Raw genomic sequence first — 55,704 nt, 5'->3', positions numbered from 1 at the left:
CGACCGCGGCGACACCATCGTGCAGGCCGCTCTGGAGGCCCGGCCGGACGTCGCGGTGATCGACGTCGACCTGCCCGGCATCGACGGGCTGACGGCGGCGGCCGAGCTGCACGAGCAACTGCCGAGCTGCCGCACGCTGATCCTCACCAGTCTGGGCCGGCCGGGAACCCTGAGGCGTGCCCTGTCCGCGCACGTCTCCGGGTTCCTGCTCAAGGACTCACCGTCGGACCAGCTCGCGCTCGCCGTACGGTCCGTCGCGGCCGGCCGGCGGGTCGTCGATCCCCAACTCGCCCTGGCTGCCTGGGACTCGCCGGAGAATCCGTTGTCGCCCAGGGAGCTGGAGGTGCTACGCCTCGCCGCCCGGGGCGCCGACGCGGCCGAGATCGCCGGGTGCCTGTACCTGTCCAAGGGGACGGTCCGCAACTACCTCACGGCGATCGTCACCAAGCTCGGCGCCCGCAACCGGATCGACGCCATCCGGCTGGCCGAGGAAGCCGGCTGGATCCCCTGACCCGGGACCCGGGGCGCCGAGCAGCGCGTCGAACAGCCCCTCGTCCAGCATGGTGTCCACGGCCACGTCCGCCGGCTCACCGAACCCGGTGTCGAACACGGCGGCGCTGACCACGTACCGCTCCCCCACCGCGAACGTGCCGAAGGTCCACTCCGAGCCGCTCGCCCGGGTGCCGTCGGGCCGCACCAGCCAGGTGCCCGTGTCGTCCAGGGCGAAGCCGAACTCGGTGAACCGGAAGCGCAGGCCCTGCCCGAGCGCCTTGCTGTAGGCCTCCTTGAGGGTCCACAGCCGCACCATGGTGTCGTTGCGCGTCCCCTCACCGCCCGCGTCGAGCCGCTCCTTCTCGTACGGGGTGCACGCCTGCGACTCGGACCCGGTGTGCGCCAGGCGCCGGTCGGCGCGTTCCACGTCGACGCCGACGCGTCCGGTGCGGGTGATCCCGACGACCATCATCTCCTCGGTGTGGCTGAGGCTCACGTCGATCTGGTCGCAGCCGCGCACGTACGGGCGGCCGCCCGGCTGGTACGACAGGTCCACCAGGTGCGGCGCGGTCCGCAGGATCGCCGCTGCCGTGTGCCGCAGCAGCAGCCGGGAGGCCGCGAACCTCTCACGCAGGCGGGGCTGGGTGAAGCCCTGGTAGCGGTGCCAGTCCCGGCCGAGCACCAGCCGCAGTTCCTCCTCGTCCCCGTCGCGGGGCAGCCACGCGGGCATCGCCCCGTACACCAGGACGGTTCCCGCGCGCGTCAGCTCGTCGCGCACCTCCTCCCAGGGGCCGTACGGTCCGCGGAGCGGGAGGGGCCGTCCGATCCGTCCCGTCACCTCACGCCCCGGCCAGTGCGGCGGCGAGCGGGCCGGCGTCCAGCACGGAGATCACCCCGGCCAGGTCCACCGCGTCGCTCTGCGGTCCCTGGCACACCGGGAGGCAGACCGGGCCGCGGGCCCCGCCCAGCCGCCGCAGATAGGGGGTGAGCACCGCCCGCGGGCCGATCTCCACCACATGGGTGGGCGTCTGCTGGGTCAGCAGGCCCCGGGCGGCGTCGGCGAACCTGACCGGCGCGGTGAGCTGCTCGGTCCAGTACGAGGCGTACAGCGGCTCGGTGGTGAGCCGGCCGTACACCGTGGAGTAGAACGGCACCGAGGCGGCGCCGCCGGGGACCCGGCGCACCACGGCCTCGAACTTGGGGACCACGGGCGCCATGAGCGGGGAGTGGAAGGCGTGCGTGACGGTGAGGTGACGGCACCGGACTCCGCGCTCGGCCAGTTTGCCCTCGATGCGTTCGAGTCCGGCGCGGTCGCCCGACAGCACGGTGGACTTGGCCGCGTTGATGGCGCTGATGCCCACGCCCGGCTCGCAGGCGATCAGTTCGGTGGCCTCGTAGGGGGTGATGCAGGCGGCCATCATCCCGCCGCCGGACGGCAGGTACTGCATGAAGGCACCGCGCAGCGCCACCAGCTTGGCGGCGTCGGGCAGGGTGAGCGCCCCCGCGATCGTGGCCGCCGCGAACTCGCCGATCCCGTGGCCCAGCACGGACACCGGCCGCACGCCGGCCTCCTCCAGGGTCTTGGCCAGGGCGTACTCGACGGCGAACAGGGCCGGCTGGGTGAACGCCGTCTGGTGGATGCGCGAGTCCCGGCCCAGGATCATCTCCACCACGGACAGCCCGGTGTACGGCTGGAGCACCGCCCCGGCCTCGTCCAGGAACCGGCGGTAGACGGTCGAGTTCCGGTAGAGCCCCTCGGTCATGCCGGGGTGCTGGGACCCCTGGCCGGTGAAGACGAACGCCGCCCTGATCCGGTTGCCGCCCGACCCCGCGCCCCGCTCGGCCATGTGGCGGGCGAGCTGCCGCACGGTGGGGTACGCCCAGATGTCCGCCGGCTCGACGAGGGGCCCGAACTCCTCCTCGATGTCGCCGTACAGGCTCAGCCCGGCCACCGAGTCGAGGTACTCGTGCACGGAGTCCGTGTCCAGCACCGGCCGGCCCAGATAGTGCGCGAGCCGCTCCAGCAGCCATTCACGGTAGGCCGTCTCGAAGTCGTCCTGCTGCTGTTCTCGCATGATCTGCTCCTTCTCGGACTCTGGGGGCGGGCCGCTCCGGCCGGGCAGGGCGGCCTGTGCGGCGGTCAGGCAAGCGGTGAGTCGTACAGGTCGTAACTGCGGCGGCCGTGCAGCCGGGTCAGGGCCTCGGCCAGCACCCGGCGCTCCGCGGCGACGGGCCGGTCGGGCAGCGGCAGGCCCAGCCGCCGGCACAGCCGGTACAGCGCCGCGGTGACCCAGGCCGCGTCGGCCAGGAAGGCGCCGCCGCCGGGCGCGGACCGCTGCCCGCGCCATACGCCGAGGCACGCCGCGGCCGCCAGGACCAGCGTGTACCGGTCGGCGAGCCCGAAGTTGTGCGGGCTCGCCAGCGCGGTGCGGTCGCCCTGCGGGACGTCGGCGAACGCCGTGCGGAGGGCGTTCAGCTCCCGGGTGAGCGCATGGGCCAGGGCGTGCAGCACGCCGCCGTCCGCGTCCGTTTCCGCGTCCCGGTCCGCGACCGCGTCACCGTCGGCGTCCCCGTCGAGTGCGGCGCCGGTGCGGTCCAGCAGGGCGGCGGACGCGACCAGGGTCGCCGCGAGCGGGTCGCCGTCGCCCAGCAGCGCCGGCCGCGCCAGGTCGAGCGGCGGCAGGTCGTCGTCGAGCGCGAACAGCCCGGCGGGCGCCTCCGGTCCGGTGAACCAGGAGTGCCGGGCGAAGTACGGCAGCTGGGGCAGCAGGCTGACCTGCCGCCCGGCGCTGCCCGCGTGGCCGAGCGAGGTGACCGGCAGGTCGCGAAGCTGCTTCTGGAACATCCCGTACATGCCGTCCTCGGCGAAGGTCGCCTCGCCCAGCACGGCCGACATCTCGTCCATGCTCTCCGCGACCAGCTTGGGCGCCAGGTAGGCGGCCGCGGCCGCGTAGGCGCTCATCCGGGTCGGCATCAGGTGCAGGGCGCGGGTGGACACCAGCGCGAGGCAGTCGATGAGCAGCAGGTCGAGGAACGCCCCGGTGAGGACGTCCCGCACGTGCTGCACGTCGAGCGAGGAGCGGCCGTCGTCGCGGCGGCGGGCGGCGAAGCGGGCCGTGGTGCGCAGCGCGGTGTCGGCGCCGGCCAGCACGATGGACGGGATGAGGCCCCGGATCACCAGCGAGGAGCGCAGCGACAGTTCGTAGCCGTCGCCCGGCGCGCCGAGCACGGCGCCGGACGGGACCGGGCACCGGACGATGCGCAGACCGCCGAACTCGGCGCTGCGCATGCCGGTGGTGCTGCGCCGTGCCAGGTTCCGCACCCGGTCCGGGGGCAGCTCCGCCCGGTCCAGCAGCAGGACCGAGCGGCTGCGGCTGCCGGTGACCCCCGGGATCCGCGCGAAGATGACCAGCCCGTCGGCGCGGGAGGCGTTGGCGATCGCCGACTTGCTGCCGTCGAGCACCAGCCCGCCCTCCTCACCGGGGCGTACGGTGAACTCGTCGCTGACGAAGTCGTTGCCGTGGGCCACCTCGTGGCGGGCCACCGCCATCCGGCGGCCCTCCAGCAGGATGCGGGCGGCGAGCCGCCGCTGGGCGGGGTCACCGGCCGTCCACACCGGGGTGGCGGCGAAGAAGCAGTTGAGCCCGTAGCCGAAGCCGAGGGAGGCGTCGCGGCGGAACACCGGCCGCAGCAGCCTGCCCAGGACGTCCATCCGGTCGAGCCTGCCGCCGAGGGAGGACGGCACGAACTCGGCGTTGAGCCCGTACTCGTCGAGCACCCGCTCGGCGGCGGGCAGGACGTGGCCCGCCGCGTCGGCGGCGAGCAGGGCGGCGCCGCCCAGCGGGTTGGCGGGGTCGTCGAGCGGGCCGAAGGCGCGCTCCAGGGCGTCGATCCGTTCCTGGGCCGGGGGCACCGGCCCCGGCGCGGGGGCCGCGGGGCCGGGCGCGGGAGCCGCGGAGGGAGTCCGTGCGGTGGGGGCCTGGGCCTGCGTGTCGTCCGGTGCCGTGCTCATCGCCGCCTCCCCGCCGCCACGAGCCGCTGGACCTCGGGTTCGACCCGCTGGTGCAGGGCGGTCACCTCGCCGCGGAGGAACAGCCGCCGCATCGCCGCCCGTTCGACCTTGCCGCTGGTGGTCCGGCGGACGGTCCCCGGCCGCACCAGCAGCACTCCCCCGGTCGTCACCTCGTACTCCTCACGCAGTCGCTGCTGGACGGCGGAGACCAGTCCGGCCAGGTCGGTGTCGTACCGGCTGCCGGCCCGCAGCTCCTGGAGGATGACGATGCGTTCGCGCTCGCCCGGCACGGCGAAGGCGGTGGCCGGGCCGAACAGGGCGCTCACGCGCTGCGCCGTGCGTTCGAGGTCCTGCGGGTACAGGTTCCGCCCCGCGACGACGATGGTGTCCTTGAGGCGCCCGTTGACGTGCAGGAGGCCGTCCACGAGGGTGCCGAGGTCGCCGGTGCGCAGGTAGTCGTCGGTGCCGTCGCCGATCCGGCCGCCGAAGGTGGCCGCGGTCTCGGCGGGACGGGCCCAGTAGCCCGGGCCGATGCCGGCCGCCCGTACCCATATCTCGCCCGTCCGGCCGTCCGGCAGCTCCTCGTGGGTCTCCGGGTCGACGATGCGTACGTCGGCGGAGGCGGGCGGCCCGCACGGGACGGCGCCCTTGGCGACGGCGGCGGTCAGCGGGGCGGGCGCGGTACGGGCGCCGGACACCAGCAGGGTCGCCTCGGCCAGCCCGTAGCAGGGGATCAGGGCCTCGGGGCGCAGGCCGGCCGGGGCGAACCGTTCGGCGAAGGCGCGCAGCGTCGCCGGGTTCACCGGCTCGCCCCCGGAGACGGCGACCTCCCAGCCGGACAGGTCCAGTCCGGCGATCTGCGCGTCGTTGACCCGGCGTACGCACAGGTCGTACGCGAAGTCGGGCGCCCCGCTGGCGGTGAGCCCGTACCGCGAGATGGTCTCCAGCCAGTGCGCGGGCCGCTTGACGAACGCGGTCGGGGACAGCAGCACGGCGGTGCCGCCGAGCCACAGGGCGTGCAGCAACTGGCCGACGAGGCCCATGTCGTGGTGGAGCGGCAGCCAGCCGCCCACCCGGGCGCCGCGCCGGGTGCCCAGCGCCCGGGCGATGGCCTCCTGGTTGGCGAGCAGGCTGCGATGGGTGACCACCACGCCGCGCGGGTCCCGGGTGGAACCGGAGGTGTACTGGAGGAAGGCGACGGCGTCCGGGTCCGCGGGGACCGGCGGGAGTGGTGGCGCGGCGGTGCCGGCCGCGGCCGGCGGGGCGTCGGCGAGGACGCAGGTGACGTGTCCGTGGCCGGTGCGGGCCAGGAGCTGGGACACGTCGGCGGCCTCGTCGGACGCGGTGAGCGCGCAGGCGGCGGCCGCGTCCTTGACGATGCCGGCGATGCGTTCGTCGTGGTGCGGGCGTCCCCCGGGCGGGGCCACCGGGACGGCGACGGCCCCGGCGTAGAGGCAGGCGAGGAACCCGGTGACGAACCGCTCCCGGGAGCCGTGGGTGAGCAGCACCCGGTCACCGGGGGTGATGTGCCGGCGCAGCCGGCCGGCGAGCGTCCGGGCGGCGCGGTCGAGCTCCCCGTAGGAGATCGTCCGGGGCTCCAGTCCTCCGGGCCGCTCGGTCAGGAGGACGAGGGCCTCTCTGTCGGGCGACTCCACGGCCTGGGCCTGGATGAGTTCGGTGAAGGTCCGGTGACCGGTCACGCCCTCCCCCTTGCTTGTCGTGCGGCCGTCCCTCCCGGTGCGGCCGCGGCTGTCCCTGTGATCGTGTGGTGGGTGAGGTCACGGACCGGGCCGGACCATCGGCGGGCGGTAGTCGCCCGCCTTGACGGTCCATTCCGCGTACGCGGCCTTCTCCGCCTCGTCCGGTTCGCCCGCGCGGCGCGCCAGCGCCAGCAGCACGGCGGTCACGGCGGCGAGTTCAGCCTCGTCGGGCTGCCCGCGGAGCACAGTGATGCGCGTTGTTCTCACCATGGGGACAGCGTGCGCCCGGCCGCTCGAAGCGGGCTCGCGCGCCGAACGCGGAAGAGCCGAGGACCCGTGGTCCTCGGCTCTTCCGCCGGTGGAGCCGTGCCGGGCGGCCGGCTCAGCCGATCACCCGCTCGTACGCGACGTGCCGGGTGCGGTCCACCGTGAGGTCAGCGCGGCGGCCCAGCGCCTTCCGGAGGGCGAGGTACTCGGCGCTGCCGAGCGCCCGGTCGCAGTCGGCCGTGTTCCGCCACCACTGGAGGCCGGTGTAGCGGCCGGGGACCAGGGTGGAGCGGAGCAGGTCGCTGCCGCCGAAGCCGCCGAGGGTGGCGAAGTGCTCGCTCATCTCGGCGTAGCCGCGCTCGAAGGCGTGCGGGTCCTCGCGCACCGTGACGTGGGTGAGCACCACGTTCTCCGCTCCGACGACGGCGTTCTCCCGGAGCACCCGGCCCACGCTGACCGCCTGGTCGGCCTCGGCGTCCACGAGGGGGCCCAGTTCCTTGACATGGAGCTGGAACGTCTCGTCGTGGACGGTGTCGAGGAAGCCCCGCAGGGTGCGCCAGTGGCCGATGTGCGCGTACACGTGCGGCCGTTCGACGAGCCGGACCGTGACGAGGAAGTCGAAGTCGTCGCGGCGCCGCAGGAACTGCGAGTGCTCCCGGAAGAGCCTCTCGAACGTCGCGGTGTCGCCCTTGACCTCGAAGCGGTTGATGACCGCCACGGGCTTGTGCAGACTACGATCCGGCACGCGCTTCCTCCGCGAACTGCTTGGCGTGGCGCAGGGTGGTGGAGCTGTTGGTACCGAGCGCCTTGCGGACCAGTGCGCGGGCCTCGGCGAGCGTCGCCTCGGGGCCGAGTGCCGCGCGGACCCCTTCGGGGTCCAGCGTGACGGTGTGCCACGAGGTGGCTCTGACTGTACCGTCACCCAGCGACTCGATGACCCACCGTCCGGTGTGCCCGCTCATGGCCACCGGTACCCGGAGCTGCTTGTACACGATCATGTTGCGGTCCTCGAAGCACACCCGTACCGAGGTGGTGTTGTGGGTGGAGCCGTCGGGGCTGCGGGTGTCCATGTCCATGTGCTGGACCCCGGGCTCGTCCTCGGTGAGGTCGAGACGGGCGACGTGCGGCAGGCGCTCGGGCCAGAGGTCGGCGCGGTCGAGGAAGGCGTACACGTCCCCGGCGGCGCCGGCGACGACCTCGGAGTCGCTGAAGGTGAAGTGGAGCTCCTCGCGGGCGTCGCCCAGTTCGGCGGCGTTCTTCAGGGCGGCCAGCTCGGCGCGGCTGTTGCGGTCGACGGCCTGCTCGATCAGTTCCTCGGCGGCCGGGTCGTCGCCGGTGGCGCGGTAGTCGTGCAGGAGCACCACGCGGGTGCGGCCGTCCTCCAGCGGCTCGACGCGCCACTCGCCGCCCATGGAGGCGACCGGGGCGGCGGAGACGACCTGGCGGAAGGTGATGGTGCGGGAGACCGGGTCGAGGGTGCGCCGGGAGGTCCAGGTGCGGACCTTCTCGTTGGCGATGGCCCAGATGCGCAGCAGTTGTTCGCCGCCGGCCTCCGGGGCCTCTTCGAGCACCTCGACGTGGACCGTGGGTCCGAACACCTGGGGCCACGCGGAGACGTCCGCCACGAGGTCGTAGATGGCGGCGGGCGAGGCCGCCACGGTGATGGAGTGCTCCGTGACGTGGGGAGCGGTGGTCTCGGACGTAGCGGTCGGTGCCACGGCGGTATTCCCTTCGACGGCCGTGCGGAACGGCGGTTTCAGATTGACACGGGGGTGCTCGGGGGCGGGTGGAGTCCGGCTGGAGTCAGGACGCGGGGCGTTCCGTGGCCCAGTCGGGGCGGTGCAGGATCTCCAGGACGGCGCAGCCCCAGCTGTAGCCGGCGCCCACGCTGACGAGGACGCAGCGGTCGCCGGGGCGGGCCTTCCCGGAGACGAGCAGGTGGTCGAGGCCGGCGAACTGGTCGCCGGCGCCGAGGTGGCCGACGGTGCGGCTGAAGTCCCAGGTGGTCCGTTCGGGGTCGATGCCGAACGGCTGGTAGTAGATGGACTGGAGGCGGCGGCGCCCGAAGTGGGGCAGGACGACCCACTCCGCGTCGGCCAGCTCCAGTCCCGCGTCCGCCAGGGCCTGCTTCATCACCGTCTGCTGGCCGTTGTGGGCGCGGGTGATGGCGTACGACATGCCGACCCGGCCGATGAAGGCGCGTTTGGCCTCCTCGAAGTCGACCGGGATGCGCTGGCTGAACGGGGCGGGGCCGAAGGGCTCGTCCCCCCGGTGGAGGGGTTCCAGTTCGGGGTCGGCGTGCAGGGCCAGGGAGAGGAGCCTGGCGAAGCCGCCGCGGCGGGAGAGGACCAGGGCGCTGGCGCCGTCGGCGTAGGGGGTGCCGGGGTCGGTCCGCCAGCGGTCGATGCCGGGCTCGCAGAACCGGTCGGCGGTGGTGAGCAGGGCGTCCCCGCGTCCGTGGCCGGCGGTGAGGTAGGCGGTGGCCAGGTCGACCGCCGCGAGGCCGCCGTTGGACATCTGCCGGATCTCGATGGCCTGGCAGCCGTTGCCGAGGGTCTCGCGCTGGATGTACGAGGCCACGGGCCACAGGTCCTGGCCCTGGTGGTAGGTGTCGGCGTGCAGCAGCAGGTCGATGTCACCGGGGCCGCTGTCCGCCCGGTCCAGGGCGGTGCGGGCGGCCGCCGCGCCCATCTCGGCGGCCGACTCGTCGGGCGAGTACGCCACGGAGACCAGGCCGGTCGCCGAGGCCACCCGGGGCGGGCAGGCCCCGGAGGCGACGGCGTCGGCGACCGTGACGACGGAGGGGAGCCGCACGGAGGTCCCCCGTATATAGATGTCTTCCACACGCACAGTGGCTCCCGGGGAGATTCGGGGGCTCAGCCCGTGGCCGCCGCGGCCAGGGTGGGTGAGCCGTGGGCCTCCGAGGGCCCGTCGATCAGGACGAAGTGGACGGCGTCGAGCAGAGCGGCCCAGCTGGCCGTCACCGTGTTCTCGTCGACCCCCACGGTGCCCCACCGGCGCTCGCCGTCCCGGTAGGAGATGAGGACCCGGGCGGCGGCTCCGCTGCCGACCTGGCCGCCCAGCACCCGGACCTGGTAGTCCACCAGTTCGAGGCGCGTCAGGGCGGGGAAGTACGGGTCGAGCGCCGAGTGCAGCGCGGTGTCCAGGGCGTTGACCGGGCCGTTGCCCAGTCCGGTGGCGGTGACGACCTCGCCGTCGACGCGCAGCCGCACCGACGCCTCCGTCCGGACCTCGCCGTCGCGCCGCCGGGAGACGCCCACGGCCCACGAGTCGACCTCGAAGGGCGGCGCCGCCGGGCCGCCGGCGAGTTCCTCGCGCAGCAGCAGGACGAAGGAGGCGTCGGCGGACTCGAAGCTGTAGCCGCGGTTCTCCAGCTCCTTGACGCGGGCCGCGGCACGCGCGACCTCCTCGGAGCCGGCCTCGACGTCGTAACCGAGCTCGCGGGCCTTGAGTTCGATGGAGGAGCGCCCGCCCATGTCGGAGACCAGGGTGCGCATCGCGTTGCCGACCCGGGAGGGGTCGGTGTGCTGGTACAGGTCGGGGTCGACGCGCAGGGCGGAGGCGTGCAGGCCCGCCTTGTGGGTGAAGGCGGACAGGCCCGTGTAGGGGGCCGCCGGGTTGCTCGGCACACCGGTGAGTTCGGTGATCGCCCGGCCCGTGCGGGTCAGGTCCCGTAGCTGCTCCAGCGGGACGACCTCGCGGCCCCGCTTGAGCACCAGGTTGGCGATCACGGTGAAGAGGTTGGCGTTGCCGCACCGTTCGCCGTAGCCGTGGGCGGTGCCCTGGGCGTGGACGGCGCCCGCGTCGACGGCGGCCATGGTGTTGGCGACGGCGCACCCGGTGTCGTCGTGGCAGTGGATGCCGATGGGGGCGCCCGTCATGGCGATGGTGTCCGCCACCACGGCCCGTACCTCGTCGGGCAGCGACCCGCCGTTGGTGTCGCACAGCACCACGGTCTCGGCCCCGGCCTCGGCGGCCGTGCGGACGACCGCCAGGGCGTACTCCCGGTTGATGAGGTAGCCGTCGAAGTAGTGCTCGGCGTCGAGGAAGACGCGGCGGCCGGCGTGCACCAGGTGCCGTACCGTGCTGCCGATCATGGCGAGGTTCTCCGCGAGGGTGGTGCGCAGGGCGTTCTGCACATGGCCCGTGTGGCTCTTGGCGACCAGGGTCACCACGGGCGTCTCGGCCGCCAGCAGGGCCCGTACCTGCGTGTCGACGGACACGGGGATGCCGGGCCTGCGGGTGGCGCCGAAGGCGGCCAGGACGGCGTTCTTCAGGTCCAGTTCACCGCGTGCGCGGCGGAAGAACTCGGTGTCCTTGGGCACGGCGCCGGGCCAGCCGCCCTCGATGAAGCCCACGCCGAGGGCGTCGAGCCGACGCGCGACGGCGAGCTTGTCCTCGACCGTCAGCACCAGGCCCTCCTGCTGGGTGCCGTCGCGCAGGGTCGTGTCGTAGAGCTGGAAGCTCTGCTCAGCCATCGCCCCTCCCTTGTCCGGTGTCTGTTCCGGCGGTCTCGGAGCGCCGGTTGGTCGTCCCACGGTCGGGCGACGGGCCGGAGAACGGCTCGAACGGCGGTCGACCGCGGGGATGCGCGACGGCGCGGCGGGTCCGGACGGCGCGTGGCCGTCCGGACCCGCCGCGCCGGCGGAGGGGGCGGGGTCAGGAGACCTCGGCCGGACGGCCGTCGGGAGCTCCCTCGCCCTCCTGGCGCAGCCGCCGGGGGATGGCGAACATCAGCAGGAAGACCACCGCGGTGACGCCCATGAACACCCACAGGAGCGTCTGGAAGCTGGCCGCGAACGAGGTGCCCGTGACGTCCTGCTGGTGGCCGGCGAGCACGGAGGCGACCTTCTCGTCCCGGAGCGGTGCCACGGTGCAGCTCTCGGGGACGATGGCGAGGTCCTTCTCGCCGGCGCGGTCCACCGCGCAGGTGCGGAAGGCGGCGGTGATCCGGTCGGCTTCACCGGGGGTGACCCCGGCGGTGGCGACCAGGTCCTGGCGGAGCTGGGGAACCTGCTCGTCGACGCCGGCGCCGGTGTTGCCCGCCAGGCCGCCGAAGAAGACCACGCTCACCAGCGCGCCGCCGATGGCGAAGCCGAGCTGCGTGTTGGTGTTCACCAGGCCAGAGGCGGACCCGGCGTCCTTGTGCGGGACCTCGGAGGTGACGATCAGGGGCAGCGGGGTGGCCACCGTGCCGAAGCCGAGGCCGATCAGGAACAGCGGGACGACGAGGTGCCAGGAGGTGACGTCGCTGCCGTACTCACCGGCCACCCAGATGTACGCGCCGAGACCCAGGACCAGGACGCCCGCGCCGGCCTGCATGGCCTTGCGGCCGAACTTGGGCACCAGGATCATCACCGACGAGGTGGCGGTGAGGAAGGCGCCGACGCAGAACGGCAGGCTGGTGAGACCGGCACGCATCGGCGACCAGCCCTGGCCGATCTGCATGTACAGGGTCCAGCCGATGGTGAACATGCCCATGCCGACGTAGAAGATCATGTTGACGGCGAGGCCGGAGGAGAAGCTGCGGGTGCGGAACAGGCCCAGCTCCACCAGCGGGGAGCCGTCCTTGCGGGTCTTGCGGCGCTGCCAGGCGACGAACGCCCCGAGCACCGGAAGCGACGCGATCATGGAGACGTAGCCCCAGGCCGGCCAGCCCAGCTCGCGGCCCTGGAGGAGCGGGTAGACCAGCATGACCAGGCCGACAGTGGCCAGGACGACGCCCAGCGTGTCGAGCCGGAGGGCCTGCGGCGCCTTGGACTCGGTGATCACCTTCGTGCCGTACAGCAGGCCGACGAGGCCCACCGGCACGTTGATCAGGAAGATCAGCCGCCAGTCCAGCCCGAAGAGGTTCCACTGGACCAGCAGGCCGCCCAGGGCGAGGCCCAGGGTGGCGGCGAGGCCACCGACCAGGCCGTGCAGGGCGAACGCCGTCCCGCGCTCCTTGTCGGAGAACGTCACGTGGATGATCGACAGCACCTGCGGCACCATGATGCCGGAGAACGCGCCCTGGAGGACGCGCGAGACCACCAGTTGCCACGGCTCCTGCGCCAGACCGGCCGTCAGGGAGGTCAGCGTGAAGCCGGCGACGCCCACGAGGAACATCTTCTTGCGCCCGAAGATGTCACCCAGCCGTCCGCCGAGGATCAGCGTCAGCGCGAACGCGAGCTGGTACCCCACCAGGACCCACTGGATGGCCGAGTAGCCCGCCCCCAGTTCGCGCTGCATGGAGGGTGCCGCCACGTTGGCGATCGTGCCGTCCAGCAGATCCATGAACGCGGACACCAGCAGGACCAGCAGGGCGGCCCAGCGCTTCGGGTCGAGCTTCACCGCGTCGGCCGCCGCATCCGCGCCCGTCGTCTTCCTCTCCACCTCCGTCTCCACGGACGGAGCCTGCTCGGACGAAATAGCCATGGTGTACCTCTCTGATACTTGGGGGGGTATCGGGGTCCCGGGGGGAAACCGGCGGACCGGCCGAAGGCCGTGAGCGTCGATACGGAGGATGACGGCGGTCAGTGGAGTTCCGCTGGAGTGCGGCTGAAGCGGGGGGCGGGGGCGGCGGGCCGGCTGCCGCGCGCCCGGTGGTGCGGGTGCACGGCGGCCTCGGTCACCGTCAGCACCGGGGTCACACAGGCCTCCGTGGCCTCGAACCGGCGGGCCCAGGTGTCGCGGTCGCGGCGCAGGAAGCGGTCGGCGAGCACCCGGCGCAGCGCGGGCCACTCGGTGGGGTCGTCGCGGTCGGGCAGCGCGGCGGGGTCGAGGTCCAGTCCGTGCAGGAGGGCCGCGTAGAAGCGGTCCTCCAGCGCGCCCACCGCGACGTAGCGGCCGTCGGCGCAGGCGTAGCAGGTGTAGAACGGCGCCCCGCCGTCCAGCAGGTTGACCCCGCGCTCCTCCCGCCAGGCGCCGGCGCCGGTCATGGCGACCAGCATCCCGAGCAGGGCGTTGGTGCCGTCCACGATCGACGCGTCGACGACCTGGCCGCGCCCGGACGTGCGCCGCTCGTACAGCGCGGCGAGGACGCCGGCGACGAGGAACATCGCGCCGCCCCCGAAGTCGCCCAGCAGGTTCACCGGCGGCACCGGCGGACCGCCCGCCTCGCCGACGGCGGCCAGGGCCCCGGTCAGGGCGAGGTAGTTGATGTCGTGCCCCGGGGTGCGGGCGAGCGGGCCGTCCTGGCCCCAGCCGGTCATCCGGGCGTAGACCAGGCCGGGGTTGCGCGCCAGGCAGGCGTCGGGGCCGATGCCGAGCCGCTCCGCCACGCCGGGGCGGAAGCCCTCGACGAGGACGTCGGCGTCCGCCACCAGGCGGAGGAGCGCGTCCGTGCCGGCCGGGTCCTTGAGGTCCAGGACCGTCGTACGCCTCCCCCGGTCCAGGACCCGGTGCCAGTCGGCGAACGACCGGCGGCCGTCGGCCCGGTCGACGCGCAGGACGTCGGCCCCCAGGTCGGCAAACATCATGCAGGCGAAGGGCACGGGGCCGATGGCCGCCAGTTCCACGACCTTCAGCCCGCGCAGCGGCCCGGTGGCGTCGGGTGTCGTCATCGCGGGGTCCTCCTCGTCGGGGTACGGCACGGCACGCGCCCGATGGTTGGGCGGCACGGAGCGGGGGCGCGGTACGCCACGGGGGCGGGGCGGCGCGCACGGTGGGGCACGGCGCACGGTGGGGGCGGTCGCTCGCGTTCCGCTCGTACACCGGTCGGCCCGCCGCGACCGCGCCGCCGGACAGACGGCTGTTCGACCCCGCCTCGAGCGCTGATCCCTAGCGTGCGGTGGCACACAGCCTTCGGCAGCACAGGAGGAGCTCATCCATGAGTACCGCGCTCACGCCCTTCAGGGCCGGGATCCCCGACGCGGACCTCGCCGACCTCAAGGACCGTCTCGCGCGCACCCGGTGGCCGGAGGCGGAGACCGTCGACGACTGGTCCCAGGGCGTGCCGCTCGACCACCTCCGCGAGCTGGCCGAGTACTGGCGGACCTCCTACGACTGGCGGGCGACCGAGGCCCGGCTGAACGCCGTGCCCCAGTTCCGTACCGAGATCGACGGCCTCGGCATCCACTTCCTGCACGTGCGTTCCCCGCACCCGGACGCGACACCGCTGCTGCTCAGCCACGGCTGGCCCGGCTCGGTGATCGAGTTCCTGGACCTGCTGGGGCCGCTGACGGACCCGGAGGACCCGGCGGACGCCTTTCACGTGGTGTGCCCCTCGCTGCCCGGCTACGCGTTCAGCGACAAGCCGGCGGCCACCGGGTGGACCGTGGAGCGCACCGCGGCCGCCTGGGCGGCGCTGATGGCGCGGCTCGGGTACGAGCGGTACGCGGCGCACGGCGTCGACTGGGGCTCGTTCATCACCGGGGAACTGGGCGGCATCGACGCGGAGCACCTGCTCGGGATCCATCTGGCGATGCCGTTCGCCAAGCCGCCGCAGGAGCAGGTGGCGCTGGACGAGCGGGACCTGGCGGGTCTCGCGGCCCTCAAGGAGTTCCAGCAGAACGAGGGCGGCTACTCGGTCCTCCAGTCCACCCGCCCCCAGACCCTCGGCTACGCGCTGACGGACTCCCCGGTCGGCCAGCTCGCGTGGATCGTCGAGAAGTACTGGGCGTGGAGCGACCACGACGGCGACCTGGAGAAGGCCGTCCCCCGCGACCGGCTGCTGGACGTGGTGACGCTGGCGTGGCTGGCCGGCACGGGCGCCTCGTCGGCCCGCATCTACTGGGAGAGCCACAACAACATGGCGCTCGGCCCGGTGGCCGTCCCCACGGCCTGCTCGGTGTTCCCCAAGGACGCGCGGATGCCGCGCGCGTGGTGCGAGCACCGGTTCAGCGATCTCCGCCGCTGGACGGACCACGAGCGGGGCGGCCACTTCCCCGCGCTGGAGCAGCCGGAGCTGCTGGTGGACGAGCTGCGGTCGTTCTTCCGTCCGCTGGCCCGCCCCGAGGGGGCCTGACGATGACCGCCCGCCCGGACGCCCCGCCCCGAGCGGGCCTGCCGCCCCGCACCCACGGCCCGGACAGCACCCACGGCCCGGACCGGCCGGCTCCCGCCGCCGAGGGCCCGGAACCGCCCGAGGGCCCGGAACCGCCCGAGGGCCTGAAGCTGCCCGAGTTCCCCTTCCCCGGCAGCAGCCACCGGGGCCCCGCGCCCCTGTTCACCCGGCTCCGCGCCGAGCGGCCGGTCGTACGGGTGGCCTGGCGGGGCGGCGGCCACGCCTGGCTGGTGACCCGTCACGAGGACGTGGTCCGCGTCCTGGACGACCCACGGTTCAGCCGGGCCGCCTCGTACGCCCCGGAGGCACCGCGGTTCAGCGGCCTGTTCCAGGCACCGCCCGGGATGATCATCTCGCTGGACCCGCCGGACCACACCCGGCTGCGGGCCCTGGCCGAGCAGGCGTTCTCCCCGGAGCGGATCGAGGGCATGCGCCCCCGGGTGCGCGAGGTGGCGGGCCGGCTGCTCGACGCGCTGGAGAAGGGTTCCGGCGAGGGGCCGGTCGACCTCGTGGCGGGCTTCGCCGCGCCCCTCGCGATGACGGTCATCTGCGAGCTGCTCGGCGTGCCGGAGGGCGACCGGGAGCAGTTCCACGCGTGGGTACGGCAGTTCGCCGACGTGTCGGCGCCCCCGGAGCTGGCGGCGGAGGGCGGCGAGAGGCTGGGCGGCTACATCGCGGGCCTGGTGGCGGCCAAGCAGCGGGAGCCCGCCGACGACGTGCTCTCCGCGCTGATCGCGGCCCGGCTGGAGGGCGAGCGGCCCGGCAGCGACCGGCTGGGCTTCGACGAACTGGTCGGGCTGGGCTTCACCCTGCTGGGCGCCGGCTTCGACTCGTCCGCCGGCCAGATCGGCAACTTCGCCGTCACGCTGCTCGCCGGTCACCGCGACGTGTGGCGCCGGCTGGGCGAGCGTCCCGAGGACGTCCCGGCCGCGGTGGAGGAACTGCTGCGCACCGTCAACCTGAACGGCAACGACACCTCGGGGCTGCCGAGGATCGCCACCGAGGACGTCACCGTGGGCGGCGTGGTGATCCCGGCGGGCGAGGCCGTGTTCGTGGCGTTCCCCTCGGCCAACCGCGACGCCTCGGTCTTCCCCGCCCCCGACCGCACCGACTTCGGCCGCGCCGACAACCCCCACCTGGCCTTCGGCCACGGCATCCACCGCTGTCTGGGCGCCCCGCTGGCGCGTCTGGAGCTCGCGGTGGCGCTGGAGGAACTGACCCGCCGCTACCCCGGCGCGCGGCTCGCGGTCCCCGAGCACGAGCTGTGCTGGCGGGCCGGGGACGTGAACCACAACCTGCTCGCCCTTCCCGTCGAACTGTCAAGGAGCACCGCATGACCGTCGAAAAGCTGCCGGCGACCAGCCGGGAGGTACGGCTGGCCTCGTACCCCCAGGGGGACGTCACCCTGGAGCACTTCGAGCTCGGCGAGTCCCCGCTCGCCGAGCCGGGCGAGGGCCAGGTCGTGGTGCGCAACGACTGGATGACCCTGGGGTCGGTGGCCCGCGACCAGATGGACCCGGACACCAAGCTGCCCATCCCGGTGTTCCAGCCGGGCGTCGCCATGTGGGGCCGGACGGTCGGCACGGTCGTCCGGTCCAACAGCGCGGACCTGGCGGTCGGTGATCTGGTGGAGCACTTCTCCGGGTGGCGGGAGTACGCCGTCGGGTCCTCCCACGAGTTCTTCCGGCGCGACCGGTCGCTGCTGCCCGGTCCGGAGTACTTCCTCTCGCAGGGCCCCACGGCCTGGCACGGCATGGTGGGGACCGCGGACGTACGGGAGGGTGACGTCGTGTTCGTGTCCGGCGCCACCAACGGCGTGGGCGCGCTGGCGGGCCAGATCGCCCGGCTGAAGGGCGCCAAGCGGGTCATCGGCAGCACCGGATCCAAGGAGAAGATCGACTTCCTGGTCGACGAGCTGGGCTTCGACGCCGCGTTCGACTACCACGACGGCCCGGTGGCCGAGCGGCTGGCCGAACTGGCGCCGGACGGCCTGGACGTGGTCTTCGACAACGTGGGCGGCGAGCAGTTCGAGGCCGCCGTGCGGGTGGCGTCCCGGGGGGCGCGGTTCGCGCTGTGCGGCGCGCTGGCGGGGCAGCACGGCGGCGGTGACGGGGGCAGCCCGCGGCTGCCGCTGATGTCGGTGATCACCAAGGACCTGACGCTGCGCGGTTTCGCCACGCTGCACACCCCGGACCAGATCGAGCACTGGAACGACCGGTTCGGCCAGTGGCTGCGCGAGGGGCGGATCGTCTTCCCGCACACGGTCGTCGAGGGTGGGGTGCCCGCGCTGCCGGAGGCGTTCGTCGCGCTGCTGGAGCGCCGTTACAGCGGCACCGTCCTGGTCAGGCTGAGCTGAGAGCGCTCGGCCGTACGCTGCGGCGGTGCCCCGTGGAACGTCCCGGGGCACCGCCGCTGTCACGCTTCGGGAGAGAGGTACGTCAATGACCCAGGACGCGGTCGTGCTCGGCCGGCGGGCGCTGAACCGGGCGCTGCTGGCCCGCCAACTGCTGCTGGAGCGCTCGCCGATGGGCGCGGCGGAGGCGGTGGAGCACCTGGTCGGCATGCAGGCGCAGGCGCCGGACCCGCCGTACGTCGGGCTGTGGACGCGGCTGGCCGGGTTCCGCATCGAGGACCTGTCGCGGCTGGTCTCGGACCGGGAGGCGGTGCGGCTGGTGCTGATGCGCGGCACCCTGCACCTGGTCACCGCGCGGGACTGCCTGCGGCTGCGGGCGGTCCTCCGCGACGCGCTGGCGAGCCGGCTGAACGGCACCTTCGGCAAGCGGCTCGCCGGCCTGGACCTGGCGGAGGTGGCGGCGGCCGGCCGCGAGCTGGTCGAGAAGGAGCCGCTGACGCTGGGCGGGCTGGGCACCGGGCTCGCCGAACGCTTCCCCGGCCGTGACCCGTTCGCGCTGGCCAACGCCGTACGCAACCTGGAACCCCTGGTCCAGGTCCCACCGCGCGGGTTGTGGGGCGAGAGCGGGCAGGCCGTGCACACCACCGCCGAGGCATGGCTGGGCCGGCCGCTGGACACCGACGGGTCTCCCGACGGGACGGTACTGCGCTACCTGGCCGCGTTCGGGCCGGCGAGCGTGAAGGACATGCAGGTCTGGTCCGGGATGACCCGTCTGGGCGCGGTGGTCCGGCGCCTCGCGCCGCGGCTGGTGACCTTCCGCGACGAGAACGGGGTGCAGCTCTACGACCTGCCCGACGCGCCCCGGCCCGGGCCCGGGACCCCGGCGCCCGTGCGGTACCTGCCCGACTTCGACAACATCCTGCTCTCGCACGCCGACCGTTCCCGGATCCTGACCGAGGAACGGCGTGCGCGGGTCTTCACCCGGAACGGTCTGATCCGGCCGACTTTCCTCGTGGACGGTTTCGTCCACGGCGTGTGGCGCCTGGAGCGCGGCCGTGACACGGCCGCGCTGGTGCTGGAGCCGTTCGCCCCCCTGACCCGGGAGGAGCGTGCGGAGCTGGTCGAGGAGGGGCTGCGGCTGCTGGCGTTCGCGGCGGCCGGCTGCTCCGCGCCGGAGGTGCGTTTCGACGAGGGGGAGTGACCGGATCCGGACGACTCCCCGTCCGCTCGACCGGCGCCCCAGCCGGACCCGGTGTACTGGCTCGCGGCTGGATCCGTCCGCCCGTCACACACCGGCCGAGAGAGGAAATCGCCATGTCGGACACGCCCTTTGCCGAACGGACCGTCGTCGTCACCGGAGGAGGCACCGGCATCGGCCGGGCCTCCGCGCTGGCCTTCGCCGGGCTCGGCGCCGGCGCCGTGGTCATCACCGGGCGGCGCAAGGAGCGGCTCGCCGAGGTGGCGGAGCTGCACCCGGCGATCGTCCCCGTCACCGCCGACGTGACCACCGAGGTGGGCGCCGAGGCCGTCTCCGAGGCGGTACGGGAGAACGGCGGCACCCTGGACGTCCTGGTGCACAACGCCGGTGTCTTCCGGTTCAGCCCGCTCGCGGGGCTCGACGCGGCGACGGCCCGCGAGGTGCTGGAGACCAACGTCCTGGGTCCCGCCCTGCTGACCACGCATCTGCTGCCGCTGCTGCGCAGCCCGGGCGGGCACATCGTCCTGGTCTCCAGCCGGGGCGGTCACAACCCCGGCCCGGAGAGCTCGCTGTACTCCGCCAGCAAGGCCGCCGTGCACAGCTTCACCAGGAGCTGGGCCGCGGAGCTGGCGCCCCGGGGGGTGCGCGTCAACGCCGTCGCCCCGGGCTTCGTCCGTACCGAGGCGTACGCCGCCAACGGGCTGTCGGCCGAACAGGTCGAGGGCCTGTTCGCCGGGGTGACGCACTCGATCCCGCTGGGCCGGGTCGCCGAGGCGGAGGACATCGCGTCCTGGGTGGTCCGGCTGTCCGGGCCGGCCGACTCGCTGGTCACCGGCCAGGTCGTCACCGTCGACGGCGGCATGGACATCGCCGCCCGCTAGGTCGTGCCCGGTCCGGAGGACACGCCCCGGCCCGTCAGCCCCTCTCGCCCGATCTTCCAAGAAAACGGAAAGGACTCACCGTGACAACCAGTGCCATGGAGCCGGAGGCCCTCGCGAAGGCGGAGACCAAGACGTTCCCCTACGCGCGGCAGTGCCCGTTCACGCCGCCGCGGGAATACGACGAGATGATCGAGAAGGACGTCTCGCAGGTCACCCTGGACGGTTCCGGCCTGCGCATCTGGACGGTCACCGGCTACCAAACCATACGCGAGCTGCTGACCGACCCGCGGGTCAGCGCCTCGCGCAAGCACGACAACTTCCCGTTCTACTTCGTCGCCCCGCCGGAGTACCGGACGGAGACGTCGTTCATCGGGTACGACGGCAAGGACCACAGCAACACCCGGCGCAAGGCGGCGCTGACGTTCACCAACCGCCAGGTGCAGCGGCTGCGGCCGCGCATCGAGGAGATCGTCGACGACCACCTGGACAAGCTGCTGGCGCTGGAGCCCCCGGTGGACTTCCACCGGGTGTTCTCGCTGGCGGTGCCCATGACGGTGATCTGCGAGCTGCTGGGCATCCCGCAGGACCAGCACGACTTCTTCATCAAGCACGGTACGGCCCTGCTCGGCGGCCACAGCTCCACGGAGGAGCGGCAGGCGGCGATCGTCGAGGTCAACGCGTACATCAGCGACCTGATCCAGCAGAAGAAGGCCGAGCCGGGCGAGGACCTGCTCAGCCGGGCGATGGCCGACTACGAGGCCTCGGGCGAGGAGTACACCGACCGCGACCTGTTCAACATGGTGCGGCTGCTGATGAACGGCGGTCACGAGACCACCGCCAGCCAGATCTCGCTGGGCACCGCCTGCCTGCTGGAGAACCCGGACCAGCTCGAACTGCTGCTGAACGACCCGTCGCTGGTCCGGCCGGCCGTCGAGGAGCTGGTGCGCTTCGCCACCATCGGTGACACGGCCGTGCCCCGGGTGGCCCTGGAGGACATCGAGATCGGCGGGCAGGTCATCCGCAAGGGCGACGGCATCCTGTGCCTGGGGCTGGCCGCCAACCGCGACCCGGAGGTGTTCCCGGAGCCGGAGAAGCTGGACATCACCCGGGGCAGCCGCAAGCACCTGGGCTTCGGGCACGGGGTGCACCACTGCATCGGCGCCGACCTGGCGCGGCTGGAGCTGGAGATCGTGTGGAGCAAGCTGTTCCAGCGCATCCCGACGCTCCGGCTGGCCAAGCCGTTCCTGGAGATCCCCCGCAAGGAGGGCGCCGTGATCTACGGCCTGTGGGAGCTGCCCGTCCGCTGGTGACACCGCCCCCGCACCACGAAGGCCCGGTACCGATCGGTACCGGGCCTTCCCGTCCTCCACCGGCCGGTTCAGGCGGCGTCGGCGGGGACGTCGGGCCGGGGGGTGCGGCCGGGGCAGGAGGTGCGGGCGGGCGGCAGGACGCCCTCCACCAGGTAGCGGTGGACCACCTCGTCGACGTGCGGGTTGCCGCCGAGGACGTACACCTCGTGCTCGCCCGAGTCCTCGACGGTCAGCAGGTGGTGGCCGAGGCGTTCCGCCATGGCGACACCGCCCGCGTAGTGGTCCATCGGGTCGCCGTCGGCCTGGACGACCAGCCCGGCCGGGTAGCCGTCGCGGGTGAGGACGGTCGGTGCCTCGGGGGCCTCGAAGGCGCGGAAGGCGCCGACCCACGGCTGGGCGCGGAGCACCCCGTACCCGTAGGGGAACCGCTTCCGGAAGTCCCGCATGTCCTGGTAGTAGACCTCCAGGTCGGCCGGCCAGGCGTGCTCCAGGGTGATCGCCTCCAGCACGCCGCAGCGGAGGTCGCCCTCGCTGTCGCCGGGCCGCCAGGTGCCCTGCTGGGAGAGCAGGCCCCGGCAGACGTCGCCGGCGCCGTCCCCGCCGGCGGCGGCGGTCTCGCGCAGCCGGCCGACGAGGATGCCCAGCTCGGTCCACTGGCCGCGGTCGGCGGCACGGTTGCCGACGGCCCCGTCGAACAGGGTGCGCAACTGGGCACCGTGGGTGAGCCCTTCGAGGAGGGCGACGACGTCCTCCACGGTGGCGAGGACCCGGGCCGCGGAGGTGCCGAGCCCGAAGTGACCGTGGCGCTCGCCCGTCCAGGCGGCCCACCGGTCGACGTTGCGCTGCACCGCGTCGCCCTGCCACAGGAACTGCTCGCGCCAGGTCCAGTCGGGGTTGACGCACGAGTCGAGCACGCTGCGGTCCAGGTGCGCGGGGAACATGCTGCCGTACACGGCGCCGACGTAGGCCCCGTAGGCGTACCCGACGAAGCTGAGCTTCTCCTCGCCGAGGACGGCGCGGATGACGTCCATGTCGCGGGCCGTGTTGCGGGTGCTGATGTGGGGGCGCAGGTCGCCGCCCGCCCGGGCGCACGCCTCCTCCCGCAGCCGCATGTCCTCGGCGAGCGCGGCGAACGCCGAGTCCGGCGGACGGGAGTCGAACGGGGCGCTCGGCACGGTCACTTCGGCGTGCAGCGGGGTGGAGGCACCGGTACCGCGCGGGTCGAAGCCGATCAGGTCGTACACCTCGTGCAGGGGCGTGCCGGCGTACTTGTCGGGCAGCGCACGGCCGTGCCCCCAGTCGCCGCCCGGGCCGCCGTTGACGGCGAGCAGGATGCCGCGCCGCCGCTCGGGGGCGGTGGCGCGGCGGCGGCTGAGGGCCAGGGTGATGCGTTCACCCCCCGGGTCGGCGTAATCGCGGGGCACCTCGATCGTGGCGTGTTCGAGCTGGTCGTCGTGCGGTGCGGGCGACCACTGCGGCCGTTGTGTGCGGAACTCGTTGACCACCGCAAACCTCCGTTCTCGTCAGGGTGCCAGCCTCTCGGTGTCGCCTCGAGACGCCCTGGACCGCTCCCTGACCGGTACGGCCAGGGCGGCCAGCACGCCCACGGCGGCGAACAGCGCCGCGCCGGTCAGTGCCGTGCCGTACCCGGAGGCGAGGGCCTCGGGCGAGGCCGTGCCGCCCGTCGCGGCGGCGTCGATCCTCGCCGTGGAGAACGCGGCCAGGGTCACCAGGCCCACGGCGCTGCCGAGCTGGCGCGTCGTGTTGAGCAGGCCCGAGCCCAGCCCGGCCTGGTGGGCGGGCAGGCCCGCGGTGGCCGCGTTGGTGGTGGCGTTGAGCACGGCGCCCATGCCGAAGCCGAGGAGCAGCACCGGGCCGAGGACGTCGGTGGTGTACGAGGCCGTCGCGTCGGTCCGGGCCAGCCACAGCAGTCCCGCACCGGCCAGGGCGAGTCCGCCGATCAGCACCGGCCGGGGACCGCTGCGGGGCACCACGGAGGAGATGCCCCAGCCGCCGAGCGCGATGCCCAGGGACAGGGGCAGGTAGCCGAGGCCCGTCTGCAACGGGGTGTAGCCGAGCACCTGCTGGAGGAGCAGGGTGAAGAAGTAGAAGGTGCTGAAGAGGGCCGCGATGCCGAAGAAGGCGACGAGGTTGGCGGCGGCGACCGCCCGGTTGCGGAAGATCCCCAGCGGGACCAGCGGGTGCCGGGCGAACCTGGCCTGGATCAGTACGAACAGGGCGAGCAGGGCGGCGCCGCCGAGCAGCGGCCCGAGGACGCGGCCCGAGCCCCAGCCGTGCACATGGGCCTCGGACACGCCGTACACGGCGGCCATCAGGCCGAGGGTCACCGTCACCGCGCCGGGCACGTCGAGGGTGCGCCGCTCCTGGCGCGCCGGGGACTCGGGCACGACCCAGCACACGGCGGCGAACAGGGCGATGCCGATGGGCAGGTTGATCAGCAGTATCCAGCGCCAGGAGAAGAACTCGGTGATGACCCCGCCGAGCAGCACCCCGACCGCGCCGGCGGCCCCGGAGACCGCGCTCCACCAGCCGAACGCCTTGGCACGGTCGGCGGGCCGGGTGAACGTGGTGCCGAGCACGGTGAGGGTGGCGGGTGCCATGACCGCGGCCCCCAGCCCCTGGAAGGCGCGGGCGAGGACGAGGGTGGCGGGGTCGTCCGCCGCGCCGCCGACGGTGCTGGCGAGGGTGAAGAGCGCCACCCCGCACAGGAAGATCCGGCGCTGCCCGAAGAGGTCGGCGAGGCGGCCGCCGAGCAGCAGGAACCCGCAGACGACCACGGTGTAGGCGTTGTTGACCAGTTGCAGGTTGTGGCGGTCGAAGCGCAGCTCCTCGGCGATGACGGGGAGGGCCACGTTCACCACCGAGGCATCCAGCACGTTCATGAACTGGCCCAGGCAGCAGGCGGCCAGGACGAGCCGGAGCCGGCTGCCGGTCGGGGCGCGGGAGGCGGACGGGGCGGGCGGGGCGGCGGTGTGCGGCGTCCTGGCAGCAGTCATGGCGGCACCCTGCGCGCGGGCGATCGAACCCCGGTGGGGGTCCGGTCGAGGCGTCCGGCCGCTTCGAGGCCTCCTCCACCGCGCCCCCAGGGGCCGTCGCCACAGTCCTGGCCGTATCTCCGCAAGCCGGTCGACACTCCAGAGGAGAGCGCATGGCCAAGATCACGTACAAGCATCCGAGCGGCACCGTCACCATCGTCGATGTCGAGGCGCCCAACACGGTCATGCGCGGTGCGAAGCTGAACGGCGTCGAGGGCATCGAGGCCCAGTGCGGCGGGTCCGCCCAGTGCGGCACCTGCCACGTCTACATCGACGAGGCCAACGAGCTGCCGCTGCCGCCCATGGACTCCGTCGAGGACGACGTCCTGTACGGGACGGCCTGCGAGCGCACCGAGCACAGCCGGCTGTCCTGCCAGCTACCGGTCACGGAGGCGATCGACGGACTGGTCGTCCACCTGCCGGAGGCGCAGAGCTGATGGGCCCGCGAGGAGTCGTCGTCATCGGCGCGGGCCAGGGCGGGCTCGACACCGCCGCCGCGCTGCGCGGCCGCGGCTACCGCGGCCGGATCACCCTCGTCGGGGAAGAGCCCACGCTGCCCTACCAGCGGCCGCCCCTGTCGAAGGGCTTCCTGACCGGGGACACGGCCGCGGCCGACCTCGAACTGCGCCCGCGCGCCTACTTCGCCGCCCAGGACGTCGAACTGGTGTCGGGCACCCGGGCGACGAAGATCGACCGGGAGCGGCGGACCGTCTCCCTGGAGACCGGTGCGACCCTGCCGTACGACAGCCTCGTCCTGGCCACCGGGGCGCGCCCCCGCACCCTGCCCGTCCCGGGCGCGGCCTCGCTGGCCGGGGTGCTGACGCTGCGCGGACTGGCCGACGCCGAGGGCCTGCGCGCGCGGCTGACCGGCCCGCCGCGCCGGCTCGTGGTGATCGGCGCGGGGTTCATCGGCCTCGAACTGGCCGCCACCGCCCGCAAGCTGGGCCACGGGGTGACGGTGGTGGAGGCGCAGTCACGCGCCCTGGCGCGGGCGCTCACCCCCGTGATGTCGGCCCGCCTGGTCGCCGAGCACACCGGCGCGGGCGTACGCGTGCTGCTGGACCGCGAGGTGACCGCCCTGTGGGGCGACTCCGCCGGCCGGGTGGAGGTCGTCGAACTCGACGGCGCGGAACGCATCCCCGCCGACCTCGTGGTGGTCGGGATCGGCGTGCTGCCCAACACCGAGCTGGCCGCCGTCGCCCAGCTCCAGGTCGGCGACGGCGTGATCGTCGACGCGTACCTGCGGACCGACGACCCCGATGTCTACGCCCTGGGCGACTGCGCCCGCTTCCCCAGCCCCCACGCGGGCCGCCACGTCCGGCTGGAGTCGGTGCAGAACGCCGCCGACCAGGCCAAGTGCGTCGCCGCCGGGATCTGCGGCGACCGCGTCCCGTACACGGCCGTGCCGTGGTTCTGGTCGGAGCAGTACGCGCTGCGCCTCCAGATCGCCGGCCTGACCGCGGGGCACGACGAGACGGTGGTCGTGGGCGACCCGGAGGGCGGCCGCTTCTCCGTCTTCTGCTTCCGCGACGGCCGGCTGACCGGCGTGGAGTCGGTGAACCGACCGGCCGACCACGGCATCGCCCGGCGCCTCCTCGCCTCCGGTACGGACCTGACCGCCGACGACGTCCGGCGGCCGGGCTTCGACCTCAAGACCGTCGCCCGCACCGCCGCCGCGGCCGGCGCGCCGACGGCGTGATTCCCTCACCAGAAAGGTTGTCCACCCATGCACCAGTCACAGACGGCTCCGCCGTCACCCCGGCGCCGGACCCGGCACCTCACCCTGCGTCTCGTCGGCGTGTGGCTCGCGATGCTGGCGGCTGTCGCCGGTCTCGGCACGGCCACCGCCTCGGCCGGGGACGCCAAGCCCCGGCGCCCCTCGCTGGAAGGCATATGGGACCTGACCGTGACCGTGAGAACGCCCGACGGCGGGTCCACGAGCACCACCCCCAGATTCGTCTTCCGCCCCGACCACAAGCTGACCGCCGAGGGGCCGCCGGACACCGACGGCGCCCCGCAGTACCGGGCGACCGGCTTCTGGAACGAGCGCACCGACGGCACGTTCACCTTCTACGTCACCCACCCCGGCCGTGAGGACGGCGCGTACCTGGGCACCGTCCAGGCCGTACACCTGGGCCGCATCACCGGCGGCACGTTCGCGACCTCGGCCCACGCCTTCGTCACCACCACGGCCGCCGGCGACACGCAGGGCCCCATCTCCGTCAGCAGCGTCGCCACCCGGGTGTCCGCCACGACCCGCTGACACCCCGCTCCCCCACCGCGCGCCCGCGCCCCGCTCCCCGCGAGCGGGGCGCGGGCGGCGCTCGTCCGTGGCTCGAGCGGCCGCGGTTAGCGTCTGGACGACCGTGACTCCGTACGTGACCGAGAGAGGCAGGACATGACCTCGTTCGATGCTGGAACCCCCTGCTGGGTGGACCTGACCGTGGCCGACCTGGAGGCCGGCAAGCGCTTCTACGGCGAGCTGTTCGGGTGGACGTTCGAGGCCGGTGCGGAGGCGTTCGGCAACTACACCCCGGCGCTCAAGGACGGCAAGGACGTGGCGGCGCTCGTCCCCGCGCAGGGCGGCGCCCCCACCGCCTGGAACCTGTACTTCTCCACGCCCGACGTCCAGGACCTCGCCCGCCGCGTCGCGGAGGCGGGCGGCAAGGTGACGGGCGGCCCGTTCGCCGTCGCCGACGCGGGCACCGTCCTCCAGGCCGTCGACCCCGGTGGCGCGGCCTTCGGCGCCTGGCAGCCCGGGACCCGTGCCGGCTTCGGGCTCCAGGGCGTTCCGGGCTCCTTCTTCTGGCCGGAGATCTACACCCGCGCCAAGGCCGACGTGGACGCCTTCTACGAGACGGTGTTCGGCTTCACCGGGCAGCAGATCTCCGAGGGCACCGAGTTCGACTTCAAGCTGTGGTTCGCGCCCGGCGCGCAGGCGCCGACCGCGGGCCGCCTCCAGATGGGCCCGTTCATCCCGGAGGACGTCCCCGCGCACGCCCTGGTCTACTTCTCCGTCGAGGACACCGACGCGGCCGTGGCCAAGATCCGTGAGCTGGGCGGCGACGTGAGCCGCGAGCCGTCGGACAGCCCCTTCGGGCGCTCCGCGCTGGTCTCCGACGACCAGGGCGCGCGGTTCGCCGTCATGGGCCCGGTGAAGGACGCCGGCTGAGCCCTCCGGCACGCGTGACGAGAAGCCGGTCCCGGCCGACGGGACCGGCTTTTCCGTATGCCGCCGAACGGCCCCCGGGGCGCCGCGAAGTTCCTCGCGGCGCCCCGGGGGCCGAACACCTACCGGCGTACCGCCGCCTCACCGGCCCCAGGTGACCGGCAGGCTGGTGAGCGTGTGGTTGATCTCGCCGTTGTGCCAGGGCAGTTCGTCCTCCGGGACCGCGAGCCGCAGGGCGGGGAAGCGCCGCACCAGGCCGTCGAGGGCGATCTCCATCTCCATCCGCCCGAGGTGCTTGCCCAGGCAGTAGTGGACCCCGTGGCCGAAGGAGATGTGCGGGTTGTGCTCCCGGGCCAGGTCCAGCCGGTCCGCGTCCGGGAACACGCTCTCGTCCCGGTTCGCGGAGGCGAGCGCGAGCAGCACCGCGTCACCCTTCTCGATGGTGACCCCGCCGACCTCGATGTCCTCCGCCGCGATGCGCGGGAAGCCCGAGGTGTCGGTGGCGAACAGGTTCACGTGCCGCAGCAGCTCCTCCACCGCGGTCGGGATGCGGCCGCGGTCCTCGGCCAGCCACCGCCACTGCTCCCCGCCGTCCGCCAGCAGCGCCAGCACCGAGTTGGCGAGCTGGTTGGCCGTGGTGTCGAAGCCGGCGCCGATGAGGGTGAAGCCGAAGGTGACCAGCTCCGGTTCGCTGAGCCGGTCGTCGTTGTCACGGGCGGCGATCAGCTCGGACAGCATGTCGTCGGTGGGGGTGGCCCGCTTGTCGGCGATCAGCCCCACGATGTACTCGCTGAGCTTCGCCAGACCGTTCAGCGACTCCTCGCCGCCCGCCCGGTCGTCCACCGTGGCGAAGGCACGCGCCCACTTCTCGAACTTGCGCAAGTCCTCCGACGGCACCCCGAGCAGCTCACCGATGACCGTCAGCGGCAGCGGCAGCGCGAGCTGCTGCACCAGGTCGATCGTGCCGCCCTTGGCCTCCATGTCGTCGAGCAGCTCGTCGGTGACCTTCTGCACGTTGGCCCGCATCCGCTCGACCCGGCGCAGTGTGAAGGCGCCCGCGACGAGCTTGCGCAGCCGGGAGTGCTCCGGCGAGTCCAGCGAAATGATCATCTCGGGCGTGGTGTGCATCGTCCCGCCGATGCGCGGCGCGCCGGGGCCGCAGGCCAGCGCGCGGCTGAGCCTCGGGTCGGCGGACAGCCGGCGCACGTCCTCGTACCGGGTGATCAGCCAGGCGTCCACACCGCCCGCCGTCGGCACCTTCACCACGGGCTGCTCCGCCCGCAACTCCGCGTACCGCGGGGCGGGACCCCGGTAGGTCGATCCGGTGAGGGGGAAGACGTCCGTCTCCTGAGGGGCGGTCATGGTGACACCTCCGCTTGGGTCGCTACAGTCACGCAGCACCCTAGGAACCCCCGATGGAGACCGGGTCGCTCCTTCCTGGAGCCGGACCGCGCCTCCGGCCCCCCACGTCGTGGGCATTCGTTCCGCCGGGGCGTTGCCCGCGCCGTTGTGGGCATTCGTTCCGCCGGGGCGGAACGGGTGGGCACAACGGAACCGGGGCGGCGCCCCTTTTCCGTTCCCCCCGGGGCGGTGCGCCGCACGGGTGCGTTCCGGGCGCGGATGGTGCGGTCACCGCCGGTGGGCGGGAGGCACGGGCCCCCGGGACGGGAGGAGGGGGCGTCCGGGACCTCGTCGTCCCGGACACCCCCTCCCCCGTCCCGTCGCCGCTCAGTCCTCCGGACCCAGCAGCACCGCCCCGTAGTTCTTCCGCGCCGCCGTGTCGTACTGCAACGCGACATGGCTGGTCGCCGACGTGACGTCCCGCCAGAAGCGCTGGAGCGCCTGCCCCTCGCCCAGGCCGCCGGTGCCCGCCGCCCCGACCAGCAGGCCCACGGCCTCCTGGAGCAGCTCCGCGGCGAACGTGGCGTTGCGTTCGTTGCGGGCCATGTGCCCGGGCGTGAAGAGCCGTTCGTCGAGCACCCGGGCGTTCTCGAGGACGAGGTGCCGGGCCGCGTCGATCCGGCCCGACGCGCGGACCACCTTCAGCTCGCCCGTCTGGCTCCGCTTGCGCCCCGTGAGCGTGCCCGCCGCGGCCGACAGCGCGCCGGTGGCGGCCCCGACGACCGGGGCGATGAACGTCAGTCCGCCGACCGCCTGGAAGGGCACGTTGTGCGCCGGCAGGTCCGAGGTGCCGTTGCGGCCGCTCAGCATGTCCCCACGGTCGAACGACAGGTGGTCGGGCACCAGGACGTCGTCGACGACGACCGTGTGGCTGCCGGTGGCCCGCATGCCGACGCTGTCCCAGGTCTCGCGGACGGTGTACGTCCCCCGGGGCAGCGCGAAGAAGCGCATCCTGGGCGGGCCCTCGCCCGCGCCGGGGACCACCGCGCACACCAGGGCCCAGTCGGCGAAGTCGATGCCGCTGACGTACGCCCACTGGCCGGTCAGCCGCCAGCCGCCGTCCGCCCGGCGGGCGCGGCCGACCGGCATCAGCGCCGTGGCGACGACCGTGTCCGGGTCGTCGCCCCACAGCGCCCGGTGGCCCTCCTCCGGCAGGTGCGCGGCGAAGCGGGCCGAGTAGGCGCACAGCGAGACGCACCACGCGGTGGCCGCACAGGCCTCGCCGACCGTCATGACCGCCGACGTGAGCTCGGCGAACGAGCCCTCGGCGCCGCCGAAGCGGGAGGCGACGAAGTGCCGGGCGAAGCCGGCCTCGCGCAGCGCGGCGACGACCTCGCGGTTCATGGCGCGGTCGGCGTCCGCGTCGGCGGCGTGCTGGGCGGCGAGGATCCGTACCTTCTCGGCCGCCTCCCCCAGGCCCGTCCCGGCCGCCTCCTCCAGGACCGTCCCCGCGGGGGCCGTGCCGCTCATGCCCGGGGCCCGTTCGCGACGGCCTTGGCGAAGAGCTCCAGCGTCTCGCCCGGGCTCGGCCCGTCCAGCGCCCTGAAGATCCGCTCGGCGCCCTCACCGTGCTTGTCGAGCTTGACGTGCGCGAGGGTGACGCGGGTGTGCCGGTCGTCGACGGGCTCGAAGTCGACCTCGATCTCGCTGGCGCGCTCGTCGTCCGGTATGGACTGCCAGTTGGGGTCGATCCGCCAGGTCATGGCGAGCCGGCGGCCCGGCTCCCACTCGAGGACCCGGCCCCAGGCGATCTCGGTCCCGTCGACGTCCCACTCGTAGTAGCGGCCGCCGACACCCGGCTCGAAGGCGAGGCCGGCCCGCTCCTTCCTGACCAGGATGTGGGAGGCGGGCCACCAGTCCTTGGGCCGCTCGGTGAAGACGGCGAAGCACTGCTCCGGCGTGGCCGCCACGGTCACCGACTTCCGTACATCGGGAAGGGTCTGCTGCTGTTCGGGCACGGGGCCTCCTCGCTCGATCTCGCCGGGTGTCACCTGCTGCCGCCCGGTGTCCCGGGCCTGTGGCCGGCCGGTCACGGTCACCGGCCGCCGCACGGAACGCCCCCCACGCTCGCCGTGGCCGCTAGGCCGCTTGTCGAGTACCGCTCGAAGCGCCGCGTTCCGGCCGTTCTCCACCCGGCGCCGAGAGCCGCACGAGGCTGCCCGGTCACGGTCGTCCCCACCCAGAGCGCACCACATCACCTACGTGAACGGGAGAGCACCATGACACAGGCGGGACGACGGGTGGCCTTCGTCACCGGCGCGACCAGCGGGATCGGCCTCGCCGTGACCGAGCTGCTGGCCCGGCAGGGCATGGCGGTGTTCGGGGTCGCCCGCGGCGAGGAGAGCGTGCGCACCATGGTCAAGCAGCTCCGCGAGGAGGGCCTGGAGGTCGCCGGCGCGGTGTGCGACGTCACCTCCCTCGACCAGATCCGTACCGCCGTCCGGGAGGCCGTGGACACCTACGGGCGGATCGACGTGCTCGTCAACAACGCGGGCCGGGGCGGCGGCGGTGTCACGGCCGAGCTGGCGGACTCGGTGTGGGACGACGTCATCGAGACGAACCTCACCGGTACGTTCCGCGTCACGCGCGAGGTGCTGAGCACCGGCCGGATGCGGGACGGCGACTGGGGCCGGATCATCAACATCGCCTCCACCGGTGGCAAGCAGGGCGTGGAACTCGCCGCGCCGTACTCCGCCTCGAAGCACGGTGTGGTCGGCTTCACCAAGGCGGTCGGCAAGGAGCTGGCCAAGAGCGGCATCACCGTGAACGCGGTCTGCCCCGGGTACGTCGAGACGCCGATGGCGCAGCGCGTGCGCCAGGGCTACGCGGGCCACTACGGCGTGAGCGAGGAGGCCATCCAGGAGCAGTTCAACGCCAAGATCCCGCTCGGCCGCTATTCCACCCCCGAGGAGGTCGCCGGGCTGGTGGGCTACCTCGCCTCGGACATCGCCGCGTCGATCACCGCCCAGGCGCTGAACGTCTGCGGCGGACTCGGCAACTACTGAGTGACCACCGATCCCCACCGATGCCGCGCCGACAGAGACGGAGCCCAGGACATGACAGCCGCAGGCGCAACGCTCGCCGAGCCCGATCTGGCCCTCTTCCGGTCCGTGATGGGCCGGTTTCCCACCGGTGTCACGCTGCTCACCCAGGGCAGCGGCGACGACACCGTGGTGATCACCCTCAATAGTCTGACCTCGGTGTCCCTGGACCCGCTCCTGATCCTCGTGTCGGTCAAGGGGGACGGCAGGATGCGTCCCCGGGTGGTCGGCGCGGGGAGCTTCGCGGTGAACGTCCTGACGGAGTCGCAGCGCGACCTGGCGCAGGAGTTCTGCCGTCCCGACCGGTCGGAGGGGCAGGCCGCGATGCTGCGGCTGGCCGCGGTGGAGGGTGTCACCGGCAACGCCGTGATCCCGTCCGCCGAGGCGTACTTCGAGTGCGTGCTGGACGCGCAGCACCAGGCGGGTGACCACACGCTGCTGATCGGCCGGGTGGTGGCCCTGTCCGACGGGCCGGGCGACCCGGACCCGCTGGTGTTCCACCGCGGCCGTTTCACCCGGCTGCCGGGCACGGCACGGACGGAGGCCGCGTGAGCGCCGGGGACCCCGCGGGCCCCGCGGCCGGGCCCGGGACGTTGCACGAGGTGGCCGACGGGGTGTACGCCTTCGTCCAGCCGGACGGCGGGTGGTGCCTGAACAACGCGGGCCTGGTCGTCGGTGAGGGCCGGACCGTCCTGGTCGACACCGCGGCGACCGAGGCCCGCGCCCGCCGGCTGCGCGCGGAGGTCGAGCGGGTCGCGCCCGGCGGGGCGGACTTCGTCGTCAACACCCATTTCCACGGCGACCACACCTTCGGCAACGGCCAGTTCACACCGCGCGCCGTGGTCGTGGCCCACGAGGGCACCCGCGCCGACTCGGCGGAGGCGGGGCTGGGGCTGCGGCAGTTGTGGCCCGCCGTGGAGTGGGGCGAGACGCCCCTGGTCCTGCCCACGCTGACGTTCCGCGGCTCGCTGACGCTGTACGCCGGCGACCTGCGCACCGAGCTGCTCCACGTCGGCCCCGCGCACACCGCCAACGACGTGGTGGCGTGGGTGCCGGGGCGGAAGGTGCTGTTCACCGGTGACGTGGTCTGGTCGGGGGTGACGCCCTTCGTGCTCTTCGGGTCGATCACCGGGTCGCTGCGGGCGCTGGACCGGATGCGCGCCCTGGGCGCCCGTACGGTCGTCCCGGGCCACGGCCCGGTGGGCGGGCCGGAGTTGCTGGACGAGACCGAGGACTACCTGCGCTGGCTCCAGCGGCTGGCGGAGGACGGGGTGAGCGACGGGCTGACCCCGCTCCAGGCGGCACACCGCGCGGACCTCGGGCGGTTCAAGGAGCTGGTCGACTCCGAGCGCCTGGTGGGCAACCTGCACCGCGCGTACGCCGAGCAGGACGGGCTGCCGCCCGCCGCACGGATCGACGTGATCACCTCGTTCCAGGAGATGGTCGCGTTCCACGGGGCGCTGCCCACGTGCCACGCCTGACACACCGGAGAGGAGACGGACATGGTCACGAGCCTGTTGGAGCGCCGCGACGGAACACCGTACGAGCAGGTCCCCGACGACCCCTTCCTGGTACCGCTGTTGCTGCTCGCGGGCGAGGCGGACGACGATGACGGCGAGCCGCACATCTGCCGGGGGATCGACTGAGGCGGCGCGACCCATGGGAATGGGGCCCCTGTGGAGGGGCCCCATTCCCATGTGGTGGTTCAGGCGGCGGGCGGCGTCGCGGGGCCGTCGCGGTGGATGACCCGCGACCGGGTCAGGAGCCGGCCGTCGCGCCGGACGAGCTCGTCCTCGACGGTGAAGGTCGGCTGGAAGTTCACCTTGCCCTCGCGGTCGGTCTGGGTGACGAGGGTGTAGTACGAGACGCGGAGCAGATCGGCGTCCGCCGGGTCCGTCTCGATGATCAGGTGGCCGAACCAGTGCCGTACGGCGATGTCCCGGTACCGGGGCAGGCTGGCCTTCATGCCGGCGATCATCTCGGCCCGGCCCCGCTGCCGGTGGCCGCCCGCGTGCACCACCTCGCCGTCCTCGGTGAAGGTGTCGGCGAACCCCTCGATGTCGAGGGCGTCCACCCGCCGCATCTGCTGGGCGTAGAACGTCTGCACCTCGGCGTAGAGGTCCCCGGTGACCTGGCTGGGCAGGGTCCCGACCGGCTGAGACATGGATGCTCCCTTCGAGACGGCCGGCCCGGTGGCCGTGCCGATCGCCCCCAGCCTGCCGGTCCGCCCTGCAATGCCGGTGGAGACCGGCTCGTCGGGCCGGACCGGGGCCGCGCCGCCCCCGGAGCCGGCCCCGGCCCCCCGCCGGGCCGGCGCGCGGGGCGCGGGGCGCGGGGCGCGGGGCGCGGGGCGGGGGGCGGGGGCGCGGGGGCGCGGGGCGGGGGGCGGGGGGCCGTGCGCGTACCGACGCTCAGGCGGCCCGCTGCTCGTAGCCGGCCAGCCGGACGCAGACGGCCAGGCCCTCGATGGCCTGCTCCAGCTCCGCGAGGCCCGGGTAGCTCGGCGCGATGCGGATGACCGCGTCGCGCGGGTCGTCGCCGTACGGGTGGGTGGCGCCGGCCGGGGTCAGCACGATGCCCGCCTCCGCGGCGCGGCGCACGACCTCCTTGGCGCAGCCGTCCGGCACCTGGAGGGTCACGAAGTAGCCGCCCTTCGGGGAGGTCCAGGTCGCGAGGCCCGTGCCGCCGAGTTCGGCGTCCAGGATGCGCGCCACGGCCTCGAACTTGGGCTGGAGCAGGGCGCGCTGACGCTCCATGTGGGCCCGCACGCCGTCGGCGTCGCGCAGGAACAGCACGTGCCGGAGCTGGTTGACCTTGTCGGGGCCGATGGACCGCTTGGCGTTGTTGGCGAGCAGCCAGCGCACGTTGTCGGGGGACGACCCGAAGAAGGCGACGCCCGCGCCGGCCGCGGTGATCTTCGAGGTGGAGCCGAACACGAACGCCCGGTCCGGGTTCCCCGCGTCCGCGCAGGCGGCGAGCAGGTCGGCGATCTCGACGGGCTCGTCGGTGAGGTGGTGCACCGCGTAGGCGTTGTCCCAGAAGACGCGGAAGTCGGGCGCCGCGGTGGTCATCGAGGCGAGCCGGGCCACCGTGTCGTCGCTGTAGCAGACGCCGTCGGGGTTGCTGTACTTCGGGACGCACCAGATGCCCTTGACGGACGGGTCCTCGGCCACGAGCCGCTCCACGACGTCCATGTCGGGGCCCTGGTCGGTCATGGGCACCGGGATCATGTCGATGCCGAACCGCTCGCAGAGCGCGAAGTGCCGGTCGTAGCCGGGCACGGGGCACAGAAACGCGATCCGCTCCTGCTCCACCCAGCGGGCGCCGGCTCCCGGGAGCACGCTCAGCAGGGCGTGCACCAGGCAGTCGTGCATCAGCTCCAGGCTGGAGTTGCCCGCCGCGAGGAGCTGCGCGGCCGGGACCTGGAGAGCCTCGGAGAAGATCTCCCGCAGCTCCGGCAGTCCGTGCAGGCCGCCGTAGTTGCGCACGTCCGTGCCGTCGGCGGAGGTGTACGTCCCGCCAGGCAGGCCCAGCAGGCCGAGGGAGAGGTCGAGCTGCTCCGGCGCCGGCTTGCCCCGGGTCAGGTCGAGCGAGAGGCCGCGCCCCTTGAGGTCCTGGTAGTCCTGGCGGGCGCGCTCGAGGAGCCCGCCCAGTACGTCGGGGCTCAGCTCGGTGGTCATGGTATGTCCTCTCACAGGTACCGCTCGGGCGGGGGGCGCCTGCCGAGAATACAAACCGGGCGCACCGGGCGGTCCCACGGGCTCGGGGTCCACCGGCCCGTTCGCCCCTTTCCGGGGCTCGGTTCACCTCCGGGGGCGCCTCAGCCGGCGTCGACGGTCGATCGTGCTCGACCCCTCGTTCCTCGGGGCCTCCGCGCGTTCTCCCTTTCGACACCGTCGCGCCCCTTCGGCTCACTCACCCCTTCTCCCGGGCTCGGTTCACCTCCGGGGCGCTCAAGCGTGCGCCGACGGTCGATCGTGCTCGGGTCGCTCGTGCCTCGCGACCCTCCGCGCGTTCTCCCTCTCGGCACCCGCCGCGCCCCTTCGGCTCACTCGCCGGCTCCCTCGGGCGGGTGGTGTCCGGGCGGGTGCGGCGCCGGGGGCCGTCCGGTCGGCGGCCCGGCGCCGATCATGGGGCCGTGATCCCGGACCCCCGCCGTACCGCCCGCCGCCGTACCGCCCGCCGGCTGCGGACCCTGCTCGTCCCCGTCGTCGCGGCGCTCGGCCTGCTGGGCCCGCCGGCCCCGCTCCCCGCCTCGGCGGGGCCGCTCCCCCGGCCCCCGGCTCCCCGTCCCCCGACCGCCGCCGAGGCGCGCACCGACGCCCTGCTGCGGCACGCCCGCCGTGATCCCCGGCTGCTGCGCGACTTCTTCCGGCGCCTGCCGAAGGGCGGTGACCTGCATCATCACCTGTGGGGCGCGGTGACGACGGAGTACCTGGTCCGGCTGGCCGGTGACGACGGCCTGTGCGTTGACCCCTCGACCATGACGGCGGTGCCGCCGCCCTGCGGGCCGGGTACGCGGCCGGCCGCGGACGCCCGGGCGGACGCGTCCTTCCGTACCGCCCTGGTGCGTGCCTGGTCCATGCAGGACCTGCCGCCGGGGCGGAACGGTCACGACCACTTCTTCGGTACGTTCGGCAGGTTCGCCGAGGTCGCCTCGCGCCACCCCGGAGAGCTGCTGGCCGAGGTGGCGGAGAAGGCGGCCGCCGGGAACCAGTCCTATCTGGAGACGATGGTGACGCCGGTGCCGGGCGCGGCGAGGGAGCTGGCCGACGACGTCGGATGGGACGCCGACCTGAGGCGGCTGTACGGCCGGCTCACCGTCGGCGGCAGGCTGGACGGGCTGGTCGCCGCGGCGCGGAGGGAGGCCGACGACGCCGACGCGGGGTTCCGTACGGCGGCGCGCTGCGGCACCGGGCGGCCCGGTGCCGCGTGCCGGCTGACCGTGCGCCGGATCTCCCAGGTCGCACGGGGCGATTCACCCGTACGGGTCTTCACGCAACTGGCGCTCGCCATGCGGCTGGCCGAACGCGACGCCCGGTTCGTGGCCGTCAACCTGGTCCAGCCGGAGGACGAGGCCGGGGCGCTGGCCCATTACCGCCTGCACATGCGCATGCTCCGGTACCTGCGCGGCGTCCACCCCCGGGCGCACGTCACCCTGCACGCGGGCGAGCTGTGGCCGGGCCTGGCCGGGCCCGAGCACCTGGCCTTCCACATCCGGGAAGCGGTCACGGTGGCGGGCGCCGAGCGGATCGGGCACGGCGTCGGCCTGGTCCACGAGGACGACTGGCGGGCCACCGCCCGGACGATGGCGGCCCGCGAGGTGGCCGTCGAGGTGGCCTTCACCAGCAACGCCCAGATCCTCGGTGTCCTGGGCGACGACCACCCCTTCGCCACCTACCGCGCCCACGGCGTGCCCGTGGTCCTGGCGACCGACGACCCGGGCGTCTCGCGGACCGACCTCGGTCACGAGTACCAGTACGCCGCGACGGCCCACGGCCTGTCGTACCCCGAGCTGAAGGACCTCGCTCGCGCGTCCCTGGAGTACGCGTTCCTCCCCGGCCGCAGCCTCTGGCGGGGCAACCCCACCGCCGGCGGCTACCGCCCCGTACCCGCCTGCGCCGGCCTCCACCCCACCGGCGGCCGCCCCCTCCCCGGGCCCTGCCGGCGGCTGCTGGCCACCAGCCCCAAGGCCGCCGTCCAGTGGCGTCAGGAGGCCGCCTTCGCGGCGTTCGAGCGCACCGCCCGCACCGGCCGGTGAGCGCACCGGCCCCGGCCACCGGGCGAAAGGGCCCGGAAACGACCGAGAGGCCGTACCGGATCACTCCGATACGACCTCCGACTCGCGTTGTCGCAAGTCGGGACGACAGGATTTGAACCTGCGACCCCTTGACCCCCAGTCAAGTGCGCTACCAAGCTGCGCCACGTCCCGGTGCCCGTCTGACCTGGGGTTTCCCCCGGCCCGGCGTGCACGAGAACAATACCGCACTCCTGCCGGTGATCACGAACCGCTTTGCCCCGGGCCCCGCGCGGGGCCGGTCACACGCCGCCGTCCTCCCGGCGGTGGATCCGCTCCACCAGGGCGGCGGCGTGCGCCTTGATGGTCTCCAGCCCCGGCCGTCCCCACGGCCGGGGCTCGGTGTCGACCACGCAGACGGTGCCGAGGGCCGTGCCCGTACGGTCGATGAGGGGCGCGCCCAGGTAGGAGCGGATGCCGATCTCGTCGACGACCGGGTTGCCGGCGAACCGCGGGTAGTCGCGGACGTCCTCCAGGACGAGGGCCTTGCGGCGGACGACGACGTGCGGGCAGTAGCCGTGGTCGCGGGCCATGTACCGGCCGACGCCGCCGGCGGCCGTCGTGCCGCCGGGCCACCGGGCGGCACGGGTGACGTCCGGGGCGCGGGTGGCGTCGGGGGCCCGGGTGGCGTCGGGGGTGTGCAGGCCGTCGGGGGTGTGCAGGCCCGCGAAGAACTGCTGGTGCTCGTCGATGAAGTTGACCATGGCGTACGGCGCGCCGGTCACCTCGGCGAGCTCCTCGGCGAAGGCGTCGAAGTCGGGGTCGGGGTGCTGTCCGATGCCGAGCGTCCGGAGCCGCTGGACGCGCAGCGGGGCCTCGCGGTCGACGGGGGTGAGCAGCAGGTGGCCGGTCGGGTCGTACGTCATGTCGGTGCTCCGTGGCTGGGCGTCGGCGCGGGGGCCGGATGGGAGTCCAGCAGGTGCTGGACGAGGCTGACCAGGGTCTGGATGCCGGAGCTGGCGATCCGGGCGTCGCACAGGACGACCGGGACCTCCGGCGCGAGGTCGATCGCCGCCCGTACCTCGTCCGGTCCGTACCGGTGGGAGCCGTCGAACTCGTTGACGGCGACAAGGAAGCGGATACCGCGCCGTTCGAAGAAGTCCACCGCCGGGAAGGAGGCGTCCAGGCGCCGGGTGTCGGCGAGGACGACCGCCCCGAGGGCGCCCTCGGACAGTTCGTCCCACATGAACCAGAAGCGCTCCTGCCCGGGCGTGCCGAAGAGGTAGAGCACGTGCCGGCCGTCGAGGCTGATGCGGCCGAAGTCCATGGCGACCGTGGTCGTGGTCTTGCGTTCCACGCCTTCGAGGCTGTCGGTCGCGGCGCTCACCGTGGTGAGGATCTCCTCCGTGCTCAGTGGCGGGATCTCGCTGACCGCTCCGACGAAGGTGGTCTTGCCGACGCCGAAGCCGCCCGCGACGAGGATCTTCAGCGCGGTGGGGAAGGCGTCGTGGTCGTCGTGGGTCCCGGGACGCTGCCCGGGCCGGCGCTCAGAGCCGTCGTCGTAGGCCATCGAGCACTGCCTCCAGCAGGGAACGGTCGGTGGGGGTGTCGTGGAGGCGGGGCGCCCGGGCGGTCAGCGCCCCGCAGTCGACGAGATCGCAGAGCAGCACTTTCGTCACCACCGCGGGCAGCCGTAAGTGCGCCGCGACCTCGGCCACCGAGGTCGGCCCGGCACACAGGCCGAGGGCCGTGCGGTGCTCGGGGCCGAGGTGCGGCTGGGGTGCCGTTCCGGTGGCCATCACCAGGGAGAGCAGGTCCAGTGCCGCGGTGGGCCGGGTGCGGCCGCCGCTCACCGTGTACGGCCGGACCAGCCGGCCGGCCGCGTCGTCGAGCCAGGGCCCGTCCTGTCGGCGCGGCACGGGTCAGCGCCCCGGGCCGCCCGGGGCCGCCGCTTGTCTGGCCGGCGTGACCAGGTAGGGCCGCACGCTCTTGACCAGCATCGTCATCTCGTAGCCGAGGACCGCGGCATCCGTTTCGCGTCCGGCGAGCACCGCCAGGCAGGTGCCGGATCCGGCGGTGGAGACGAACAGCAGGGTGGAGTCGAGCTCGACGACCACCTGCCGGACCTCGCCGTCGTCGCCGAAGCGGCTGCCGGCGCTGCGGCCGAGGGAGTACAGGCCGGAGGCCAGGGCCGCCATGTGGTCGGCGCTGTCGGGGTCGAGGCCGTGCACCGATTTCACCAGGCCGTCCGAGGAGAGCAGGACCGCGCTGCGGGTGTACGGCACCCGCTGGACCAGGCCGCCGAGCAGCCAGTCGAGATCCGGTGACTGGCCGGTCCGCACATCGCTCGCCATGGTGCATCTACTCCTTGTGCGCTTCGTCGTGGGGTTGCGGTTCCGGGGGCCCGGGGTGTCCGGGGTGGGCGGGACGGTGGGGGTCCTCGATGGTGGGCATGGCCTCGGCCAGGCCGATGCCGCGCCGGAAGGCCGCCATGAGTCCCGGGTCGTGCAGGGTGTCGTCACCGGTGGCGCGGGGGGCGGGGGCGTCCCGGAGCTGGGGTGCGAGGTGCTCCTGCGCCCGCCGCCTGGGCAGTTGCGGGCGGTCGGGGGCCTCGGCGGGTCCAGAGGGACCGGGGTGACCGGCGGGGCCCGGGAGACCGGCGGGGCCCGGGAGACCGGCGGGGCCCGGGTGACCGGCGGGGCCGGCCGGGCCGGGTACCGCCGTCGCGGGGCCGGGCCGGCCGGGCCGTTCGCCGCGTACGGGCAAGGGGGCGTGGCCGCCGTGCCGGGGCGGGGCCGTCGGCGGGACGGGGGCCGCGTGGGCCGACTCGTGGTGTGCGGGCCCCGGGGCCGGCACCGCGCCGGGCACGCCTCCCGGGACGCCACCGGGTTCGGCGCCGGGCAGCTCGTCGGGCTCGCCGCCGAGGAGGGCATGCGGCAGGACCAGCACGGCCTGGACGCCGCCGTAGATGTTCGACTGGAGCCGTACGGCGATGCCGTGCCGGCGGGCGAGCGCCGCGACGACGAACAGCCCGATCCGGCCGTCCTGGAGCAGGTGCGCCACGTTCACCTGATCGGGGTCGGTGAGCAGGGCGTTCATCCGGTTCTGCTCGACGACGGACATGCCCAGGCCCCGGTCCTCGACCTCGATGGCGAGTCCGGCCGTCACGTACTGGGCCCGCAGCAGGACCGGGGTGTGCGGGGCGGAGAACAGGGTGGCGTTCTCGACCAGTTCGGCGAGCAGGTGAATGACGTCGGCGACCGCGTGCCCGCGCAGGGTGCCGTCGACGGGCGGCACCAGCTTGACCCGCGGGTAGTGCTCGACCTCCGCGATGGCGGAACGGAGCACCTCGGTCATGGTGACCGGGTGGGACCACTGGCGGCGGGAGACGGCCCCGCCGAGGACGGCGAGGTTCTCGGCGTGCCGGCGGATCCGGGTGGCCAGGTGGTCGATGTGGAAGAGGCCCTTGAGCAGCTCGGGGTCCTCGACCTCGTTCTCCAGCTCGTCCAGGAGCTGGATCTCGCGGTGGACGAGGGACTGGAGGCGCCGGGCGAGGTTGACGAAGACCTCGACCTTCTGTTCGTCGCCGACGCTGCTGGACAGCCGGGACGCCTGGACGACGGTCGCCATCGCCACCTCGTGGGCGCGGCCCAGTTCGTCCGTCAGCAGGTCCCACTCGTCCCCGCCGGCGGGGGGCGCCGTCGTGCCCTGCCGGGCGGGTGGGCGTTCCCCCCGGCGGAGCTGTTCGACCAGGGCGCGCAGCTCGTTCTGGCCGCGTGCGCTGCGCCGGCGCAGGGCGTCGCACCGGTCGAGCACGGCCGTGGCCGCGCGGTGGGCGCCCAGCAGGGCGGTGGCGACGGCCGCCACGGCGAGGGCCGCCGAGGCGGAGAGGGCGGCCCACAGGGCGGGGGTGAGGGGAGCCCCGGTGGAGCGGATGGTGAAGAGCACGGCGGCCGCCCCGCCGAGGGCCACCGCCACCGGTGGCAGGACGGCGGCCCGCACGAGCCGGGGGCGCAGCCGGGTCTCGGGCGAGCCGGAGGAGGGGCGCGGCCTCCCCGTGCAGGACAGGGAGCGGCCGCCTGGCCGGCCGTGCCGCCCGCCTTCTCGGCGGTCCGGCCGCACGGCGGGCGGGCGAAGTGGAGACATGGCGTCCTCGGTACGTGGGGCCCAGGAACAGGATTCGGCAAGGTGGGGATGCGCGGATGTGGCGTGGTGACGCTTGGGCGTGCGGGCGGTCGTCGGGATCCGGTGTCGTGGGGGCGCCGTGCGCCCCATGCGCCCACCGTTGCTCACCGGCCACACACAGTAGTCGTCCATCGGTCGGGTGTGGTGCGCGGTTGATGAACTTGCCCACCCGGCGTCCCGCTCCGGTATGAGCCCTCGCACGGCCGCCCGATAAGCCGCCCGGGCCGGCACGCCGCCGCTGCCGGTGTCGCGTACGGTGACGACGACGGGGTCGACCGACACCCGTCCGGGGGGCGGTGGTTCATGGATGTGCGGGGACGGGCGCGGGAGTGGCGGGTCCGGGGGGAGGCGCTGGGCGCGGCCAACCCCCTGCTCGTGGACATCGGCATCGCGCTGCTGGTGCAGGCGGCGATGACCATGCCGTTCGTGGTGCCCCGGCCGCCCGGCCTCGAACCGGCGACCTGGCCGGCGTACGCGCTGTCGACGCTGACCGTCGTCCCGCTCGTATGGCGCCGGCGCGCTCCGCTGGCGGTCCTGTGCGCGATCCTGGCGGCCGGCGCGCTGTACCGGCTGGCGCTGGACGGGCCGGGGCAGCCCCTGCCGTACACCGGGCTCGTCATCGTCTACACGATCGCCGCGCTGTGCCCGGCGTGGCAGCGGCTGGCCGCCGGGGCGCTGCTGCTGGTCGCCGTGCCGGTGTCGGTGTGGCTGAACACGCGCTCGGCCCGTGAACTGACCTTCTCCCTCTTCGTGTTCGCGGCGGCGTACGTGTTCGGACGGCTGACGGACGCCAGGCAGCGGGCGAACCGGATCGAGGCCGAGCAGGCCGCCGCCCGCGAACGGGCCCGGATCGCCCGGGAGATGCACGACGTCCTGTCCCACGCGGTGAGCCTGATGGTCGTGCAGGCGGAGGCGGGTCCGGTGGCGGTGCGCACGGCGCCGGAGCGCGCGGAGGCCGCCTTCGACGCGATCTCCGAGGCGGGCCGGGACGCGATGGCGCAACTGCGCGGCATGCTGGGCGTCCTCCGCGAGGCCGGTGAGCCGGGCGGCGCCCCGCGCGCGCCGCAACCCGGCCTGGCCGGCCTGCCCGCGCTGCTGGACCGGGTACGGGCCGGCGGGCTCGACGTCCGGTACGGGACGACCGGGCGGGTGCGGCCGCTGCCCGGCGCCACCGGGACGACCCTCTTCCGTGTCGTCCAGGAAGCGCTCACGAACGTGGTCAGGCACGCGGACGCCCGCACCGTGCGGGTGCGGCTGGCCTATGGGGAGGACGACGTGGAGGTCCGGGTGACGGACGACGGACGCGGTCCACGGGCCGGGTCCGCCGGTGGACACGGGCTGGTCGGGCTGCGGGAGCGGGCCGCCGCGCACGGCGGTACGGCGGTCACCGGGCCGGGCCCGGGCGGCCGGGGCTTCGAGGTGCGGGTGCGGGTCCCCGTACCGTGCGCGGCGGAGGTGACGCGGTGACGATCCGGGTGGTGGTGGCCGACGACCAGGAACTGGTGCGCAGCGGCTTCGCGATGATCCTGGACGTCCAGCCGGACATCGAGGTGGTCGCGGAGGCGGCGGACGGCGCGGAGGCGGTGGAGGCGGTACGGCGGCACGCGCCGGACGTGGCGCTGCTGGACATCCGGATGCCGGGCACGGACGGGATCGAGGCGTGCCGTGCGATCAGCGCCTCCGGTGCCTGCCGGACGGTGATGCTGACGACCTTCGACACCGACGAGTACGTGTACGAGGCGCTGCACGCGGGCGCGAGCGGGTTCCTGCTGAAGGACGTGCGCCGGGACGATCTCGTGCACGCGGTACGGGTGGTCGCGGCGGGAGACTCGCTGCTCGCGCCGCCGGTGGCCCGGCGCCTGGTGGAGCAGTACACCCGCCCGGCGGCGGCCCGGCGGCGGCAGGACCCGCGCCTGGAGGTGCTGACCGGCCGGGAGCGGGAGACGCTGCTGCTGCTCGCGCGAGGGCTGTCGAACGCGGAGATCGCCGCCGAGCTGGTGGTCAGCGACCACACGGTGAAGACGCACGTGGGACATGTGCTCGCCAAGCTCGGGCTGCGGGACCGGATCCAGGCGGTGATCTGCGCGTACGAGACGGGGCTGGTCGTGGCCGGGGATCCCCCGCACGGGGGAGCACCCGGCTGCGGCCCCTCCCCCGTGCCGGTGAGGAACTGACCGGGGAAGACCGCCGGTGGGAGGGATCCGCGGGAAGTCGCCGGTCAGCAGGATGGGGCCATCGGGAAAACGGCTCACACCCAAGGAGTTGACCATGAAGAGCACCACCCGCGCGCTGCTGGCCGCCACACTGGTGCTGGGCGTCGTGGCAGGACCGGCCGTCCTGCCGGCCGCCGCCTCCGCGCCCCCCGCCTCCGCCCCCGCCGCGTCCCCCCACCCGGCCGCGCCGTCCGGGACGGCCGCGCTGGAGAGGGCCGTCGCGGGATTGCCGACGGCCGCCGCCACGGCCGCTCTGGTCCGGGTCGGCGGCACGGAGGGCGTCTGGCGGGGCAGCGCGGGCGTCCACGACCTGCGGACCGGCCGGCCGGCCGACCCCGGTGCCCGCTTCCGGGCGGGTTCGGTGACGAAGGTGTTCACGGCGGCGGTGGCCCTGCAACTGGCCGCGGAGGGCCGTCTGGACCTGGACGCGAGAGCGCGCTCGTACCTGCCGGAGCTGATCCCCGCGACGTACGGGGGCGTCACCGTCCGGCAGTTGCTCAACCACACGCACGGCATCCCGGCGGCCGACCTCCCCGGCGACACGGTCGAGGAGTGGTACGCGCGGCGCTTCGAGATCCATGACCCGGAGGACATGGTCCGTTCGGCCACCTCGAAGGAGCCCGAGTTCGCGCCGGGCACCCGGCAGCACTACCTGAACATCGGCTACACGATCGCCGGACTGCTGATCGAGCGGGTCACCGGCGACTCGCACGAGGAGCAGGTGGCCGGCAGGGTCCTCCGTCCGCTCGGCCTGCGCGACACCTGCCTCCCCGGGTCCGACCCGCGCATCGCCGGCCGGCACAACCACGGCTACCAGACGATGCGGCTGGAGGACGGCACGACCGGTCTGCGCGACGTGTCGGTCTGGGGGGCGACCGACGGCTGGGCGGCCGGCGACCTCGTCTCGACCACGGCCGACCTGGAACGCTTCACCCACGCCCTCTTCCGGGGCGAGGTCGTGCGCGGTCCGCTCCTGGCGGAGATGTTCACGGTGCCCGGGGTGACGGACCTGCGGACCGGCGACCCGGCCGCGTACTCCGTCGGCCTGTCCGTGAAGACCCTGGGCGGCCGCGAGGTGTGGGGGAAGAGCGGCGGCCGCTGGGGGTACAACGCGGCCATCGCCTCCACCCGCGACGGCTCGCGGACACTGGTCTACGGCGTCAACTCCACGGACGCCAAGGGACAGGGCATGAACCAGGTGGCCCAGGACATCATGGTGGCCGCCTTCGGCAGGCCGTAGAGAGGGTCTGCCGGAAGGGGCGTCGTCCGCCCGGGCTCAGGCCGTGGCCGGGGTGCCGGCGGAGCCCTTCGCCGCGCGCCAGGGGTGCTCCAGGGCGGCGGACACCGCTCGCCACCACGGCTCCCCGGGCAGCTTCCCGGACGGCTCGAAGGGCTCGCCGGGACGGGGGAAGGCGACCGCCTGACCGGCGTCCCCGGCGGCGTCCTTGGTCCACTCGGCGGGTTCGGCCCACGGGTGCGGCGCGAGGTTGAACGTCCCCCAGTGGATGGGCAGCAGCACGCCCCGGGGGGTGCCGCCCTGGAGGTCGAGGTGGGCGCGCACGGCCTCGTCCGGGGTCATGTGGATGTCCGGCCAGTACTCGCTGTACGCGCCGAGCTGGATCATGGTGGCGTCGAACGGGCCGTGCTCCGCGCCGATGCCGGCGAAGCCCTCGAAGTAGCCGGTGTCCCCGCTGTGGAAGACGCGGTGCTCGGGCCCGGCGACGACCCAGGAGGCCCACAGGGTGTGCTGCTGGTTGCGCAGGCCGCGGCCGCAGAAGTGGCGGGCCGGGGTGGCCGTCAGCCGCAGGCCGGCGATCTCCGTGGACTCGTTCCAGTCCAGCTCCCGTATCCGGGAGGCCGGTACGCCCCAGTGCTCCAGGTGGGCGCCCACGCCGAGCGGTACGGCGAAGACGGTGTCCGTGGCGGCGAGGGCGCGGATGGAGGGGAGGTCGAGGTGGTCGTAGTGGTCGTGGGAGATGACGACGGCGTCGACCGGGCCGAGCGCGGCGAGGGACAGCGGGGCGGGGTGGAGCCGCCGGGGGCCGGCGAAGGGGAAGGGGGAGCAGCGCTCGCCCCACACCGGGTCGAAGAGGACCCGGCCGCCGTCGATCTCGGCCAGCACGCTGGAGTGCCCCGCCCAGGTGAGCCGCAGTCCGGTGGCCGGCGGGCGGGCGAGGTCGGCGACGGTGGTGGGGTGCACCGGGATGGGGCCCGCCGGGGCCCGGCGGGCCCGCGACTCCTTCTCGAAGTAGGTCTTCGCGAAGTCCACGGTGGACCCGGACGGGCGGTGCCTGGTCCCCACCGGGTTGCGGAAGACGCCGTCCGCGAAGTTCGGCGAGCGGCGGATGCGCTCCATCCGCTCCCCGGTGGGCTCCGCGCCGAACGCGGCGGGCCGCAGGGCACGCAGTCGGGAACGCAGCGGGTGCGGGGAGCCGGCGCCGGTCACGGAACCTCCAGAGGGTGAGGGTGCCTCCATTATGGGCGGGGGGTGTGACAGGACGGGAGCCGGGCCGACGAGGGTGATGTCACATCGGCGGCGGCCCGTCCGTCGTACCGGGCGGAAGGTCGTTCACCACACCCCTGGAGGCCCGTCATGGCCCGCATATCGCTCGATCCCCCGCGCACCCTCTTCTTCCGCGCCGTCGCGTGGTACGCGAGGCGCGCGTACGGCGGGAAGGTCCTCGATCCGTTGTCGGCGGCGGCCCACAACGGCCGGGTGCTCCGGGCGACGATCGGCTTCGAGCTGGCCGCCGCCCGCTGGAACGCGCTGGACCCGCACCTCAAGGCGCTGGCGGAGCTGGCGTCGGCCGCGTCCATCGGGTGCGGCTGGTGCCTGGACTTCGGGTACTGGGAGAGCACCCGGCGCGGGGTGGACGCGCGCAAGCTGCGCGACCTGCCGGTGTGGCGGGACAGCGACGCGTACACGGAGCTGGAGCGCGACGTGCTGGAGTACGCCGAGGCGATGACCGCCACCCCGCCGGCCGTCGGCGACGCCCTGGCGGAACGGCTGCGCCGGGCGCTCGGGGAGGCCGCGTTCGTGGAGCTGACCGCCATGGTGGCGCTGGAGAACATGCGCTCGCGGATCAATTCCGCGCTGGACCTGACCAGTCAGGGGTTCCGGGACCAGTGCGACCTCGGCCGCCGGTGACGGACGGCGGGACCGTACGGCACTTCGGGGCACGCCCTAGGGTGTCGGCGTGGGCAGAGTGCGGTTGAGCGTGGCCGAGCGGCGGGAGGAGCTGCTGCGGGCCGCCGTCGAGCAGATCGAGGCGCGGGGCGTCGCGGCGGTGCGGATCGCCGACGTGGCGTCCGCGCTGGGCGTGAGCAACGCGCTGGTGCTGTACCACTTCGCCACGAAGGAGCGGCTCGTCGCGGCCGCGTTCGCGTACGCCGCCGAGGGCGACCTCGCGCACCTGCGCCGGCTGCTGGGCCGCCGGACGACGGCGGCGCGCCGGCTGCGGGCGGCCGTGCACTGGTACGCGCCGACCGGCCGGGCCAAGGGGTGGCGCCTGTGGATCGAGGGCTGGGCGGCGGCGCTGCGCGAGCCCGCGCTGCGGGAGGTGGCCCAGGACCTCGACCGGCGGTGGAAGGCGGCGCTGGCGGAGGTCATCGCGGAGGGTGCCGCGGCAGGCGAGTTCCGCTGCGGTGACCCGGTCGCGGCGGCCTGGCGGCTGACCGCGTTCCTGGACGGACTGGCCGTGCAGCGGACCGCCTACGCCCCCGCCTTCTCCGGCGCCGTGATGCGCGCCTGGGCGGACGAGGCCCTCGCCCGCGAGATAGGTCTCCCGGAGCCCCGCCCCGGCTCGCACGAGTGAGCCGAGGAGCGCTCCGATGCCGAAAGGGCCGTCGCGAGGCACCAGCGACCGAGCACGACGGCCCGTCGGCACCGGACCGAGCGCTCCGAAGGCGAACCGGACCAGGAAAAGGGCGGCGCGGTTACAGGGGGAGCAGGTCCGGGCGCTTGGCCGAGACGTGGTCGCCGGACGATTCGCCGCGGAGCCGGCGCCCGATCCACGGGACCAGGTACTCGCGGGCCCACTGGATGTCGTCGCGGCGCAGTTCGAGGGGCCCGCGCGGCGGCAGGGGCGGCCATGCCTGGTCGGGGTCGGCGGGGACGGGCACGCCGAGGACCTGGCCGGCCCGCAGGGCGACGCGGGTGTGGCCCTCGGGCGACAGGTGGAGCCGGTCGCTGTCCCAGGCCCGCCGGTCCTGGACGGTCTTGAGGGACCACAGGTCGAGCACCGGGCAGCCGTAGCGGTCCGCGACGGCGCGCACGTGCCCGTTGTAGGTGGCGATCTTGCCGCGCAGCCGGCGCAGCACCGGCACGTCGCGGGTGTCGAACCCGGTGGTCACCAGGACGGTGCCGACCACGGACGTCAGATCGGCGACGGCCCGTTCGAAGCGCTCGGCGACCTCGTCCGGGTCGCTGCCGGGGCGGATGATGTCGTTGCCGCCGGCACAGAAGGTCACCAGGTCGGGGGCGAGTTCCTTGGCTCGCGGCACCTGCTCCTCGACGATCTGGTCGAGGAGACGCCCGCGTACGGCGAGGTTGGCGTACCGGAAGCCCTGGTGCTCCGGCAGCCGGTCCGCCAGGAGCACCGCGAGGCGGTCCGCCCAGCCGACGAACGTACCGTCGGGGCCGGGGTCTCCGACGCCTTCGGTGAAGCTGTCACCGATCGCCGCGTACGACCCGAACACGTCACTGTCTCTGAATCCCGAATCGTCTGCCACGGGGACACATCCTTCACCCGGGGATGTGACTTACGCGACCGTAAGGAGGGGTTGACGGGGCGTGATATTTCCCACCGGTCAAGATTCACCCAAGCCGGAATACGCCTCCGCCCGGCACCGGGAGGGGTGCCGGGCGGAGGCCTCACGCTCGTGATGCCGTCAGCGGCAGGTGTCAGACGGAGACGCCGTGCTGGCGGAGGTACGCCAGGGGGTCGATGTCCGAGCCGTAGCTGGGGCTGGTCCGGATCTCGAAGTGGAGGTGCGGACCGGTGGAGTTGCCGGTGGAGCCGGACAGGCCGATCTGCTGGCCGCCGCCGACCGTCTGGCCGGAGGAGACGGACAGCGAGGAGAGGTGGGCGTACTGCGAGTAGTTGCCGTCGGCGTGCTGGATGACGACCTCGTTGCCGTACGCGCCGCTCCAGCCGGCGGAGACGACGGTGCCCGGGCCGACGGCCTTGACGGTGGTGCCGGAGGAGGCGGCGAAGTCGACGCCCGTGTGGTAGCCGGAGGACCAGCTCGAGCCGGAGGCCCGGTAGGGGGTGGTGACGCCGGCGTCGACCGGGGCGGTGAAGCCGGAGCCGCTGGCCTGGGGGGCGGCCTGGGCGGGGCCCTGGGTCTTGGCCGGGGCCTCGGTCTTGGCGGCGGAGCGGGACGCGCGGCTCTCGGCGCGGGTGTCGTCGGCCTTGGGCTTCGCCGGGGCGGCGGTGGACTTGGCGCCGAGGGTGAGCTTCATGCCCGGGAGGATCAGGGAGGGGTCCTCGCCGATGACCTGGCGGTTGTCCTTGTAGAGCTTGTGCCAGCCGCCCTTGACGTTCTTGTTGTAAGCGATCTTGGAGAGGTAGTCGCCGGCGACCACGGTGTACGTGCGCGGCGCGGCCTTCTTCGCGGCGGCCTCGGGGGCGGCCTTGGCGGCGGTGACGGCCGCCTGCGGGGCGGTGGCCGGGGCTGCGGCCGGCGCGGCGTGTGCGCCGGTGGCGCCGAGCAGCGGGAGGGCGATGGCGGCGCCACCGGTTCCGGCGGCGACGAAACCACGCGTGATGGGGCTGGACTTGGGACGGCGGTGCTTACCCTTCGCGGGCATGGCTTTTCCTCTCCGGCGCCTGCGAGGTGAGCTGTCGGGTTCGGACTGGAGTTGTCCGGCCGCGCCATGGACGCGACTTCACCCCGAGCCGGGTCCCGGAAATTCCGGGCCGGCGAACTACCTGGGTCCCCCGCTCCTGCCACGCGTGGGTGGGTGGGAATTCCGACCGGTGGCAGGATTCGGCGGTCCGGCCGGATTGCCGTGACGTTAAGCGAGCCGGGTCGGCGTGAACAAGCCGCCGCTTTCCGACCCGCATTCGGGAGGGTTCGGCGGTCATGGAATTCCGGTCACCCTGCGTCCATTGCGGATCATGTATTTCCGCTGTGGGCACGGCATTTAGGAATCGACCTCCGCCACGGACCGTCACGTTTATGACGCTGCTCACGTGGCCGGGGTCATCTCCCCCGCGACCAGGGCACGTTATCCCCAATCCCCCAATACGGACAGACAGCCCAATACTTGACGGACCTCCGCAATACCTTCATCCCCATGCACCACACCAAGCCATGTCGACAGCCCGACTCCGGGTCGACCAATGATGACCAATCCGGACAGATGCCTACACCTCCCCCACTACCCGGGTCGCGCGGCTCCGCCCCGGCCCGGCGGCACCGCCCCGCCCAGCCGCGACGCGTGCCCCGCCGGTCGCTGACCTGCGCGGGGCAACGAATGTGCGACCTGCACGGAGATTGATCGCGTCACGAACCGATGTCGTATCGTCGGATGGCGAGATTGTCGGTGCCCGACGCCGACCGCAGACACGGAGGAGCCCCCGTGACGCAGCAGCTTCCGCAGGTCCCGTCGACCGAGCCCGAGCTGACCGGAGTCCGCAACTTCCGTGACGTCGGTGGGCTCCCGACCGTGGACGGCCGGCGGGTGCGGCACGGCAGGCTCTACCGCAGCGGACACCTCGCGCACGCGACGGGAGAGGACGCCGCCTTCCTGGCCGGCCTCGGCCTCCACACGATCTTCGACTTCCGCAACGCCGCCGACCAGAAGATCGAAGGCCCGGACGTCGAGCTGCCCGGGGTCCGCAACGTGAACCTCCCGCTCTCCGACCCGGCCGACGGCGCCGAGTTCTGGGCCATGGTCCGCGACGGGAACCTCGACCAGCTACGCGCTCTCCTGGCCGACGGCAAGGCCGCCGCCCGGATGACCGCCTCGTACCGGATGATCATCCGCGAGCGCACGGCCGAGCACAGCCGGGTCCTCCACGCGCTCGCCGAGGACAGCGTCCCGGCCCTGATGCACTGCGCGGCCGGCAAGGACCGGGCGGGACTGTCCATAGCGGTGTCCCTGCTGGCCGTCGGCGTCGAGCGGGAGGCGATCGAGGAGGACTACCTCAAGTCGAACGACCCCCGCCGCCGCTACCGGGTGCGCCGCAGCGACGACTCCCCCTCCGCGATGTCACCGCAGGTCATGGAGCTGCTCAACCCCCTCTTCGAGGCCCGCGTCGAGTACCTGGACGCGGCCTTCGCGACGATCGAGGAGACCTGGGGGTCGACCGAGCGCTACCTGACGGAAGGGCTGGGGCTCAGCCCCGCCACGCGGGAGCGGCTGCGCGAGCGGCTGCTCGACGAGGCCTGATCCACCGGAGACGTCCTACTCGGCGCCGAGGGCGAACAGCAGGTAGAGGAAGGCCGCGAAGAGGTGGCCCGCGACCAGGTAGGCGAAGAGCCGGATGGCGAGCCCGCGGGGGAACGTCCGTTCCTGGGTCATGGTGGATCTCTCCGATCGGTTCAGCGGCGGTGGACGCCCGCGCCGAGGCACAGGTCGGCCGCGGGGCTCTGCATGAGGGTGTGGACGAACAGCAGCCCGGCGCCGCCGCGCGTGGCGGCGCCGATGCGGTGCGGGGTGAGCGAGTCGAAGTGGGCGCTGTCCCCCGGGTCGAGGACGTGTACGGCCTCGCCCAGGACCAGGCGCACCCGCCCGTCGAGGACGTACAGCCACTCCTCCCCCGGGTGCACGCGCACCAGGTCGCCCTGGGTGGCGTACGGGACCTGCACGCGCAGTGCCTGCATCGCCCGCCCGGGGCTGCCGGCCTGGTGGTAGACCCAGCCGTCCGCCTCGGCGGGTTCGGCCCGGCCGCCCCGGACGATCGGGTCACGCTCCGGCGGGACCTCGCCCAGCAGCTCCGAGACCGTCGTACCGTAGACCCGGGCGAGGCCCAGGAGCATCGGCAGCGACGGCTGGCGGCGGCCGGTCTCCAGCCGTGACAGGTGGGCCGGCGACAGCCCGGCGCGCTGGGCGGCGGCCTCCAGGGTCAGGCCCCGGCGCCGGCGCAGCGCCCGAAGCTGCGGCGCGACGTCCGGCACCGCGGCGGGCGCCCCGGGGTCCGGCTCGGCGCCGGCCGGCCCGGAAGGCTCCGAGGGAGCTCCGGCTGAAGTGGTCATGCGCCCATTGCGCCACTACCTTCCCCCAGAGGCAAATTTCTTGCCCCGGAGGCAAAAGCCCCGGGGCGTAGGCGCTGGGGCAGGTGATCGGCGACGGGTCAGCGGTCGGCGAGAGCCTGCTTCACCAGGGTCCGGCCGAAGTCCCAGATCAGCCCCCCGCCGCTGTGCGCCTCCTCCATCACGTCGGTGAACGCCGCCACGAACCGGTCGACCTCCCGCTCCCCGATGATCAGCGGCGGGATCAGCTTGATGACCTCCAGGCGGTCGCCGGACACCTGGGTGAGGATGCGGTGGCGCCGGAGCAGCGGCACCACGACCATCTGTGCGAAAAGGCCCTTGCGGGCCGCCTGGAGCATCGTCCAGCGGCTGCGCAGGCCCAGCGAGGACGGGCGGCCGAATTGGATGCCGATCATCAGGCCGCGGCCGCGCACCTCGGACAGCATCTCGTAGCGGTCGACCAGCGCGGTGAGGCGTTCCTTCAGCAGCTCACCGGTCCGCCGGGCGTTCGCCACGGTCTCCTCGTCCTCCATGACCGCCAGGACCGCGAGCCCGGCCGCCATCGCCTGGGCGTTCGACCCGAAGCTGGCGGAGTGGACGAGCACCCGGTCCATCGACGAGTAGACCTTCTTGAAGATCCAGTCCTTGCCGAGGGTGGCCCCGACGGGCACATAGCCCCCGGACAGGGCCTTGGCGACGCACAGCAGGTCCGGCTCCACGCCGTCCTCGTGCTGGTAGGCGTAGAAGTCGCCGGTACGGCCGAGGCCGGTCTGGACCTCGTCGGCGATCAGCAGGGCCTTGTGCCGGTGCAGCAGCTCCTGCGCGGCCCGCAGGAAGCCGGGCGGGCTCTCGTGCACGCCCTTGCCCTGGATGGGCTCGACGATGAGGGCGGCCACGTCGCCCCGCTTCAGCTCCCGTTCCAGGGCGGTGAGGTCGCCGAGCGCGACGGCGGTGTCGGGCAGCAGCGGGTCGAAGCCGTCCCGGAAGCAGCTCTCCCCGTTGACCGACAGGGATCCGGTGGTCAGCCCGTGGAAGGCGTGCGAGCAGTACAGGACGCGGGGCCGGCCGGTCGCCCGGCGGGCGAACTTCAGCGCCGTCTCCACCGCTTCGGTCCCGCTGTTGGAGAAGTAGACCCGGTCCAGGTGCGGCGAGTGGGTCAGCAGCCGCTCGGCGAGCAGCCCGGGCAGTGGCGGGCAGTCGAAGCGGGTGAGGTCGGCGAGGTCCGCGTCCAGGACGTCGTGGAGGGCCTTGCGGACGACGGGGTGGTGCCGGCCCAGGCCCATGACGCCGAACCCGGCGAGCATGTCCAGGTACTCGTTGCCGTCCGCGTCCCAGAAGTGGGCGCCCTCGGCGCGCTCGTAGACCCGGTCGAAGCCGATCGTCCGGAGCATGCGCGGAAGCTGCGGGTTGAGGTGGCGGGCGTGCAGCCCGTAGCCCTCCGTGCCGCGCTCGGCGAGCAGGGCCGCCAGGTCGAACTTCGTGCTCATACGTCATTCTCCTTGCCTGCCAGCGCTCCGCCGATCCGGCCCGCGATCTCCACCGGGGTGAGCCCGACGTCGGCCAGCACCTCCCCGCGCTTGGCGTGGGCCAGGAACTGCTCCGGGACGCCGAAGGTCCGCAGCGGTACGTCGGTCCCGGCGTCGCGCAGCGCCTGCCCGACCGCCCAGCCGACCCCGCCGCTGCGGCTGTTGTCCTCGACCACGGCGACCAGCCGGTGGGTGGCGGCGAGGGGGGCGAGGCGCGCGTCGACGGGCTTGACCCAGCGCGGGTCGACGACGGTGCACCCGATGCCGCGTTCGGCGAGCAGCGCGGCCGCCCCGAGGCAGACGGACGCCATGGCGCCGACGGCCACCAGGAGCACGTCGGGGCCGTCGTCCGCCCGGTGCAGGACGTCCATGCCGCCGATCCGCCCCAGGGCGGGTACCAGGGGACCCACCGACTCCTTGGGGAAGCGCAGCACGGTCGGCGCGTCGTGCACGTCGACCGCCTCGCGGAGCTGGGCGCGCAGCTCGCCGGCGTCGCGCGGGGCGGCGATCCGCAGCCCGGGCATGGCCTGGAGCAGGGACAGGTCCCAGACGCCGTTGTGCGAGGGGCCGTCCACTCCGGTCACGCCCGCCCGGTCCAGGACGAAGGTGACGCCGCACCGGTGCAGGGCCACGTCCATCAGTAGCTGGTCGAAGGCCCGGTTGAGGAAGGTGGCGTAGACGGCGACGACCGGGTGCAGCCCGCCGGTCGCGAGGCCGGCCGCGCAGACGGCGGCGTGCTGCTCGGCGATGCCGACGTCCCAGACCCGGTCGGGGAACCGCTCGGCGAACTTCGTCAGTCCGACCGGATGCAGCATGGCGGCCGTCAGGGCGACGACGTCCGGCCGCTCGGCCCCGATCTCGGCGATGGCGTCGCCGAACACCGACGTCCAGGACGGGCCGGCGGACGGCACCAGCGGCTCGCAGGTCAGCGGGTCCATGGCGCCGACGGCGTGGAAGCGGTCGGCCTCGTCCTCCAGGGCGGGTCCGTAGCCGTGGCCCTTCTGGGTCAGGCAGTGCACGAGGACCGGGCCGTGGAAGCGTTTGGCGCGGCGGAGCGCCGACTCGACGGCGCCGATGTCGTGCCCGTCGATGGGGCCCACGTACTTCAGCCCGAGGTCCTCGAACAGACCCTGGGGGGCGATGAAGTCCTTGAAGCCCTTCTTGGCACCGTGCAGCGACCCGTACAGGGGCGGTCCGATGACGGGGGTGTGGCGGAGCACGTCCTTGCCCCAGGCCAGGAAGCGTTCGTAGCCGTCGGTGATGCGGAGGGTGGAGAGGTGGCCGGCGAGGCCGCCGATCGTCGGCGCGTAGGAGCGTTCGTTGTCGTTGACGACGGCGATCAGGGGGCGGTCCTTGGCGGCGGCGATGTTGTTGAGCGCCTCCCACGCCATGCCGCCGGTGAGCGCGCCGTCGCCGACGACGGCGACGACGTGCTCGGTCCCGCCCCGCAGGTCGCGCGCCTTGGCCAGGCCGTCGGCCCAGCCGAGGGCGGTGGAGGCGTGGGAGTTCTCGATGACGTCGTGCGCGGACTCCTCGCGGGAGGGGTAGCCGGACAGGCCGCCCTTGCCGCGCAGTTTGGAGAAGTCCTGCCGGCCGGTGAGCAGTTTGTGCACGTAGCTCTGGTGGCCGGTGTCCCACAGGATCCGGTCGGCGGGCGAGTCGAAGACCCGGTGCAGGGCGATGGTGAGTTCCACGACGCCCAGGTTGGGACCGAGGTGGCCGCCGGTGCGGGAGACGGCCCGGATCAGGAAGTCCCGGATCTCGTCGGCCAGTTCGTCGAGCTTCGCGCCGTCAAGCGCCTTGAGGTCGTGCGGCCCCCGGATGGTCTCGAGAATCGTCACGCTCGGGCCCCTCTCTGCTGCGGTCAGCTCACGGTGACGGCGGGTTCGCCGGACATCACGCCGTCCTTCTCCATCTGCTCGGCGATCTTCATCGCCTCCTCGATCAGCGTCTCCAC

General features: G+C 73.8%; 51 protein-coding genes, 1 tRNA gene, 1 pseudogene and 1 riboswitch (1 of these 54 only partly in view). Of the genes and pseudogenes, 22 read left to right on the top strand and 31 right to left on the bottom strand.

Annotation, left to right across the window (positions count from 1 at the left end):
* Positions 1-511, top strand: the 3' portion of a protein-coding gene (locus ACF068_RS30135; protein ID WP_392277479.1) for a DNA-binding response regulator. The gene continues 104 nt to the left of window position 1, outside the view; only the last 511 of its 615 coding nucleotides appear in the window; its start codon lies off the left edge, out of view; it ends in the stop codon at positions 509-511.
* Positions 512-625: 114 nt separating this feature from the next.
* Here ACF068_RS30135 and ACF068_RS30130 read toward each other — a convergent pair.
* From ACF068_RS30130 to ACF068_RS30080, 11 genes and pseudogenes are all read right to left on the bottom strand, one after another.
* Positions 626-961, bottom strand: a pseudogene (locus ACF068_RS30130) (4'-phosphopantetheinyl transferase family protein); the annotation flags it as partial.
* Positions 962-1,331: 370 nt separating this feature from the next.
* Entirely contained in the window at positions 1,332-2,567 is a 1,236-nt protein-coding gene (locus ACF068_RS30125) for an acyltransferase domain-containing protein (protein ID WP_392277478.1), read from the bottom strand.
* A 65-nt stretch (positions 2,568-2,632) separates the two neighbouring features.
* Positions 2,633-4,504 carry an acyl-CoA dehydrogenase family protein gene (locus ACF068_RS30120; protein WP_392277477.1) on the bottom strand — a complete coding sequence of 624 codons (1,872 nt, stop codon included), beginning with the start codon at positions 4,502-4,504 and terminating at the stop codon, positions 2,633-2,635.
* Positions 4,501-6,204 (bottom strand): fatty acyl-AMP ligase, encoded by a 1,704-nt coding sequence (locus ACF068_RS30115; RefSeq protein WP_392277476.1) that lies wholly within the window; start codon positions 6,202-6,204, stop codon positions 4,501-4,503. Before ACF068_RS30115 ends, ACF068_RS30120 begins: the two co-directional genes overlap by 4 nt.
* Positions 6,205-6,282: 78 nt before the next feature.
* Positions 6,283-6,474, bottom strand: coding sequence for an acyl-CoA carboxylase subunit epsilon (locus tag ACF068_RS30110; protein WP_392277475.1), 192 nt, complete (start codon positions 6,472-6,474; stop codon positions 6,283-6,285).
* A gap of 112 nt (positions 6,475-6,586) precedes the next feature.
* Positions 6,587-7,216: an antibiotic biosynthesis monooxygenase gene (locus ACF068_RS30105; protein WP_392277474.1), complete on the bottom strand. Its 630-nt coding sequence runs from the start codon at positions 7,214-7,216 to the stop codon at positions 6,587-6,589.
* Positions 7,203-8,189: an aromatase/cyclase gene (locus ACF068_RS30100; protein ID WP_392277473.1), complete on the bottom strand. Its 987-nt coding sequence runs from the start codon at positions 8,187-8,189 to the stop codon at positions 7,203-7,205. Before ACF068_RS30100 ends, ACF068_RS30105 begins: the two co-directional genes overlap by 14 nt.
* An 85-nt stretch (positions 8,190-8,274) precedes the next feature.
* Positions 8,275-9,321, bottom strand: a complete 1,047-nt coding sequence (locus ACF068_RS30095; protein ID WP_392277472.1) for a ketoacyl-ACP synthase III family protein — start codon at positions 9,319-9,321, stop codon at positions 8,275-8,277.
* A 26-nt stretch (positions 9,322-9,347) separates the two neighbouring features.
* The gene (gene cimA, locus ACF068_RS30090; protein WP_392277471.1) at positions 9,348-10,970 is read right to left on the bottom strand and encodes a citramalate synthase; all 1,623 of its coding nucleotides are present in this window, start codon (positions 10,968-10,970) and stop codon (positions 9,348-9,350) included.
* A 181-nt stretch (positions 10,971-11,151) separates the two neighbouring features.
* Positions 11,152-12,906: an MFS transporter gene (locus tag ACF068_RS30085; RefSeq protein ID WP_392277470.1), complete on the bottom strand. Its 1,755-nt coding sequence runs from the start codon at positions 12,904-12,906 to the stop codon at positions 11,152-11,154.
* 98 nt (positions 12,907-13,004) lie between these two features.
* On the bottom strand, positions 13,005-14,033 hold the full coding sequence (locus ACF068_RS30080; RefSeq protein WP_392277469.1) for a CaiB/BaiF CoA transferase family protein: 1,029 nt from the start codon (positions 14,031-14,033) through the stop codon (positions 13,005-13,007).
* 266 nt (positions 14,034-14,299) lie between these two features.
* On the opposite strand from ACF068_RS30080, the gene ACF068_RS30075 reads away from it, so the two are divergent.
* From ACF068_RS30075 to ACF068_RS30050, 6 genes are all read left to right on the top strand, one after another.
* The gene (locus ACF068_RS30075) at positions 14,300-15,436 is read left to right on the top strand and encodes an epoxide hydrolase family protein (RefSeq protein WP_392277468.1); all 1,137 of its coding nucleotides are present in this window, start codon (positions 14,300-14,302) and stop codon (positions 15,434-15,436) included.
* Positions 15,437-15,438: 2 nt separating this feature from the next.
* Positions 15,439-16,812 (top strand): cytochrome P450, encoded by a 1,374-nt coding sequence (locus tag ACF068_RS30070; RefSeq protein WP_392277467.1) that lies wholly within the window; start codon positions 15,439-15,441, stop codon positions 16,810-16,812.
* Positions 16,809-17,831, top strand: a complete 1,023-nt coding sequence (locus ACF068_RS30065) for a zinc-binding dehydrogenase (protein WP_392277466.1) — start codon at positions 16,809-16,811, stop codon at positions 17,829-17,831. Before ACF068_RS30070 ends, ACF068_RS30065 begins: the two co-directional genes overlap by 4 nt.
* 85 nt (positions 17,832-17,916) lie before the next feature.
* On the top strand, positions 17,917-19,029 hold the full coding sequence (locus ACF068_RS30060) for a winged helix DNA-binding domain-containing protein (protein WP_392277465.1): 1,113 nt from the start codon (positions 17,917-17,919) through the stop codon (positions 19,027-19,029).
* A 113-nt stretch (positions 19,030-19,142) separates the two neighbouring features.
* Complete coding sequence (locus tag ACF068_RS30055) at positions 19,143-19,907, top strand: SDR family NAD(P)-dependent oxidoreductase (RefSeq protein ID WP_392277464.1); 765 nt, start codon at positions 19,143-19,145, stop codon at positions 19,905-19,907.
* An 80-nt stretch (positions 19,908-19,987) separates the two neighbouring features.
* On the top strand, positions 19,988-21,217 hold the full coding sequence (locus ACF068_RS30050; RefSeq protein WP_392277463.1) for a cytochrome P450: 1,230 nt from the start codon (positions 19,988-19,990) through the stop codon (positions 21,215-21,217).
* A gap of 68 nt (positions 21,218-21,285) precedes the next feature.
* Here ACF068_RS30050 and ACF068_RS30045 read toward each other — a convergent pair whose 3' ends face one another.
* Both ACF068_RS30045 and ACF068_RS30040 read right to left on the bottom strand, forming a co-directional pair.
* The gene (locus ACF068_RS30045) at positions 21,286-22,722 is read right to left on the bottom strand and encodes an alpha/beta fold hydrolase (protein ID WP_392277462.1); all 1,437 of its coding nucleotides are present in this window, start codon (positions 22,720-22,722) and stop codon (positions 21,286-21,288) included.
* Positions 22,723-22,740: 18 nt separating this feature from the next.
* Positions 22,741-24,234 carry an MFS transporter gene (locus ACF068_RS30040; protein ID WP_392277461.1) on the bottom strand — a complete coding sequence of 498 codons (1,494 nt, stop codon included), beginning with the start codon at positions 24,232-24,234 and terminating at the stop codon, positions 22,741-22,743.
* Positions 24,235-24,386: 152 nt separating this feature from the next.
* Between ACF068_RS30040 and ACF068_RS30035 the strand changes: the two genes are divergently transcribed.
* From ACF068_RS30035 to ACF068_RS30020, 4 genes are all read left to right on the top strand, one after another.
* The gene (locus ACF068_RS30035; protein ID WP_392277460.1) at positions 24,387-24,710 is read left to right on the top strand and encodes a 2Fe-2S iron-sulfur cluster-binding protein; all 324 of its coding nucleotides are present in this window, start codon (positions 24,387-24,389) and stop codon (positions 24,708-24,710) included.
* The gene (locus ACF068_RS30030; RefSeq protein ID WP_392277459.1) at positions 24,710-25,972 is read left to right on the top strand and encodes an NAD(P)/FAD-dependent oxidoreductase; all 1,263 of its coding nucleotides are present in this window, start codon (positions 24,710-24,712) and stop codon (positions 25,970-25,972) included. Before ACF068_RS30035 ends, ACF068_RS30030 begins: the two co-directional genes overlap by 1 nt.
* A gap of 27 nt (positions 25,973-25,999) precedes the next feature.
* On the top strand, positions 26,000-26,536 hold the full coding sequence (locus ACF068_RS30025) for a hypothetical protein (RefSeq protein WP_392277458.1): 537 nt from the start codon (positions 26,000-26,002) through the stop codon (positions 26,534-26,536).
* A gap of 135 nt (positions 26,537-26,671) precedes the next feature.
* On the top strand, positions 26,672-27,445 hold the full coding sequence (locus ACF068_RS30020) for a VOC family protein (RefSeq protein ID WP_392277457.1): 774 nt from the start codon (positions 26,672-26,674) through the stop codon (positions 27,443-27,445).
* A 138-nt stretch (positions 27,446-27,583) separates the two neighbouring features.
* Here ACF068_RS30020 and ACF068_RS30015 read toward each other — a convergent pair whose 3' ends face one another.
* The 3 genes from ACF068_RS30015 to ACF068_RS30005 form a co-directional block, all read right to left on the bottom strand.
* Positions 27,584-28,804 carry a cytochrome P450 gene (locus ACF068_RS30015; RefSeq protein WP_392277456.1) on the bottom strand — a complete coding sequence of 407 codons (1,221 nt, stop codon included), beginning with the start codon at positions 28,802-28,804 and terminating at the stop codon, positions 27,584-27,586.
* A gap of 366 nt (positions 28,805-29,170) precedes the next feature.
* Positions 29,171-30,313: an acyl-CoA dehydrogenase family protein gene (locus ACF068_RS30010; RefSeq protein ID WP_392277455.1), complete on the bottom strand. Its 1,143-nt coding sequence runs from the start codon at positions 30,311-30,313 to the stop codon at positions 29,171-29,173.
* Entirely contained in the window at positions 30,310-30,801 is a 492-nt protein-coding gene (locus tag ACF068_RS30005) for an SRPBCC family protein (RefSeq protein WP_392277454.1), read from the bottom strand. Before ACF068_RS30005 ends, ACF068_RS30010 begins: the two co-directional genes overlap by 4 nt.
* Before the next feature lie 261 nt (positions 30,802-31,062).
* On the opposite strand from ACF068_RS30005, the gene ACF068_RS30000 reads away from it, so the two are divergent.
* Genes ACF068_RS30000 through ACF068_RS29985 form a run of 4 tightly spaced genes read left to right on the top strand, consistent with a single transcriptional unit; the run spans position 31,063 to position 33,530 of the window.
* Positions 31,063-31,848 carry an SDR family NAD(P)-dependent oxidoreductase gene (locus ACF068_RS30000; RefSeq protein ID WP_392277453.1) on the top strand — a complete coding sequence of 262 codons (786 nt, stop codon included), beginning with the start codon at positions 31,063-31,065 and terminating at the stop codon, positions 31,846-31,848.
* 51 nt (positions 31,849-31,899) lie between these two features.
* The gene (locus ACF068_RS29995) at positions 31,900-32,436 is read left to right on the top strand and encodes a flavin reductase family protein (protein WP_392277452.1); all 537 of its coding nucleotides are present in this window, start codon (positions 31,900-31,902) and stop codon (positions 32,434-32,436) included.
* Positions 32,433-33,365, top strand: a complete 933-nt coding sequence (locus tag ACF068_RS29990; protein WP_392277451.1) for an MBL fold metallo-hydrolase — start codon at positions 32,433-32,435, stop codon at positions 33,363-33,365. Before ACF068_RS29995 ends, ACF068_RS29990 begins: the two co-directional genes overlap by 4 nt.
* Positions 33,366-33,386: 21 nt before the next feature.
* Complete coding sequence (locus ACF068_RS29985; RefSeq protein WP_392277450.1) at positions 33,387-33,530, top strand: hypothetical protein; 144 nt, start codon at positions 33,387-33,389, stop codon at positions 33,528-33,530.
* A 59-nt stretch (positions 33,531-33,589) separates the two neighbouring features.
* On the opposite strand, the gene ACF068_RS29980 is transcribed toward ACF068_RS29985, so the two are convergent.
* Both ACF068_RS29980 and ACF068_RS29975 read right to left on the bottom strand, forming a co-directional pair.
* The gene (locus ACF068_RS29980) at positions 33,590-34,048 is read right to left on the bottom strand and encodes a nuclear transport factor 2 family protein (RefSeq protein ID WP_392277449.1); all 459 of its coding nucleotides are present in this window, start codon (positions 34,046-34,048) and stop codon (positions 33,590-33,592) included.
* Between the two features lie 247 nt (positions 34,049-34,295).
* Positions 34,296-35,564, bottom strand: a complete 1,269-nt coding sequence (locus ACF068_RS29975) for an aminotransferase class I/II-fold pyridoxal phosphate-dependent enzyme (protein WP_392277448.1) — start codon at positions 35,562-35,564, stop codon at positions 34,296-34,298.
* Positions 35,565-36,022: 458 nt separating this feature from the next.
* Here ACF068_RS29975 and ACF068_RS29970 point away from each other — a divergent pair, with 458 nt between their 5' ends.
* Positions 36,023-37,645 carry an adenosine deaminase gene (locus ACF068_RS29970; RefSeq protein WP_392277447.1) on the top strand — a complete coding sequence of 541 codons (1,623 nt, stop codon included), beginning with the start codon at positions 36,023-36,025 and terminating at the stop codon, positions 37,643-37,645.
* A 97-nt stretch (positions 37,646-37,742) separates the two neighbouring features.
* Here ACF068_RS29970 and ACF068_RS29965 read toward each other — a convergent pair.
* The 6 genes from ACF068_RS29965 to ACF068_RS29940 form a co-directional block, all read right to left on the bottom strand.
* Positions 37,743-37,816: transfer RNA gene (locus ACF068_RS29965), tRNA-Pro, on the bottom strand.
* Between the two features lie 107 nt (positions 37,817-37,923).
* The gene (locus tag ACF068_RS29960; RefSeq protein ID WP_392277446.1) at positions 37,924-38,547 is read right to left on the bottom strand and encodes a GAF domain-containing protein; all 624 of its coding nucleotides are present in this window, start codon (positions 38,545-38,547) and stop codon (positions 37,924-37,926) included.
* On the bottom strand, positions 38,544-39,191 hold the full coding sequence (locus tag ACF068_RS29955; protein WP_392277445.1) for an ATP/GTP-binding protein: 648 nt from the start codon (positions 39,189-39,191) through the stop codon (positions 38,544-38,546). Before ACF068_RS29955 ends, ACF068_RS29960 begins: the two co-directional genes overlap by 4 nt.
* Positions 39,169-39,540: a DUF742 domain-containing protein gene (locus ACF068_RS29950; protein WP_392277444.1), complete on the bottom strand. Its 372-nt coding sequence runs from the start codon at positions 39,538-39,540 to the stop codon at positions 39,169-39,171. The genes ACF068_RS29955 and ACF068_RS29950 overlap by 23 nt, the downstream gene beginning before the upstream one ends.
* Positions 39,541-39,543: 3 nt before the next feature.
* Complete coding sequence (locus ACF068_RS29945) at positions 39,544-39,975, bottom strand: roadblock/LC7 domain-containing protein (RefSeq protein WP_392277443.1); 432 nt, start codon at positions 39,973-39,975, stop codon at positions 39,544-39,546.
* Positions 39,976-39,982: 7 nt separating this feature from the next.
* On the bottom strand, positions 39,983-41,767 hold the full coding sequence (locus ACF068_RS29940) for an ATP-binding protein (RefSeq protein ID WP_392277442.1): 1,785 nt from the start codon (positions 41,765-41,767) through the stop codon (positions 39,983-39,985).
* Positions 41,768-42,109: 342 nt separating this feature from the next.
* On the opposite strand from ACF068_RS29940, the gene ACF068_RS29935 reads away from it, so the two are divergent.
* The 3 genes from ACF068_RS29935 to ACF068_RS29925 all read left to right on the top strand — a co-directional run bounded on the left by ACF068_RS29935 (position 42,110) and on the right by ACF068_RS29925 (position 45,259).
* Positions 42,110-43,273 (top strand): sensor histidine kinase, encoded by a 1,164-nt coding sequence (locus ACF068_RS29935; RefSeq protein ID WP_392277441.1) that lies wholly within the window; start codon positions 42,110-42,112, stop codon positions 43,271-43,273.
* Positions 43,270-43,980, top strand: a complete 711-nt coding sequence (locus ACF068_RS29930; RefSeq protein WP_392277440.1) for a response regulator — start codon at positions 43,270-43,272, stop codon at positions 43,978-43,980. Before ACF068_RS29935 ends, ACF068_RS29930 begins: the two co-directional genes overlap by 4 nt.
* Before the next feature lie 94 nt (positions 43,981-44,074).
* Positions 44,075-45,259: a serine hydrolase domain-containing protein gene (locus ACF068_RS29925; RefSeq protein ID WP_392277439.1), complete on the top strand. Its 1,185-nt coding sequence runs from the start codon at positions 44,075-44,077 to the stop codon at positions 45,257-45,259.
* Between the two features lie 36 nt (positions 45,260-45,295).
* Here ACF068_RS29925 and ACF068_RS29920 read toward each other — a convergent pair whose 3' ends face one another.
* Positions 45,296-46,465, bottom strand: coding sequence for an MBL fold metallo-hydrolase (locus ACF068_RS29920; protein ID WP_392277438.1), 1,170 nt, complete (start codon positions 46,463-46,465; stop codon positions 45,296-45,298).
* Positions 46,466-46,612: 147 nt separating this feature from the next.
* Here ACF068_RS29920 and ACF068_RS29915 point away from each other — a divergent pair, with 147 nt between their 5' ends.
* Together ACF068_RS29915 and ACF068_RS29910 are read left to right on the top strand one after the other, a co-directional pair.
* Positions 46,613-47,167 carry a carboxymuconolactone decarboxylase family protein gene (locus tag ACF068_RS29915; RefSeq protein ID WP_392277437.1) on the top strand — a complete coding sequence of 185 codons (555 nt, stop codon included), beginning with the start codon at positions 46,613-46,615 and terminating at the stop codon, positions 47,165-47,167.
* A 49-nt stretch (positions 47,168-47,216) separates the two neighbouring features.
* Positions 47,217-47,834 (top strand): TetR/AcrR family transcriptional regulator, encoded by a 618-nt coding sequence (locus ACF068_RS29910; RefSeq protein WP_392277436.1) that lies wholly within the window; start codon positions 47,217-47,219, stop codon positions 47,832-47,834.
* A gap of 121 nt (positions 47,835-47,955) precedes the next feature.
* Here ACF068_RS29910 and ACF068_RS29905 read toward each other — a convergent pair whose 3' ends face one another.
* Together ACF068_RS29905 and ACF068_RS29900 are read right to left on the bottom strand one after the other, a co-directional pair.
* Positions 47,956-48,750: an SGNH/GDSL hydrolase family protein gene (locus ACF068_RS29905; protein ID WP_392277435.1), complete on the bottom strand. Its 795-nt coding sequence runs from the start codon at positions 48,748-48,750 to the stop codon at positions 47,956-47,958.
* 172 nt (positions 48,751-48,922) lie between these two features.
* Positions 48,923-49,831: a peptidoglycan DD-metalloendopeptidase family protein gene (locus ACF068_RS29900; protein ID WP_392277434.1), complete on the bottom strand. Its 909-nt coding sequence runs from the start codon at positions 49,829-49,831 to the stop codon at positions 48,923-48,925.
* A gap of 3 nt (positions 49,832-49,834) precedes the next feature.
* Positions 49,835-49,993, bottom strand: a riboswitch (cyclic di-AMP (ydaO/yuaA leader).
* A 612-nt stretch (positions 49,994-50,605) separates the two neighbouring features.
* Between ACF068_RS29900 and ACF068_RS29895 the strand changes: the two genes are divergently transcribed.
* Complete coding sequence (locus ACF068_RS29895) at positions 50,606-51,418, top strand: tyrosine-protein phosphatase (RefSeq protein ID WP_392277433.1); 813 nt, start codon at positions 50,606-50,608, stop codon at positions 51,416-51,418.
* A gap of 15 nt (positions 51,419-51,433) precedes the next feature.
* Here the strand turns inward: ACF068_RS29895 and ACF068_RS29890 are convergent, their stop codons facing one another.
* The 4 genes from ACF068_RS29890 to dxs all read right to left on the bottom strand — a co-directional run bounded on the left by ACF068_RS29890 (position 51,434) and on the right by dxs (position 55,588).
* Positions 51,434-51,550, bottom strand: coding sequence for a DUF6126 family protein (locus ACF068_RS29890; protein WP_392277432.1), 117 nt, complete (start codon positions 51,548-51,550; stop codon positions 51,434-51,436).
* 20 nt (positions 51,551-51,570) lie between these two features.
* Positions 51,571-52,224, bottom strand: a complete 654-nt coding sequence (locus ACF068_RS29885) for an XRE family transcriptional regulator (protein WP_392277431.1) — start codon at positions 52,222-52,224, stop codon at positions 51,571-51,573.
* 98 nt (positions 52,225-52,322) lie between these two features.
* A complete protein-coding gene (locus ACF068_RS29880) occupies positions 52,323-53,708 on the bottom strand; it encodes an aspartate aminotransferase family protein (protein WP_392277430.1) in 1,386 nt (461 codons plus the stop codon).
* Complete coding sequence (gene dxs, locus ACF068_RS29875; protein ID WP_392277429.1) at positions 53,705-55,588, bottom strand: 1-deoxy-D-xylulose-5-phosphate synthase; 1,884 nt, start codon at positions 55,586-55,588, stop codon at positions 53,705-53,707. The genes ACF068_RS29880 and dxs overlap by 4 nt, the downstream gene beginning before the upstream one ends.
* Between the last annotated feature and the right edge of the window lie 116 nt (positions 55,589-55,704).

The sequence above is a fragment of the Streptomyces sp. NPDC016309 genome (genome assembly GCF_043077235.1).
Lineage (GTDB): Bacteria > Actinomycetota > Actinomycetes > Streptomycetales > Streptomycetaceae > Streptomyces.
The sequence above is the reverse complement of the archived record's forward strand: the minus strand, read 5'-3'. Positions and strand labels throughout refer to the sequence as shown.

Bases quoted from the DNA above. Each gene is read 5' to 3' on its own strand.
- ACF068_RS30125 (WP_392277478.1), bottom strand. From the start codon at position 2,567: ATGCGAGAACAGCAGCAGGACGACTTCGAGACGGCCTACCGTGAATGG.
- ACF068_RS30120 (WP_392277477.1), bottom strand. From the start codon at position 4,504: ATGAGCACGGCACCGGACGACACGCAGGCCCAGGCCCCCACCGCACGG.
- ACF068_RS30110 (WP_392277475.1), bottom strand. From the start codon at position 6,474: ATGGTGAGAACAACGCGCATCACTGTGCTCCGCGGGCAGCCCGACGAG.
- cimA (WP_392277471.1), bottom strand. From the start codon at position 10,970: ATGGCTGAGCAGAGCTTCCAGCTCTACGACACGACCCTGCGCGACGGC.
- ACF068_RS30085 (WP_392277470.1), bottom strand. From the start codon at position 12,906: ATGGCTATTTCGTCCGAGCAGGCTCCGTCCGTGGAGACGGAGGTGGAG.
- ACF068_RS30080 (WP_392277469.1), bottom strand. From the start codon at position 14,033: ATGACGACACCCGACGCCACCGGGCCGCTGCGCGGGCTGAAGGTCGTG.
- ACF068_RS30075 (WP_392277468.1), top strand. From the start codon at position 14,300: ATGAGTACCGCGCTCACGCCCTTCAGGGCCGGGATCCCCGACGCGGAC.
- ACF068_RS30070 (WP_392277467.1), top strand. From the start codon at position 15,439: ATGACCGCCCGCCCGGACGCCCCGCCCCGAGCGGGCCTGCCGCCCCGC.
- ACF068_RS30065 (WP_392277466.1), top strand. From the start codon at position 16,809: ATGACCGTCGAAAAGCTGCCGGCGACCAGCCGGGAGGTACGGCTGGCC.
- ACF068_RS30060 (WP_392277465.1), top strand. From the start codon at position 17,917: ATGACCCAGGACGCGGTCGTGCTCGGCCGGCGGGCGCTGAACCGGGCG.
- ACF068_RS30055 (WP_392277464.1), top strand. From the start codon at position 19,143: ATGTCGGACACGCCCTTTGCCGAACGGACCGTCGTCGTCACCGGAGGA.
- ACF068_RS30040 (WP_392277461.1), bottom strand. From the start codon at position 24,234: ATGACTGCTGCCAGGACGCCGCACACCGCCGCCCCGCCCGCCCCGTCC.
- ACF068_RS30035 (WP_392277460.1), top strand. From the start codon at position 24,387: ATGGCCAAGATCACGTACAAGCATCCGAGCGGCACCGTCACCATCGTC.
- ACF068_RS30030 (WP_392277459.1), top strand. From the start codon at position 24,710: ATGGGCCCGCGAGGAGTCGTCGTCATCGGCGCGGGCCAGGGCGGGCTC.
- ACF068_RS30025 (WP_392277458.1), top strand. From the start codon at position 26,000: ATGCACCAGTCACAGACGGCTCCGCCGTCACCCCGGCGCCGGACCCGG.
- ACF068_RS30020 (WP_392277457.1), top strand. From the start codon at position 26,672: ATGACCTCGTTCGATGCTGGAACCCCCTGCTGGGTGGACCTGACCGTG.
- ACF068_RS30015 (WP_392277456.1), bottom strand. From the start codon at position 28,804: ATGACCGCCCCTCAGGAGACGGACGTCTTCCCCCTCACCGGATCGACC.
- ACF068_RS30010 (WP_392277455.1), bottom strand. From the start codon at position 30,313: ATGAGCGGCACGGCCCCCGCGGGGACGGTCCTGGAGGAGGCGGCCGGG.
- ACF068_RS30000 (WP_392277453.1), top strand. From the start codon at position 31,063: ATGACACAGGCGGGACGACGGGTGGCCTTCGTCACCGGCGCGACCAGC.
- ACF068_RS29995 (WP_392277452.1), top strand. From the start codon at position 31,900: ATGACAGCCGCAGGCGCAACGCTCGCCGAGCCCGATCTGGCCCTCTTC.
- ACF068_RS29985 (WP_392277450.1), top strand. From the start codon at position 33,387: ATGGTCACGAGCCTGTTGGAGCGCCGCGACGGAACACCGTACGAGCAG.
- ACF068_RS29980 (WP_392277449.1), bottom strand. From the start codon at position 34,048: ATGTCTCAGCCGGTCGGGACCCTGCCCAGCCAGGTCACCGGGGACCTC.
- ACF068_RS29975 (WP_392277448.1), bottom strand. From the start codon at position 35,564: ATGACCACCGAGCTGAGCCCCGACGTACTGGGCGGGCTCCTCGAGCGC.
- ACF068_RS29960 (WP_392277446.1), bottom strand. From the start codon at position 38,547: ATGACGTACGACCCGACCGGCCACCTGCTGCTCACCCCCGTCGACCGC.
- ACF068_RS29955 (WP_392277445.1), bottom strand. From the start codon at position 39,191: ATGGCCTACGACGACGGCTCTGAGCGCCGGCCCGGGCAGCGTCCCGGG.
- ACF068_RS29945 (WP_392277443.1), bottom strand. From the start codon at position 39,975: ATGGCGAGCGATGTGCGGACCGGCCAGTCACCGGATCTCGACTGGCTG.
- ACF068_RS29940 (WP_392277442.1), bottom strand. From the start codon at position 41,767: ATGTCTCCACTTCGCCCGCCCGCCGTGCGGCCGGACCGCCGAGAAGGC.
- ACF068_RS29935 (WP_392277441.1), top strand. From the start codon at position 42,110: ATGGATGTGCGGGGACGGGCGCGGGAGTGGCGGGTCCGGGGGGAGGCG.
- ACF068_RS29925 (WP_392277439.1), top strand. From the start codon at position 44,075: ATGAAGAGCACCACCCGCGCGCTGCTGGCCGCCACACTGGTGCTGGGC.
- ACF068_RS29915 (WP_392277437.1), top strand. From the start codon at position 46,613: ATGGCCCGCATATCGCTCGATCCCCCGCGCACCCTCTTCTTCCGCGCC.
- ACF068_RS29900 (WP_392277434.1), bottom strand. From the start codon at position 49,831: ATGCCCGCGAAGGGTAAGCACCGCCGTCCCAAGTCCAGCCCCATCACG.
- ACF068_RS29890 (WP_392277432.1), bottom strand. From the start codon at position 51,550: ATGACCCAGGAACGGACGTTCCCCCGCGGGCTCGCCATCCGGCTCTTC.
- ACF068_RS29885 (WP_392277431.1), bottom strand. From the start codon at position 52,224: ATGACCACTTCAGCCGGAGCTCCCTCGGAGCCTTCCGGGCCGGCCGGC.
- ACF068_RS29880 (WP_392277430.1), bottom strand. From the start codon at position 53,708: ATGAGCACGAAGTTCGACCTGGCGGCCCTGCTCGCCGAGCGCGGCACG.